The organism is Chryseobacterium sp. ERMR1:04 (genome assembly GCF_001297705.1).
In the GTDB taxonomy this organism is placed as follows: Bacteria; Bacteroidota; Bacteroidia; order Flavobacteriales; family Weeksellaceae; genus Chryseobacterium.
Genome location: NZ_LIRF01000005.1, coordinates 461,371 through 519,041 on the forward strand (window position 1 = coordinate 461,371; position 57,671 = coordinate 519,041).

The 57,671-nt window shown below is 35.0% G+C and carries 42 protein-coding genes and 1 tRNA gene (2 of these 43 only partly in view); 30 read left to right on the top strand and 13 right to left on the bottom strand.

All coding sequences use genetic code 11. From position 1 onward, the window contains the following. From AMQ68_RS12460 to AMQ68_RS12475, 4 genes are all read left to right on the top strand, one after another. Window positions 1-1,094 carry the 3' portion of a glycoside hydrolase family 88 protein gene (locus AMQ68_RS12460; protein ID WP_054510952.1) on the top strand. 97 nt of this gene lie to the left of the window's left edge, so the window shows 1,094 of its 1,191 coding nt (coding positions 98-1,191); the start codon falls outside the window, past its left edge; its stop codon occupies window positions 1,092-1,094. A 263-nt stretch (window positions 1,095-1,357) separates the two neighbouring features. After that, window positions 1,358-1,957 carry a TetR/AcrR family transcriptional regulator gene (locus tag AMQ68_RS12465; RefSeq protein WP_054510953.1) on the top strand — a complete coding sequence of 200 codons (600 nt, stop codon included), beginning with the start codon at window positions 1,358-1,360 and terminating at the stop codon, window positions 1,955-1,957. 54 nt (window positions 1,958-2,011) lie between these two features. Then, window positions 2,012-3,286 carry an MFS transporter gene (locus tag AMQ68_RS12470; RefSeq protein ID WP_054510954.1) on the top strand — a complete coding sequence of 425 codons (1,275 nt, stop codon included), beginning with the start codon at window positions 2,012-2,014 and terminating at the stop codon, window positions 3,284-3,286. A gap of 8 nt (window positions 3,287-3,294) precedes the next feature. Continuing rightward, window positions 3,295-3,855 (top strand): cysteine hydrolase family protein, encoded by a 561-nt coding sequence (locus AMQ68_RS12475; protein ID WP_054510955.1) that lies wholly within the window; start codon window positions 3,295-3,297, stop codon window positions 3,853-3,855. Window positions 3,856-3,902: 47 nt separating this feature from the next. Here AMQ68_RS12475 and AMQ68_RS12480 read toward each other — a convergent pair whose 3' ends face one another. The 6 genes from AMQ68_RS12480 to AMQ68_RS12505 form a co-directional block, all read right to left on the bottom strand. Then, entirely contained in the window at window positions 3,903-5,129 is a 1,227-nt protein-coding gene (locus AMQ68_RS12480) for a hypothetical protein (protein ID WP_123905689.1), read from the bottom strand. A gap of 4 nt (window positions 5,130-5,133) precedes the next feature. Next, window positions 5,134-6,993, bottom strand: a complete 1,860-nt coding sequence (locus tag AMQ68_RS12485; protein ID WP_054510957.1) for a hypothetical protein — start codon at window positions 6,991-6,993, stop codon at window positions 5,134-5,136. A gap of 11 nt (window positions 6,994-7,004) precedes the next feature. Beyond that, window positions 7,005-8,975 carry a type VI secretion system Vgr family protein gene (locus AMQ68_RS12490; RefSeq protein WP_054510958.1) on the bottom strand — a complete coding sequence of 657 codons (1,971 nt, stop codon included), beginning with the start codon at window positions 8,973-8,975 and terminating at the stop codon, window positions 7,005-7,007. A 137-nt stretch (window positions 8,976-9,112) separates the two neighbouring features. Further along, window positions 9,113-9,520 carry a type VI secretion system tube protein TssD gene (gene tssD / locus AMQ68_RS12495; protein WP_054510959.1) on the bottom strand — a complete coding sequence of 136 codons (408 nt, stop codon included), beginning with the start codon at window positions 9,518-9,520 and terminating at the stop codon, window positions 9,113-9,115. A gap of 217 nt (window positions 9,521-9,737) precedes the next feature. Beyond that, a complete protein-coding gene (locus AMQ68_RS12500; RefSeq protein WP_054510960.1) occupies window positions 9,738-10,433 on the bottom strand; it encodes an AcvB/VirJ family lysyl-phosphatidylglycerol hydrolase in 696 nt (231 codons plus the stop codon). Then, the gene (locus AMQ68_RS12505; protein ID WP_054510961.1) at window positions 10,430-13,006 is read right to left on the bottom strand and encodes a phosphatidylglycerol lysyltransferase domain-containing protein; all 2,577 of its coding nucleotides are present in this window, start codon (window positions 13,004-13,006) and stop codon (window positions 10,430-10,432) included. Before AMQ68_RS12505 ends, AMQ68_RS12500 begins: the two co-directional genes overlap by 4 nt. A 103-nt stretch (window positions 13,007-13,109) precedes the next feature. On the opposite strand from AMQ68_RS12505, the gene AMQ68_RS12510 reads away from it, so the two are divergent. From AMQ68_RS12510 to AMQ68_RS12595, 18 genes are all read left to right on the top strand, one after another. After that, a complete protein-coding gene (locus tag AMQ68_RS12510) occupies window positions 13,110-13,853 on the top strand; it encodes a polysaccharide deacetylase family protein (protein WP_054510962.1) in 744 nt (247 codons plus the stop codon). A 561-nt stretch (window positions 13,854-14,414) separates the two neighbouring features. Continuing rightward, window positions 14,415-15,140, top strand: a complete 726-nt coding sequence (locus AMQ68_RS12515) for an NUDIX domain-containing protein (RefSeq protein ID WP_054510963.1) — start codon at window positions 14,415-14,417, stop codon at window positions 15,138-15,140. Between the two features lie 18 nt (window positions 15,141-15,158). Continuing rightward, window positions 15,159-16,643, top strand: coding sequence for a xylulokinase (locus tag AMQ68_RS12520; RefSeq protein ID WP_054510964.1), 1,485 nt, complete (start codon window positions 15,159-15,161; stop codon window positions 16,641-16,643). Between the two features lie 111 nt (window positions 16,644-16,754). Continuing rightward, window positions 16,755-18,083, top strand: a complete 1,329-nt coding sequence (gene xylA, locus AMQ68_RS12525) for a xylose isomerase (RefSeq protein ID WP_054510965.1) — start codon at window positions 16,755-16,757, stop codon at window positions 18,081-18,083. A gap of 83 nt (window positions 18,084-18,166) precedes the next feature. Beyond that, window positions 18,167-21,046 (top strand): SusC/RagA family TonB-linked outer membrane protein, encoded by a 2,880-nt coding sequence (locus tag AMQ68_RS12530; protein ID WP_054510966.1) that lies wholly within the window; start codon window positions 18,167-18,169, stop codon window positions 21,044-21,046. Between the two features lie 12 nt (window positions 21,047-21,058). Beyond that, window positions 21,059-23,023, top strand: coding sequence for a RagB/SusD family nutrient uptake outer membrane protein (locus AMQ68_RS12535; RefSeq protein ID WP_054510967.1), 1,965 nt, complete (start codon window positions 21,059-21,061; stop codon window positions 23,021-23,023). Between the two features lie 238 nt (window positions 23,024-23,261). Next, the gene (gene uxuA, locus AMQ68_RS12540) at window positions 23,262-24,437 is read left to right on the top strand and encodes a mannonate dehydratase (protein ID WP_054510968.1); all 1,176 of its coding nucleotides are present in this window, start codon (window positions 23,262-23,264) and stop codon (window positions 24,435-24,437) included. Between the two features lie 80 nt (window positions 24,438-24,517). After that, a complete protein-coding gene (locus tag AMQ68_RS12545) occupies window positions 24,518-25,333 on the top strand; it encodes an SDR family oxidoreductase (protein WP_054510969.1) in 816 nt (271 codons plus the stop codon). 315 nt (window positions 25,334-25,648) lie between these two features. Next, the gene (locus AMQ68_RS12550; protein WP_054510970.1) at window positions 25,649-26,938 is read left to right on the top strand and encodes an MFS transporter; all 1,290 of its coding nucleotides are present in this window, start codon (window positions 25,649-25,651) and stop codon (window positions 26,936-26,938) included. 9 nt (window positions 26,939-26,947) lie between these two features. After that, window positions 26,948-28,657 (top strand): glycoside hydrolase family 43 protein, encoded by a 1,710-nt coding sequence (locus AMQ68_RS12555; protein WP_054510971.1) that lies wholly within the window; start codon window positions 26,948-26,950, stop codon window positions 28,655-28,657. 27 nt (window positions 28,658-28,684) lie between these two features. Next, entirely contained in the window at window positions 28,685-31,213 is a 2,529-nt protein-coding gene (locus tag AMQ68_RS12560) for a glycosyl hydrolase 115 family protein (protein ID WP_054510972.1), read from the top strand. Window positions 31,214-31,288: 75 nt separating this feature from the next. Next, window positions 31,289-32,341 (top strand): aldose epimerase family protein, encoded by a 1,053-nt coding sequence (locus AMQ68_RS12565; RefSeq protein WP_123905691.1) that lies wholly within the window; start codon window positions 31,289-31,291, stop codon window positions 32,339-32,341. A 685-nt stretch (window positions 32,342-33,026) separates the two neighbouring features. Beyond that, window positions 33,027-34,739, top strand: a complete 1,713-nt coding sequence (locus AMQ68_RS12570; RefSeq protein ID WP_054510973.1) for a DUF5597 domain-containing protein — start codon at window positions 33,027-33,029, stop codon at window positions 34,737-34,739. A 107-nt stretch (window positions 34,740-34,846) separates the two neighbouring features. Continuing rightward, entirely contained in the window at window positions 34,847-36,751 is a 1,905-nt protein-coding gene (locus AMQ68_RS12575; protein ID WP_054510974.1) for a sialate O-acetylesterase, read from the top strand. 131 nt (window positions 36,752-36,882) lie between these two features. Further along, window positions 36,883-38,325, top strand: a complete 1,443-nt coding sequence (locus AMQ68_RS12580) for an MFS transporter (RefSeq protein WP_054510975.1) — start codon at window positions 36,883-36,885, stop codon at window positions 38,323-38,325. 83 nt (window positions 38,326-38,408) lie between these two features. Beyond that, on the top strand, window positions 38,409-39,521 hold the full coding sequence (locus tag AMQ68_RS12585; RefSeq protein ID WP_054510976.1) for an endo-1,4-beta-xylanase: 1,113 nt from the start codon (window positions 38,409-38,411) through the stop codon (window positions 39,519-39,521). A 266-nt stretch (window positions 39,522-39,787) separates the two neighbouring features. After that, window positions 39,788-40,753 (top strand): glycoside hydrolase family 43 protein, encoded by a 966-nt coding sequence (locus AMQ68_RS12590; RefSeq protein ID WP_054510977.1) that lies wholly within the window; start codon window positions 39,788-39,790, stop codon window positions 40,751-40,753. 181 nt (window positions 40,754-40,934) lie between these two features. Beyond that, the gene (locus AMQ68_RS12595) at window positions 40,935-42,971 is read left to right on the top strand and encodes an alpha-glucuronidase (RefSeq protein ID WP_054510978.1); all 2,037 of its coding nucleotides are present in this window, start codon (window positions 40,935-40,937) and stop codon (window positions 42,969-42,971) included. A 959-nt stretch (window positions 42,972-43,930) separates the two neighbouring features. Here AMQ68_RS12595 and AMQ68_RS12600 read toward each other — a convergent pair. Beyond that, complete coding sequence (locus AMQ68_RS12600) at window positions 43,931-44,527, bottom strand: hypothetical protein (RefSeq protein ID WP_054510979.1); 597 nt, start codon at window positions 44,525-44,527, stop codon at window positions 43,931-43,933. A gap of 143 nt (window positions 44,528-44,670) precedes the next feature. On the opposite strand from AMQ68_RS12600, the gene AMQ68_RS12605 reads away from it, so the two are divergent. Both AMQ68_RS12605 and AMQ68_RS12610 read left to right on the top strand, forming a co-directional pair. After that, entirely contained in the window at window positions 44,671-45,543 is an 873-nt protein-coding gene (locus AMQ68_RS12605) for an AraC family transcriptional regulator (RefSeq protein ID WP_054510980.1), read from the top strand. Window positions 45,544-45,682: 139 nt separating this feature from the next. After that, entirely contained in the window at window positions 45,683-46,483 is an 801-nt protein-coding gene (locus AMQ68_RS12610) for a Cof-type HAD-IIB family hydrolase (RefSeq protein WP_054510981.1), read from the top strand. 96 nt (window positions 46,484-46,579) lie between these two features. Here the strand turns inward: AMQ68_RS12610 and AMQ68_RS12615 are convergent, their stop codons facing one another. Beyond that, entirely contained in the window at window positions 46,580-47,443 is an 864-nt protein-coding gene (locus tag AMQ68_RS12615) for an NAD(P)-dependent oxidoreductase (protein ID WP_054510982.1), read from the bottom strand. Window positions 47,444-48,038: 595 nt separating this feature from the next. Beyond that, the gene (locus AMQ68_RS12620; RefSeq protein ID WP_054510983.1) at window positions 48,039-49,157 is read right to left on the bottom strand and encodes a DUF4236 domain-containing protein; all 1,119 of its coding nucleotides are present in this window, start codon (window positions 49,155-49,157) and stop codon (window positions 48,039-48,041) included. 498 nt (window positions 49,158-49,655) lie between these two features. On the opposite strand from AMQ68_RS12620, the gene AMQ68_RS12625 reads away from it, so the two are divergent. From AMQ68_RS12625 to AMQ68_RS12650, 6 genes are all read left to right on the top strand, one after another. After that, the gene (locus tag AMQ68_RS12625) at window positions 49,656-51,167 is read left to right on the top strand and encodes an acyl-CoA dehydrogenase family protein (RefSeq protein WP_054510984.1); all 1,512 of its coding nucleotides are present in this window, start codon (window positions 49,656-49,658) and stop codon (window positions 51,165-51,167) included. Window positions 51,168-51,716: 549 nt separating this feature from the next. Next, a complete protein-coding gene (locus AMQ68_RS12630) occupies window positions 51,717-52,478 on the top strand; it encodes a DEAD/DEAH box helicase (protein WP_082384060.1) in 762 nt (253 codons plus the stop codon). A 15-nt stretch (window positions 52,479-52,493) separates the two neighbouring features. Beyond that, complete coding sequence (locus AMQ68_RS12635; RefSeq protein WP_054510985.1) at window positions 52,494-52,922, top strand: cold-shock protein; 429 nt, start codon at window positions 52,494-52,496, stop codon at window positions 52,920-52,922. A gap of 28 nt (window positions 52,923-52,950) precedes the next feature. Continuing rightward, entirely contained in the window at window positions 52,951-53,145 is a 195-nt protein-coding gene (locus AMQ68_RS12640) for a cold-shock protein (RefSeq protein ID WP_054510986.1), read from the top strand. Window positions 53,146-53,311: 166 nt separating this feature from the next. After that, window positions 53,312-53,396 (top strand) — tRNA-Ser (locus AMQ68_RS12645). A 271-nt stretch (window positions 53,397-53,667) separates the two neighbouring features. Further along, window positions 53,668-54,933 carry a site-specific integrase gene (locus tag AMQ68_RS12650; protein ID WP_054510987.1) on the top strand — a complete coding sequence of 422 codons (1,266 nt, stop codon included), beginning with the start codon at window positions 53,668-53,670 and terminating at the stop codon, window positions 54,931-54,933. A gap of 311 nt (window positions 54,934-55,244) precedes the next feature. Here the strand turns inward: AMQ68_RS12650 and AMQ68_RS12660 are convergent, their stop codons facing one another. The 4 genes from AMQ68_RS12660 to AMQ68_RS12680 form a co-directional block, all read right to left on the bottom strand. Further along, on the bottom strand, window positions 55,245-55,517 hold the full coding sequence (locus AMQ68_RS12660; protein ID WP_054510989.1) for a helix-turn-helix domain-containing protein: 273 nt from the start codon (window positions 55,515-55,517) through the stop codon (window positions 55,245-55,247). 518 nt (window positions 55,518-56,035) lie between these two features. Further along, on the bottom strand, window positions 56,036-56,383 hold the full coding sequence (locus AMQ68_RS25940) for a carboxypeptidase-like regulatory domain-containing protein (protein WP_082384077.1): 348 nt from the start codon (window positions 56,381-56,383) through the stop codon (window positions 56,036-56,038). A 526-nt stretch (window positions 56,384-56,909) separates the two neighbouring features. Then, window positions 56,910-57,446, bottom strand: coding sequence for a hypothetical protein (locus tag AMQ68_RS12675; RefSeq protein WP_054510992.1), 537 nt, complete (start codon window positions 57,444-57,446; stop codon window positions 56,910-56,912). A 5-nt stretch (window positions 57,447-57,451) separates the two neighbouring features. Continuing rightward, window positions 57,452-57,671: the end of a hypothetical protein gene (locus tag AMQ68_RS12680; protein WP_123905692.1), read on the bottom strand. The gene runs 1,109 nt beyond the window's last position; only the last 220 of its 1,329 coding nucleotides appear in the window; its start codon lies off the right edge, out of view; the stop codon is at window positions 57,452-57,454.

The following is a 57,671-nucleotide window of genomic DNA, read 5'->3' on the forward strand; positions in this document are numbered from 1 at the left end:
ATGAATTTCAGTTTGCAGAAAAGCAGTATAAATATTTAATGAAAGCCATTCCGCAGGATAAGATGCCGCAATCTTACAAAGCTTCAGAAGGGAAGGTTATTACCAAAGATATCAGTTGGTGGTGCTCCGGTTTTTATCCGGGTTCTTTGTGGATGATTTATGAGCAAACGAAAGATTTAGAGATCAAAAAAGAAGCAGAAAGAACATTGTCATTAATAGAATCCAACAAAACATTTACCCGAGATCATGATCTTGGTTTTATGATGTTTTGCAGTTTTGGAAATGCTTACAGAATTACAAAAGATCCAAAGTATAAAGAGATCATTTTAACTTCAGCTGAGTCTCTTTCTACAAGATTTCGACCGGGAATGCAGGCAATTTTGTCTTGGGATAAAATGGCAGATTTCAAAGGTCCGGTTATTATTGATAATATGATGAATCTGGAAATGTTGGTTTGGGCATCCCAAAACGGAGGCAACAAAAAGACAGAAGAAATTGCGATTGCTCATGCCAATACTACGATGAAAAACCATTTTCGCCCCGATTACAGTTCGTATCATGTCATTGATTATGATATTAATTCAGGAAAGGTTTTAAGCAAAAAAACATTTCAAGGGTATTCAGATTCTTCGGCTTGGGCAAGAGGGCAGGGTTGGGCATTGTATGGATATACGATGATGTACAGATTGACCAAAGATGAAAAATATTTAAGTCAGGCCCGAAATATTGCGAAATTTATTCTTAATAATCCCACGTTACCCGAAGATAAAATTCCATATTGGGATTTTAATGATCCTAATATTCCAAACGTTCCAAGAGATGCTTCTGCGGCAGCTATTATTTCTTCTGCTTTACTGGAATTAGGGCAATATACGAAAGGAGAGGAAAAGAAAAATTACATAGAAGTAGCCAAAAAAATGCTGACTAATTTATCAAGCGAAAAATATCAGACAAAATTAGGGGAAAATGGAGGTTTTTTATTGATGCACAGCACAGGCGGATTACCGCTAAACTCTGAGATTGATGTTCCGTTGATCTATGCAGATTATTATTTTCTGGAAGCGTTGAAAAGATATAAAGATTGGTATTTGTAAGGTTTACTTGGTAATTTAGATGTAGCCACAAACTTCTTTTTAATAGCCCGCTAAAATATATTCACAAATACAGCTAACTTTTCTTTAACAGTATTTTTGTCATTCCGGAGGAATCTAAACTTAGCTGTCAAAATGCTATATTTCCAAATTGTGTATAGATTCTTTTAGAATGACAATCACTGAATAGTTAAAAATATATTAATTTTCGACTGTATTTTATTTTTAGTCTAAAAAAGTTGTAGATTTGCATTAGAAATTAATTAATGGCTAACGAAAATTTTAAAACTCAGGTAATTACCGCTGCACAAAAACTTTTTCAGGAACGTGGATTGGGGATGGTAACGATGGAAGATGTTGCTAAGGCTGTGGGAAAGGGGAAAAGTACGCTGTATTATTATTTTAAAAGTAAAGAAGAAATTTTTAATGCCGTACTGGATTCCGAAATTAGTGATGTGGTAGTGGAAACATTAAAAAGACTGAGCCTACATGATATTTTCCTAGACAAGTTGAAAGCTTTTGCACATACAAAATTTGAGATGGTTCAAAAAAGAAAATCATTGTATAAAGCCATGGAAGCCGGAATGGATGCTGAAGCATTTTCCCAATATATGGAAGCGAAGAAGCAGATTCATCAAAAGTATTTGCAGAAAGAGATCCTGATTTTGCAACAAGTATTCTTTAATGCAATGCAACGAAATGAAATTCCTGAAATGGATTTAGATCAAACCGAAAAAAAGATATTCCTGTTTCTTTCATCTATAAGAGGGATCAATAGAGAGTTTGTTGTTCATGGAAATCCGGACGATGATGGAAAAGATACCCTAGACTTGTTCTGCGAATTGTATTATCGGGGAATTGGATAATATTTTTTTAATTTATTTTCGACCGATTTTTAATTTTAGTCTAAAAAATACACTATGAATTTTGCGAATGCCTTCAGAGTTTTTAAATCCCGAGATTACCGTCTTTTTTTTACCGGACAACTGATTTCCAGAATAGGAATGTGGATGCAGCGTACCGCCGTAATCTGGGTAATCTATAGCATGACGAACTCTGTGTTGATGGTGGGAGTTGCTACTTTTGCAGAACAGTTTCCTTCTTTTTTGCTTTCACCAGCGGGAGGAATTACGGCAGACCGTTACAATCGATATAAAATTCTGATGGTCACTCAGCTTGTTTCTGCATTGCAGGCGGTTTTACTAACGGCTTTTTATATGTATGGATACCATTCTGTTGCTTTGTTATTGGGATTAAGCCTTATGCTTGGGATTGCCAATGCTTACGATATTCCGGCTCGGCAGGCTATGGTAAATGATTTGGTGAAATCTAAAGATGATCTGCCGGCTGCCATTGCCATGAATTCTTCACTCAATAATCTTACCCGATTACTAGGCCCTGCCTTAGCAGGAATTGTTATTGCCAACTATGGGGCAGCGATATGTTTTGGTAGTAATGCGATAAGTTTTATAGCCGTAATCATTTGTTTAAATATGATTCGTTTTCCGATATACAAAGCTCCTTTGAAGAGGAAAAAACCATGGACAGATTTCAAAGAAGGGTTTTATTATATGAAAAAAGAGCCTGAGATTTCAAGAACATTGTTGCTGTGTAGTTTAGTCAGTTTCTTTGTTATTACCTATAATACACTGCAGCCCTATTTTGCGAAGACCGTATTTCACGGAGATGCAGCAACATACGGATATATGAATGCAGCAGCAGGATTGGGGGCTTTTACGAGTACTTTATTCATTGCTTCACAGAAAAAAACAGGGAATTTGAAAAATATCCTGTTTATCAATCTCCTGCTGTTAGGGGCGGGATTAATTGCAATGTCATTTGTGAAAGTTTTACCGGTTTTTATCCTGTTCTGCTTTATCTGTGGATTTGGAACAATGTCTATCATGCCCATCTGTAATACCATTATTCAGACGGTTTCTGTAGCAGAAATGCGTGGTCGGGTTATTGGTTTTTTTGCGATGGCTACGTTGGGAACACTGCCGTTGGGAAGTTTGGTCATTGGATGGCTTTCTAAGTATATAAGCGCCCAACACTGTCAGCTAGGGCAGGGGATTTTATGTCTCATCATAGGCTTGTTTTTCTACCGATTTTTAATGGATAAAAAGAAAATGGAGGTAAATGATGAGGTCATTAAGAGTCAGCATCAAGAAGAAATTGTATTAAACCATAAATAATATAAAAAATGCAAAACAAAAATTTCACCGCGTTATTGGTTCTCGATATGCAGGAACATCTATTGGGAAGATTAGAAGAAAGTGATAAACTTATCGGAGCGGTATCAAAATCCATACAATATGCCCGAGAAAATAAGATTCCCGTGATCTATGCTGTCGTAGGATTTAGAAAAGGTTTTCCGGAAATAAGTACCCATAATAAAACATTCAGTAATGTACCGCTTGCGTATGAGAAATTAGCGATGGAAGATTTTATGAAAATAGCGCCCCAACTGGCTCCTTTAGAAAACGAAGCTGTTGTTATCAAGAAAAGATTCAGTGCTTTCGTAGGCAGTGATTTAGAAGTTATTTTAAGATCACAAAATCTTAAACATCTTGTAATGTGTGGGGTCGTAACAAGCGGCGTTATTTTGTCTACGGCCTTGGAAGCGGCTGACAAAGATTATCAACTTACCATTTTATCGGATGGTTGTTATGATCACCAACCAGACGTTCACCAAATGCTGATGGAAAAAATATTTCCAAGATATGCAGAGATCCAAACCTGTGAAGAATGGGTGAATGATTAAATGAAAATCCCCAATATAAAGCGTATTGGGGATTTTGTATTTTTCTTTTAATAAGAGAAGCTTTGTATCTCTCTCTCTTTATATTGATCTTTATTAATCGTTTCTTTTTTAACTACTCGCCCAAGTGTATCGAGTGTATAGGTAATAGTTTCTGAATTTGTAAGTTTTTTATCGGTTTCGTTTTTACCATTTTTTAGTGTGTTCGAAAAACTGAACTTATTAACGATTACATTTATTTCATCTGATTGATAAGAATAATTTCGTTCAATATAGAATAATGGGTTTGTAGATGGATCTCTTAACTTTTGCCAGGCTAATTTCTTTTGTTCCTCAATTGTTATAGGCTCCCATTTATCATTAACTAAAATTGAAGCATCAAAAATATTATATTCATAATGCTTTTCTTCCACAATCTGTTCTTTATTGTAGGTATAGATTTTTTTCACAAAATGATTAATAATTTTATTAGGATTATATTTATCTATAGTTCCAGTATATTCAATAATGCCTACAAGTTTATTATTAGAATCGTATTGGTATTCTTTTACTGAAGTTTGGTCATTATTATATTTTTTTTCAATCTGCTTTAGAGAATTGTAGTGGTAGTTTAAAATACTCTTTGATCCATCAGCATCATTTTTTATCTCCTCTTGGGTAACTTGCCCTTCTGTATTATACTGAAACTTTGTATGATATTTAGTAGTATTACTTTCAATAATATAGGCATTTTCATCATATTTATTTTCAATAATTATTTCTCCATTTTCTTCAGTTTTTAAAAGTTGTGCAAATTTGTTATAATAATAAATTACATTGTTTACTTTTACCTTACCATTTTCATCAGGATATTCTCTTTTCTCATTATTAACTAATCCTAAATCATTAATTCCATTTTCTCTAGAAAAAGTTCCTATACCTGTTCCTACATTTCCCATGGCAAATGTGTAATTTTCCTCTGCTTTTTTAGGAAGGAAATATAAAAAATCATTTATTTTAAATAAATTTAATGAATAAGTCAAGTCTGGGAAATAAACTGTATATAGAGCTTTTTTTAAATCAATTGTAAATAATTTATTTCCTTCAGGATTATATAAAAAGACTTGATCATTTATCTTTTCAAAGGCGATCTTATGATTCGGAAATTCTTCTTTCATTGTAAGCTGCTTAACGTCAGTATTTGTTTCTTTATTGTATGTCTTAGACTGGCAGGATATCATAACTGAGCCTGCAGAAACTAATAGACAAGATATATGGAAGTGGAAGTATGTTTTCATTATTTTATTTTTTTACTAATTCTATTAAATTAGGATCTTTACTCATAATATCCCATTGAAATTTCCATAAAGCAATCTTATCTTTAATTATAGGCACATCATTTTCAGGATTTTTATCTTGATTTATTGGATTATGGTTATAGTCCATGATATTATCCGTTGTGCCTTGGGTAATTTTAATTCCCTCGGTAACCCAAGATCCATCTCTCTTTAAAAAAGTGTGAGGTAAACTAAAAGTATGCCCTGCCTCATGAATAAAAGTTGACATTCCTGCTTGAGGAGTAAGCATTGCAGTATCTGCTTCATATGAAACATCCTCTGCTTCACCTCCTAAAATAAGATTTTTTTTGATATCACTTCTGATTCCAAAGGGTATCAAAAACATAATAAGCTCTTTTTTATCTTTTGTTTCATTTGATTCAAAGGCATTATTAATTTTACTATTAATTCTTGTAGAATTGGCTTCTTCATTTTTATCATTTACAATATAATGAACATGTCCTATTTTGGTCAGTTTTAAGTCATCAAAAAAGGAGTCCATCTTTTCAACATCAATTTCTATTTGTTCATAACTAGCAATGTCTTTTTCTTTATAATGTATTAATGATTGTGAAAATGTATCGATAATTTTCGGTTTAATTTGATCAATAAGACTTGTATAATTATTCATTGCTTGTACCTGTTCTTTATAAAGATCAGTAGAAATGATTTGTCTTTTTAAAGATAAGTTTTTTATATCCTGAAGCTTTTTTTCCTGTTTTGTAATGAGGTCTTCGATTTCTTTTGTTCTTACTGTATTTACAATTGTCTGTGTTGAACTTTGAAGTGCTCTTAAATTTGCAATTCCTTTTGTTAGATTCTGTTCTTTTTCTAATAATTTTTTGTTTTCTATATAGCCCGAGGAAGCTCCTGAAAGATACATCTTATCATCATAGCTATCTACATACATCCAACCTTTAAAAAATACTTTTACATACCGTACTACCAAATCATATTCTACTGAGTTTTTATAAACATTCATAATTCCTAATAGTTCTCCCGGACTTATATAGACTGTTTGAACTGATTGGGGTGGTTTTCCGTTTGCTATCTCTTCCTGTCTTTTTTTTTCCTCTTCTTTTTCCTCTTCTTTTTCCTCTTCAGACTTCTTATGAAATGTAATGATAATAGAACTATGATCTGTAATGTAATCTAAAAATGTTATTCTGACAGTTTTAGTAAATTGCTTTTCTGTACTTTTCGAAACTTCAAAACTATTACCACCTTCATCTGTAAATTCTACTTCTATATTTTTCGTCTCGCAGTTTATATGAATTTTTCCTTCGCTTGGATCTTCAATATAAAAAAATACATCCAGATTATAGCTTTTTGGATTTCCTGATTCATCTTTAGCAAATCCGGAAAACCATGGAACAAAGTATTCCTGCCCATTAATACTTATTAAGGAGTTCCCTCCATTTTTGCCTGCATTTATATAGCCATTTTCCCTAACTGGTATGTATTTTATTATAGAAGAATATTCTGCTTTTAATTTATTTTTTCCACTCAATAATATTTTATCATCATCAAAATTAAAAGGTTCACTGTAGGTTGTTCCATAGTTTCTTCCTGCATACCAATCAAATCCAAAGTCCGGTTTATTATTATAATTATCTTTTCTCCGAAAAATAGCAAATCCTTTTATTGAATTTTTAACTTTTCTTTCATCACTAGGAGGTGTATTATAAGTAACACCTTGCTCGTCTCCTTTTTGTTTTACAAACTTTGAGGCTACATTATTTATAAAACTTCCAGCATTATTTTCGATGTCTTTGCTTACTATCACAGATATCTTTCCTCCTGCTATTTCTATAATATTTCCCATGATATCAAATTTTAAAAGTTAGAACCTTTTTCACCACTGTTATTCTTTACTTCCTTTTGAGCATTATGATGAATTGTCGCTTCCGTAGAAAACGTTTCTATGTCATTGCTTGCATTTCTTTTTACATTTGTTGACTCAGAAGATATATCTTCTTTCGCGACTTTCAAAATATTTGCTGCCAGTAAAGAATAATCACCTCCGGCATTCTGCAATATCATTCCGATTGCAGTGATGCTATGATTGGCTCCAGCATCTTCAGAAATATTTAGTTGAGCATGCATATTGATGTTTTCTCCTGCAGTAATATCCACATTTCCGCCTGCTGTAAATGCAATGTTTTTAGGAGCTGTTATTGATATATTCCCTTGTCCATCCATAAAAAAAGTATTTCCACTCGGATCTATAATTGTAACACTTTTTTCATCATCATTCAGTAAAATTTTGATTCCGCTTTTGGTTTGTATGGATCTCAGTCGATTATTTATGCCACCCCCTAAACCTGTGCCACCATGAAACATTCCTCCCATCACAAAAGGTCTGTCGGGATGCCCGTGTTGGAAATTAATCATCACCTGATCGCCTACTTCGGGAATCGCAACATAGCCACGGTTTTGATTAATCTGATCTGTTCCTCCTGCATCAGGACTCATCATTCGGATAAAATCGGTGGTATCATTAAGCTGCCAATCAAATCGTACCTGAACGCGACCTTGGTTTAAAGGATCGGTATTTGAAATTACCGTCGCAATTTGAGGTTCCGGTCTTGGGATATGAAATTCAGGTTTGGGCATATAGCCCGTTCCTTCGGAAATGGCTTCAAAACTTCCTTTATAATATCCTCTGGCATCTACTTCATGGGTCGTTTCTGTTATCATAAGGGTGGTAAGATGGCGGGTTTTATTAGAATCCCGTACCCGTGTTTGAATATCTGCCACACATCCCGGATGAAGAAATGGAATCGTCGTAGAACCCGAAACATTCATCACGTCAACGGCTTTGCTTCCTGAAGCACTTTTCTGTGAATATTCTACATCCAAATGCGTGGCAGCTTTTATCGGAGCCATTTGTAGAGAAGGCGTTTTGAATATTTTGTCGTTATTGGTATAGGCTGTTTGTGCCAAATCTCCCAAGTGCTGTATCGGCGTATCTCCTGATGTCAGTTTTTCATTTTTGCTACTGTTATAGCCGTAAAATTGAGGTTTTGTATGAACCGCTTTGATTTCTATATTCAGATCACTTACATTACTTCCTTCAATAAGTTGAATGCGATCGCTACTTGGTTTGGGAAGTTTTCCAAAATGCAGCACATAGCCGTCATAATAGAATTGTTCACCATACGCTTCCGCCATTCTCGCCAGATAATTGTAATGCGTTTCATTGTATTGACTGCTGTATAAAATCTGTGAACTGTCGTTGGTGTCAATATTAATATCATAAAACTGCGTATCAATCCCTTGCTTGATCACTTCGTTGGCAATCATCCCTATATTTACAGAACGGTCTCCTCCAAAGCTTTGGGTATGTGGTAAGGTATCAAGCAAAATTCCCGGACTTTTGCCCTTCAATACGATGCTGCCAAGACTCGTTTTCTCTCGACTAAAACCCACTGAAGTAATAATTCCTACAAAAGATGTATTGGGATTGTTTTCTGTTTCGGCATCTTTATATTTGAAACTAACGGTAAATCTTTTCCCTAATAGCTTATTAGCATCTTCCAGATTTTCAGATTGCCTGTTTTCCAAACTGTCATAGGCCAACACAATTTCAAACTCATGATGTCTCACAGTGCTTTGGGTTAATTTAAAATACTTGAAATGATTTATCGGTTTTCCGTCAGCGTGAATCTCAATTCCTACGACGCGGTTAATTCCTGAAATTCTGTTCTCTGTAATGCCAAAGGCATTGTTGTCAGGGGTAAAAGAAGGTTTTCTTAATTTTGAATAGTCTTCATTAGAAGGCAATTCGTTTTCATTTTTTTTCATATTGTGTGTTTTTTTGTTATCGGAAATAATTTTTACTACTTCATAAAATAAATAGAGTATTTAAGTGGGATTGGATGAAAAAGGCCATCATCAATGACAGCCTTTTATGAATTTTGATCTCTACATGTTCATACATCTTAAGAACTTGGCCACAATCCTTCATAATCAGAATTACCATACTTGATCTGCTCTGCACTGATCACAAAACTAATCAGCATAGAATTTTGATCTACTGCATCAAAATCTACTTCATGTTGAATGACATATCCATTTTCCCAGTTCAGGGTAATTAATGTTCCTTCTTCATGAGATTTGTTGAAAGTAACTTCTCCTGTTGTTGGTTTGTATTTGCCGTTTAATAAACTTTCTAAGATTTCAGATTTCTCTGTAGCCTCGATGGTAAGCTTAATAATTGCGTTGGATGGGTCTGATGCTACACGTCCTGAAACGTCTGTAGATCTTGCGACACTGTAATTCAGTTTTAATAACTTTTGACCCTCGCTTCCGTTGAATTTTAAAATTCCTCTTGAATTTTTTTCCGCCATAATTTCTAATCTTTAATTGTTAATACTTTGTTTTTCAATGCATTGTTATAACGAATATAGATACCACATTTTAAATGAAAAAACTTTTTTAGCATTATTTCATATTTTGTAGTAGTTCTACTACTGACAAACGTTAGGTAGGGAAATGGTCGATTTAGGAAAAATAAATTATAATGTAGAGAACTTTATATCAGAAAAATAGGCTTGGTTTAATTTTTTAAAGCGAAGTGTCATTTTTCAAAACCTGCTGAATATATCCGGACAGTATTTTCGTATTATTCCCATAATGATGGTCTCCCAGAATATGTTTCATTTGATAATTGGTCGTAAGATTGATTTGCTGATAAGGGAAGTGGGCAAATTCAAAATTGCTTAAAATTAAGGTGAGTGGAACATTCTTCATTTTATTGATCTCCGGAATTACAGGAAGACTGCCTTTAGGCTCCATTCCGAAATATTCTTTAAGATGGATTTTAAAATCAGTGGTTTTTGAAGGTCCGACGATGAAAACATGCTGGATTTTCTTTTTAAGATGATCTGTAAAATGATTGTACACAAAAGACGTAACATCAGCTCCAAAAGAATATCCGATGAGAATTACATCCTGATTTTTTCGTCCATGAAGTTGTTTAACGATATATTTTTCAATGGCCTTAGAGGTTTGCTCAGGAGTTTTCTGCTCCCAAAAATAAATCTTTGTATTTAATGCAAAAACATCATATCCCATAGCGTGGAAATCTGAGCCAAGTCCTTTTGAAAAAGAATTAAAACCTGCATCTCCACTTATATAAAAAATAATGGGCTTATGGGTGTGAGAATTCCATGAAGTGATTTGAAAATCATCTTTGTAAGTACAAGCGAAGAGAAAGAGCATGGGCAAAACGCTCAAAATAAGTTTGAATGGATTTTTCATGGTTTCATCACTTTATTAAGTGAAGCCGGAATTTGCAGCAAATCGAAATCACTGTTATAGACCAAATATTTATTTTCCCACGTATCAGCATATTTTTCCTTAAAGTTTCTAAGGGTCTGATACGATTTAAAACTGCCGATTCTCTGGTAGGCAAACTGTAAAACATCCTCGGCAGTATTGCTTGGTTCCTGCATTCCTGCCATGGGGGTCATTCCCATATTAATATATTTCAGGTCTTTTGCTTTGGCATATTCCACCAATTTTACAATAAGAAGATCTGTACTGCCTCCAGGAGCATCTTCTGTTTTTCTAATCATATCATAACTGCATTCATCAGGTGCACAGTGAGGAATGATGTTCAGAAAAGCAACGCAATTACGCTCAGAATCCAAGATAAGAATCAGGTCTTGAAGTTTTACCGTTTCTGCGTCAAACATTCCTTCTGCAAATACAATTTCTTTTTTATCAGATTCTGTCAACCATAAATCAGATACTTTTTTAATTTTCTCAATAATTTCTTCTGAATGTGGGGCATGTAATATTTCAGCTGAAAATCCGGATTTTTCTAATCCGTTAATACTGTTTCGAATAGATTTTCTGTCTTTTCCGGTAAGAGTGAATTTATCGGCATCCAATATCGCATCCTGTCCAATAAAAAGTTTTTGTTTTCTTAATGGGTTAAAATAGATCAATCCGCTTTCTCCAACTCGATAGTAGCAGGTCTTTAAATTATTAGCCAAACAGTAATCATCAAACTCACGGATAAGATGGGTTTTGTCTTTTTCCAGGCACACAGGTTCTTCAAGCACAACGGCAAATCCATTGGCTGTTCTGAAGGATACAAACCCTTGAACATCTTCAGAGAAATAGAACTGCTTTTCCTGAGTAAGCTTAAAATAATCTAAGGAAGAGTTTCCGTATTCCTGTACCAGATTTTGTGCATTGGTTTGATTTTCATCGTCGTCCTGTTCAATATGAATATTCATTCTGTAAAAGGAGAAAATAAGGATAAGCCATGATGCTACCCCTAAAATATAGTTAAGATCCTGAAAGTCCCTTGCAAAGTGAGTGTTGGGAGTAAGCCCCGAATCTCTAAACAAAAGAAAGGTATGTAAAGTGTAATATATGGCCTGCTCTTTTGTGAAATCAATTCCAAAATGTTTGGCACTGATAAAATAAAAGGCAACGCAGTCGAAAATAAAGATGATGGTGAATATTCCTAAAAATGAACTGAATCCTCTATGGATGGATATTCTTTTTGCTTTTAAAATATATTCTTTTCTGCTGTATATCAATAAAGCTAAGGTAAACACGGCGAATAAAGCTTCTTCATAATCCAATGCTTTTGTAAGATTAAATACTGCCGAAGTAATGGTAAGCATCAGGGCAAAATACCATGCTCTTTTAGAGCCACGGAAAAGATTGGCGGAGGTTACCAATAGCAAAACACCGGAAATAAGCGTCAGTATTTTAGAAAGATGGATCGCTTCCATCGGTAAATAGTTTTTCAGCAAATGGATTCTGTCGGCCAATGCCGGAGTAATCACTGAAAGGATATTAATGATTCCCAACAAGAAAATCATAAAAACAGGCAGCACTCTTGCAAACAGCTTTCTTCCGCTCCAGAGATAAGAAACAATTCCCAATACTAATGGAAGCCAGAACTCGAAAAAACGATAGAGGAGTGTTACGCCTAAACCATCAGAATGGCTGTATCCAAAATTAGCAAGGATAAAAGTTAATGAAAACTCTACCGCTCCCAATCCGCGAAGAAATGGCGAAACAATCATTAACAATATGGAAACAACATACGAAATTGCCGCTGCAGCAAATGAAGCGGGAACACCAAATGCATACATGGCGATCAACAGATGAAGAACGCCACAACACTCAATGGCTATAGAAACAAGAACGGTATACCAAAATTGTTTTTGATCTACTTCACTATTAAATATTTCCTCAGCAGAACTGATGGCACTTGGGAACTTTTTCTCAAAAAATTGATAGGCCGCGTTTTTCTTTCGGAATGAAATAAAGATAAAATAGCATAAGAGCAAAACAGCCGTCAGTGCAGAAATTCCAAACCAACTATCATTGAAGTTTTTATTAATAAAGATGGCATAACCAATCAGCGGAATCCCAACCATTAAAACAGTGAGTAAACCTACAAAGCCATAAACGGCACTTGCCTGATGAATTTTAGAAGATTTATACCCTTTGGTTCGTATATTTCTTGGAAGATAAGCCAGAGAACTTACGCCACCAGCCGGAAGAAAGATGCTCAGAAAATTTCGCTTTAGAAATAACCCGATGGCATCAGGTAGTTTTATATCCAATCCGGTGCTTTTAAAACTGGTTACATACATCAGCCCTTGCAATGCAACATATATAAATGTTAGTGCTACTCCGGATAAGATCCACCAAAGATCAGCATTTTTAAGTTCGGGACCAATGGATGCCATTTCGTGTCTTTCACTTCTGAAAAATACAAATGCCAACAGTAAAATAATAACGGCTAAAACTTCTTTCCAGCCTACTTGTTTAATAATTTTTGAAATTTTCGTGATCTTCATAGATGGATCTGCTTTACAGGATTAACAACAGTTAAAATCCTTGAATAAAAATAAATAAAAAATCTTTAGCAGTTGATTATATTTGCAAACAAATCACATCATTATGAATAAGCCAGTTACACTTATAATTTCTGCTTTCACGATGGTATTTAGTCTTGCAAATGCTCAAAAAAATACCACAAGTTCTAATAAATGCTATATCTATCTCACTTTTGATGATGGCCCTCTGAATGGAAGTGAAAATATCAATACAATCATTTTACAGGAAAAAATTAAAATAAGTGTTTTTATGGTGGGGGAGCATGTGATTAAAGATAAGCAAATGGATACCTACGCAAAATACTATGACGAAAATCCATACATTGATGAATATAACCATAGTTTTTCTCACGCCAACAATCATTATGAAGCTTTTTACAGCAACGTTGATAAATCGGTGAATGATATTGTATACAACCAATCCTTATTAAAATTACCGTATAAGATTGTCCGTTTGCCGGGCCGTAATATGTGGCGTCTTGGAGGGAAATCGAAGAATGATGGCACTAGCGGAATACAAACTGCAGATCAGTTGGGAAAACTAGGATACAAAGTTGTTGGCTGGGATATAGAATGGCAGCATCGCCCTAGCGATGGTACACCTATACAATCTGTAGATGAAATGTATAATTCGGTTAAAAATCTATGTTCATCAGATAAAACATTTACAAAGAATAATGTGGTAATGCTGATTCATGATGAAATGTTTCAAAAAACATGGGAAGAGTCAGAGCTTAAACAGTTAATTGATCTTCTTCGCCCAGATTCTAATTATATCTTTGAGCAGATGAAATTTTATCCTCAATAAATGGCATATCATATGAGTTTCCTTTAAATAGGTTGAATCTATTATTTATTAATGATAATGGATTGCTATCCAGTTTACTATCCTATTTGTTGGGTGAGTAAAACGTATAGGTAAACGGTATATTTACCTATTAATTCTAAACAGGAGAATTTTATGATCATTTTTCCATTAATTATGTTATCATTCTTATGAAATTGTATGATTGATGTAAGAAATGGTTAAAATATTCATTATATTTTTGGTTATTTTACACTTTAAATTGTGATTTTGTGTCATATTTTGAAAAAAAATCAAAACAATTTACAATTTCTCTTATCATATTTTTACTTTTCTAAAAGATTCATTTTCTTGCCTGTTTTTTCAAAGGTAAATCGCTCTTAATGAATTCCTTTTATATTTTATATCATTATTCAGATGATAACCTTATCATAAATTGTATGTCATTCTTATCATATAAAATCGATATGTAAGCTATTGATATGCAGTTGGTAGTGTTGATTTTATTTTTTTATTTCAATTGAATTTTTATATTTGTGATGTTACGTAAATGTTAACATAGAAATGATTCCAAACTTTATTCATACATATGTGTCTGTAGACTGTGTCGTTTTTGGTTTTGACCTTGAAAACCGACTGAACATATTATTGGTACAACGCCGCATGGAAGATGTGCCTGCAGAAAGACAAAGAAAATTGCCGGGTAGTTTAATACTCAGTGATGAAGATGTAGATGGGGCAGCAGAAAGAGTGCTTCACGAACTTACAGGGATTAAGAAAATGGTTCTTAAGCAGTTCAAATGTTTTGCAGATCCTTTGCGTGCCAGTAATCAGGATGATATAAAATGGATGGATACGGAATATAAGCATCACATCGACAGGATTATTACGGTGGCCTATCTTTCTCTTTGTAAGATTGATCATAAAATTAACAGCACAAAATACGATACGGTAGATTGGTTTCCGATAGATGAGGTTCCGTCATTGCCATTTGATCATAACAAAATCATCAGTGAGTCTTTAATTGAGATCAGAAAATGGATAGAATCCGACTTTTCTATTATTTTCGAATTGCTGCCAAAAAGATTTACCATCAGACAATTATACCAGTTGTACAGCGCATTGAGTGAGAAACAGATCGATATTAAGAATTTCCATAAAAAAATATCCTCGTTCAACTATATCATTCCGTTGGAGGAGATAGAAACCAACGTTTCGCATCGGGCTGCAAGATATTACAGATTTGATGCTAAGATTTTTAAGAAGAATAACACTAAACTAATCAAATAAATCCCCCTTTTTGAAATCATGTATTTACTAGGATATGACATAGGCAGTTCTTCTGTAAAAGTTTGTCTCATTGAGGCATCCAGCGGAAAGATCGTTGCATCAGACTTTTCTCCAAAAAAAGAAATGAAAATTACTGCGGTACATCCGGGGTGGGCAGAGCAAAATCCTTCAGAATGGTGGCTGAATCTTAAGCTGGCACACGAATCGGTGATGCATAACTCAGGAATAAATCCTGAAGATATAAAAGCCATCGGGATCACTTGGCAAATGCATGGATTGATCTTGGTTGATAAAGATCAGAATCTGCTGCGCCCTTCGATTATTTGGTGTGACAGCCGCGCGGTTCCTTACGGTGAAAAGGCGTTTCAGGAAATCGGACCGGAAAAATGTCTGTCTCATCTTTTAAATTCACCAGGAAATTTTACCGCTTCAAAATTAGCTTGGGTTAAAGAAAACGAGCCCGAAATTTTTGATAAAATTGATAAAATAATGCTGCCTGGAGATTATATTGCTATGAAGCTTTCAGGAGAGATCGGAATGACAATAGAAGGTCTTTCTGAAGGGATATTTTGGGATTTTAAAAACAATTGTATCTCAGAAGATGTGATCAACTATTATGGAATTCCTAAAAGCTTTTTCCCTGAAATTATTTCGACTTTCGGAATTCAATCAACGGTTTCGGCAACTGCTGCTCAGGAATTGGGCTTAAAAGAAGGAACGCCGATTTCTTACCGAGCAGGAGATCAACCCAACAATGCCTTATCATTAAATGTTTTCAATCCAGGCGAAATCGCTTCAACGGCAGGAACTTCAGGGGTTGTGTACGGAGTTTTAGATCAATTGGAATATGATAAGCTATCAAGAGTAAACACTTTTGCTCACGTAAATCATACACAGGAATTAACAAGATTGGGTGTTTTGCTTTGTATCAACGGAACAGGAATTTTAAATTCTTGGCTAAAACACAATTTTGCAACGTCACTTTCTTCGTATGGAGATATGAATGATTTAGCATCACTTTCACCCATTGGTTCTAAAGGATTAAGCATCATCCCTTTCGGAAACGGAGCTGAAAGAGTATTAGAAAATAAAGATACGAGCTGTTCGATCCATGGAATTAATTTTAACATCCATTCAAAAGGAGATATTCTCCGTGCCGCACAGGAGGGAATTGTATTTTCCTATGAATACGGAATGAACATCATGAGAAATATGGGGATGAATATTCAGGTCATTCGTGCAGGAAATGCCAATATGTTTTTAAGTTCAATTTTCCGCCAATCGCTGGCCAGTGTAAGCAACGCGGTGATTGAACTTTATGATACTGATGGAGCGGTGGGAGCTGCCAGAGCCGCAGGAATGGGAATTGGTTTTTATGCCGATTCTAAAGAAGCGTTTTCTTCGCTTGAAAAAATTGCAGTCATTGAGCCGGAACAAGAAAAAAGAGAACAATATCTAGAAGCCTATTCGAGATGGACAAGGCATCTTAACGAAATAGTATAATCCACCTTACAACGGAATTTTCCATTGTACTTACTGAAGTTTCAAAATCAGTGAGCAGGGTATTCTTATGCCAAATTGTAACGAATAAATTAAAAATAAAATCAAATACATATGAACATTTTAACAGAAACAAAAGAGTTTTTTTCAGGAGTTGAACAAATAAAATTTGAAGGTAAAGAAAGCAGAAATCCTATGGCATTTCGCTATTATGAAGCAGACAGAGTGGTCATGGGAAAACCCATGAAAGAATGGATGCGTTTTGCAATGGCGTGGTGGCATACCTTATGTGCAGATGGGAATGATCCTTTCGGTGGAGCTACGATTCATCATCCTTGGAACAAAGGAAATGATGCAATTTCAAGAGCAAAACATAAAATGGATGCAGGTTTTGAATTCATGTCTAAAATAGGTTTCCAATACTATTGTTTCCACGATATAGATTTAATAGAACCCGGAAATAACTGGAAAGAATACGAAAGCAATATGCAGGCAATTGTAGAATATGCCAAAGAAAAACAAGCTGAGTCTGGCATCAAACTTTTGTGGGGAACAGCGAATGTATTTACGCATGAAAGATACATGAACGGAGCATCTACCAATCCAAATTTTGATGTGGTGGCGTGCGCAGGAACTCAGGTTAAAAATTCTATTGATGCTACAATCGCTTTAGGCGGAGAAAATTATGTTTTCTGGGGCGGAAGAGAAGGATATATGAGCTTATTGAATACTGATATGAAACGTGAAAAAGACCACTTGGCCCGTTTCCTTTCCATATCTCGTGATTATGCCCGTCAACAAGGTTTTAAAGGAACCTTCCTGATCGAACCTAAACCAATGGAGCCTACAAAACACCAATACGACTACGATTCTGAAACAGTAATCGGATTCCTGAGACATTACGGATTAGATAAAGATTTTAAATTAAATATCGAAGTCAACCACGCAACACTTGCCGGACATACTTTTGAACACGAACTTCAGGCAGCAGTTGATGCCGGATTATTGGGAAGTATTGATGCCAACCGCGGAGACAACCAAAACGGATGGGATACAGATCAGTTCCCTGTGGATTATCACGATTTAGCGCAGGCTTGGTTGGTATTGCTTCCGGCGGGAGGATTAGGAAATGGCGGGATTAATTTTGATGCAAAGATCAGAAGAAATTCTATTGATGCTGATGATTTATTCATCTCTCACATTTCAGGAATGGATGTTTTTGCGAAAGGATTATTAGTCGCTGCCGATATTCTTGAAAATTCTGATTACAAAAAACTTCGTACAGATCGCTACGCTTCTTTCGACAGTGGAAACGGAAAAGCTTTCGAACAGGGAGGTCTTACGTTGCAGGATCTTCAGAGAATTGCCCATGAAACAGGAGAACCTCAGCCAAAAAGCGGAAAGCAAGAATTGTTTGAAGCCATCGTGAATATGTACATCTAAAAAGACTAAAAGGCTGCTATAAAAACACTAAGGATGTCTCATTAATAGCCTTTTTATTTAACCTAATATTTAAAATAATAATTATGAACCGATTTTATTTTGCTAAAAGTAATAAAGCAGCATTGTTTTTTGCAATGGCTTTATTGCCGTCAAGCTTAGTGTATTCCCAGGTTAAAAAAGATACTATTGAAAAGGAGAAGAAGATAGATGAGGTGGTTATAATAGGATATGGAAAGCAGCGAAAAGAAGCCGTAACAGGATCAGTAGCCTCAGTGAAAGGAGATGTACTGAGAGAGATTCCTTCAGCGAACGTGAGTCAGGCCTTGCAGGGAAGAGTGGCCGGAGTAGATATTTCACAGACTTCCAGTAAACCGGGGGCTCCGATGCAGATCAGAATCAGAGGAACACGTTCTCTTACAGCAGATAATGACCCGTTAATCGTATTGGATGGAATTCCTTTTCCGGGATCATTGGCAGATATAAGTCCGAATGATATTCAAAGTATGGATATCCTGAAAGACGCTTCTGCAACAGCAATTTACGGATCTCGTGGAGCCAATGGTGTTATTTTGATTACCACTAAAACAGGTAGAAAAAACCAAAGGGCAACGTTCACTTATAATACCTATACAGGAATTACCTCTGTTTTTTCTAAATATCCGATGATGGATGCTCAAAAGTTCATCAAATTGCGTCAGGATGCAGGCCTTTTTGTACAGCCTGGAAGTGATGAATCTAATAGTGTAAATACAGACTGGCAGGATCTCATGTATAAAAACGGAATCGTTACCAATCATGATGTAGGGATTTCCGGAGGTACAGAAAAAAGCTCCTATAACTTTGGAATGAGTTATTACAATGAGCAATCTGTTCTTCCAGGGCAAAATTTTGAGAGATTTAATTTAAGAGGAAGTCTTGATCAGGATTTGGGTAAATATTTCCGGGTGGGGATTACTACAAACAATGCATATACCGTAAATAAAGGAAGTAATTTAGGTCTTTACAATACATTAAGTACGACGCCTATTGCCAATCCTTATAATGCAGATGGAAGCTTAAAACAACGTGTTGTAATGTCGGCAGATACGCAATATGTATACACCAGAGATGGAATTGAAAATTTAGGAGATGCATGGGTAGATAAGGCCATATCATTCAGTTCTTATAATAATTTCTTTGGAGAGTTTAAAGTTCCATGGGTAAAAGGATTAACATTAAGAACAAATATGGGGCTCAACTTTAAAACAACCAATACAGGAAGTTACACAGGAGAAGGGGTCTTTAGTTCAGAGCCGAATAATTTATCTACAGCCGCTATTGGGAATTCTTTACTGACCCATTGGGTGAATGAAAATATTTTAACCTACGACAGAACTTTTGCCGGCAAGCATAAAGTAAATGTGGTGGCTTTGCAGTCTCAGGAACAAAGAACATTCAACAGTTCATACATCACGGCAAGAGATATTCCGACAGATCAGTTTCAGTTTTACAATCTGGGTCATGCTCAGGGTGAAATTACAATTAATCCGGATAATCAGGGATATTATAAAAGAGGACTTAGATCTTGGATGGGGCGTGTAATGTATGAATATGACGGAAAATACATGTTTACTGCTTCCATAAGAGGAGATGCTTCTTCGGTATTGGCACCGGGATATCAATGGAATATCTATAATGCTTTCTCAGCGGGTTGGAACATCGCTAAAGAGAAATTTTTAAAAGATTCTAAAGTGGTTAATAATTTAAAGCTGCGTTTCGGGTATGGGGAAACTTCTAATCAGGCTGTAGCTCCTTATTCTACTTTTGGACGATTAACTACTGAGCCGTATAACTTTGGGAATGCCAATGCTATTGGGACATATGTTTCTACGTTACCGAATTCAAAATTGGGTTGGGAATTTTCAGAAACGCTTAACTATGGGTTGGATTTCGGATTATTGAATAATAGATTAACGGGTACGGTAGAATATTACACAACGAATACCAAAAATTTATTGTTGGATGTTAAATTACCTGCTACTTCAGGGGTAAACAGCTACACAGGAAATGTAGGATCTACAAGTAACAAAGGGATAGAGATTTCATTAAACGGAGCTATTATCAGCAATCCTAATGGTTTTTCATGGGATTTTGGAGTTAACTTTTATTCAAACAAAAATAAAATTACCTCATTGTCAGATGGAGAAACCAGAAACACAGGAAACTGGTGGTTTGTTGGGCATTCAATCAACTCAATTTATGATTATCAATATGTTGGATTATGGCAGGCAGGTGATCCTTACATCAATATTCTAGAACCTACCAATATTCCGGGTGAGGCAATAGGCTCCATTAAAGTTTTATATACCGGAGGTTATAATGCAGATGGAAGCCCGGTAAGAGCGATTAATGCAGAAGATCGACAGATTTTAAATACAGATCCTGATTTTCAGGGTGGTTTTAATACCAGACTGGCATTCAAAAATTTTGATTTAAGCATCGTGGGTGCTTTCAAAAGTGGAGGTATTTTGATTAGTACATTGTATGGAAATACAAGTTATCTGAATATGTTAAGCGGAAGAAGAAACAATGTAGACGTTGATTATTGGACTCCTGAAAATACAGATGCTTATTATCCAAGACCGGGGCATTATCAAAGCAATAATAACCCGAGATATGGCAGTACATTAGCTTATTTTGATGCTTCTTATCTTAAAATCAGAACCATAACGTTAGGATATAATTTTACGCAGGGAATTTTCAAAAAAGCAGGAATCAGCAAGGCGAGAGTGTATGCCACGGTGACCAATCCGTTTGTGTTTTTCTCTCCTTATCATAAGGCATCGGGAATGGATCCTGAAACGAATTCTTACGGGAATGAAAACCAGGCAGTCAGCAATGAGATTCCATCAAGATTCTTAACGATAGGCACCAATACACCGTCATTGAGGAATTATATGATTGGTTTAAACTTAACATTCTAAAAAATGAGTCACATGAAAAAATTCAGAATAAATACGACAGCAAAAATTTTGCTATGTACGGTGGTCTTTTCAAGTTGTTCCAATATTTTGGATGAGGAACCCCGTAACATTTATACTCCCGAATATTTTGAGACTGAAGGTGGAGTTTTGGGTGGCGTTACCTCAATGTATGCCCATTTACGATACATTTATGGAAATGGATATTGGTTAAATGCCTGCGAAACAGGAACGGACGAATATACGTATGGTCATGCTGGTGATGGAAATTTCAAAGATATGGATATGTCGGGAGCGGGAAATTTAACAGCTTCCTCCAGCCGTGCTGATGTATTATGGAATAATGCCTTCAGAAATATCAATACCGCCAACGGAGTGATTCAAAAAGGTTCGGGAGTGGGAGTTTCAGATGCTATCATTGCGGAAGCTAGATTTTTCAGAGCATTTGATTATTTTATGTTGGCTCAGACCTTCGGGGGAGTTCCTTTAGATTTAGGTTCAGGAGAATTACAGTTTAATACCAGTACATCCAGAGCTTCTAAAAGAAATACGGTCCCTGAGGTTTATTCTAAAGTTATATTTCCTGATTTGGTAAAAGCTCTTGAAGATTTACCTAATGTACCTCGTGTTACCGGAGGAGTTACAAAAACGGTGGCAAGATTATTTTTAGCGAAAGCGTATCTTACGTATGGATGGTGGTTACAAAATCCTAATGGAATTGATACCTATCCACAAGCCAGTAGAGTAGATCCTAACGGACAAAACCCACAATGGTATTTTCAGCAGGCATATAATATTTCTTTAGATGGTATTAATAATGCGGGCTCTATCTATGGTTTGCAGTCTACGTATTACGATGTGAATTTAGCGCAAAACGATAGAAATAAAGAAATGCTTTTGTATGCAGATCATACAGAATCCAGTGAATATTATGACGGTTCAAGTCATTCTTATAACACGGGATCATCTCCGGGAAATTTTGCTGCTTGGATGACCACTTGGGATTATACCTTCCTTGAAAGTTCACCAAATCCGCAGTGGCAGTTTTCTTCTCAGACTAATATTAACCCTGTAAGATCGGTACAGAGGGAAGCATCACAAGCGTATGGTAGACCTTGGAAAACAATGGCTCCAACCATTGAAGTCGTTAAAAATACATTTGCCAATAAAACGCAAGATTCAAGATATGATGGAACCTTCGTAACAACATTCAGAGCAAATTGGCAGAAAGTTCCTTTAAATTATACAACTTTATACGGTGCCAACGGGTTGCCTGTGCAGCCGGGAAGTGCTATTCTTAGTTTCCTTAATGATGATCCGGCACAGGCTATAGACTACTCTAATACCACTTATAAAAGTAATGTAGGAGCAGGGGTTCTTCCGGGAAGAGCAGATTTTGTAATTGCTCCGGGGGGAATCAGCAGATATGCCTATCCCAATCTTTGGAAGATCGGAACCTACCGAACAGATAACGGAACAGGCCTTGGACAGCCTAATGGAGGAATTACCCGTCCGTTTCCTGTTGCAAAATTCTCCGAATTCTATTTCATAGCAGCAGAAGCAGCAGTAAAAGGTGCTTCGGGTGCAATGAGTCCGAGAGATTTAATTAATGTAATCAGAGCAAGAGCGGGAAAATGGCGTTGGGACAACAACGGAAATGTAGCGAAAGTTGAAGATAACAGTGGAGCAATGATTGCCGCTACCCCTAATTCTATTACGATAGATTATATTTTAGCAGAAAGATCAAGAGAATATTATGGCGAAGGATACAGATGGTTTGATCTGGTGCGAACTCAAAAATGGGCTAATATCGCAAAAAACTATAGCATTGGTGGAACTGCAGTAGGAAATCATACCCCTCAAACTTTTACCAGAAATATCTCCAATCATTTGTATTTAAGACCCATTCCTCAGGATCAGATAGATAAAATGCAGGGTTCTGCGTCAGAATTAGCAGCCTATCAAAATCCGGGATATTAATAAATTTTTAGATTCATATCAGTTACAAAGTAGGTGATTCGACCCACCTGCTTTGTTTAATTTTTATGAACTGTAAAAGAAGCAAAAGCTTAATGTAGCATTATTTCCAAAGGGTTCAAAGAGTACACGTATTCGTCCTTATCTGAGCTGTTTCAGGTGAACAGGAGCCTTGACAAGGCTTTTAGAAAGTACTCACGAATTTTAAATAGAAAAAATTAAAAGCAGAAAATCAAGAATTATGGAAAAAACATGGCGTTGGTTTGGTGAAAAAGACAAGATTAAATTAAATATGCTCCGTCAGATTGGTGTTCAGGGCATCGTTTCGGCTCTTCACAATATTTCTAACGGAGAAGTTTGGTCTTTGGAAGCCATTAATGAATATAAAAATTATATTGAAAGTTTCGGACTTCGTTGGTCTGTGGTAGAAAGTCTTCCCGTAAGCGAATCCATCAAATACGGAGGGCAAGACAGAGATCAGCTCATAGACAACTATATCAAAAGTTTAGAAAATTTAGGCAAAGCAGGCGTTACAACGGTTTGCTACAACTTTATGCCGGTCCTGGATTGGGCACGTACAGATCTTTATCATGAATGGGAAGACGGTTCATCGTCTCTCTATTTTGATAAAGCCAAATTTGCTTATTTTGAAATTCATATTTTGGAAAGAGAAGGTGCTGAAAAAGACTATACGCCTGAAATTCTTATCAAGGTTGAAGAATTAAAAAAGACCATCACAGAACACGAAAAGAATGATTTAATTGATTCAATTATTGTTAAAACACAAGGTTTCGTTAACGGAAATATCAAAGAAGGCGATCAAAATCCGGTGGGTATTTTTAAAAGTTTATTGGCTTTATATGACGGAATCGACAAAGATCAGCTTCGTCAAAACATGAAATATTTCCTCGAAAAAATAATGCCTGTCTGCGAAAAATGGAATATCCAAATGTGCGTACATCCCGATGATCCACCGTTTTCTTTATTAGGGTTACCAAGAATCGTGACTTGTGAAGAAGATATTGATTGGTTTTTAAATGCAGTCGATAATCCCCATAACGGACTGACTTTCTGCACAGGTTCTCTAAGTGCAGGATTGCAAAATGATGTTCCGAAATTGGCACAGAAATATGCTTCCCGTACAAAATTTGTTCATCTCAGAAGCACCAATGTTTTTGAAAACGGAGATTTTATCGAGGCGCATCATTTGGAAGGCAGAGGAAAAATTATCGAGGTCATTAGAATATTTGAAAAGGAAAATCCAACCTTACCCATGCGTATCGATCACGGTCGATTATTAACGGATGATATTGATAAAAGCTACAATCCCGGATATTCATTTTTAGGAAGAATGCTCGCTCTCGGACAAATCGAAGGCGTAATGGCAGCCGTAAAAACCGAAATAAAATCAAACTAAGAAGTCCCAAAAGGACGACTTAACAAAGGATAGGATACAATCCTATCAAATCAATCAAAAGATTAAAAAACCAACAAGCAATGAACGAAATATTCAGCATAAAAGATAAAGTAGCCGTTATCACAGGAGCCTCAGGAGTTTTGGGAGGAACGCTTGCCAAAAGTTTTATAAAAGCGGGTGTAAAAGTAGTGGCGTTGGGAAGAAATCAGGAGACGTTGGACATTCGTGTAAAAGAATTAACAGAACATGGCGGTGACGCTTTTTCTGTTGAAGCCAATGTGATGAATATCGAAAGCCTTGAATTGGCATCAAAAAAAATCCTTGAAAAATATGGAAAAATAGATATTCTGCTCAATATTGCAGGTGGAAATATTCCTACAGCAACACTTTCTCCCGATCAGTCGTTTTTCGATCAGAACTTGGATGGATGGAACGAGGTAACTAATCTCAATATCAATGGAACCGTCTATCCAAGTTATGTTTTCGGAAAAGTAATGGCAGAACAGGGAAGTGGAAGTATTGTGAACATTTCTTCAATGGCGGCGTATTCTGCGATCACGAGAGTAGCAGGATATTCTGCAGCAAAGTCGGCAATTACCAATTTTACCCAATGGTTGGCGTCAGATGTAGCATTGAAATTTGGTGATAAAATTCGTGTTAATGCGATTGCTCCAGGATTTTTTATAGGCGATCAAAACCGATCAATCTTATTAAACCCAGACGGATCCTTAACCGATCGAAGCAAGAAAGTCATCGCGAAAACACCAATGGGGCGTTTCGGTGATGCAGAAGAACTGAACGGAGCGGTACAGTTCCTTTGTTCAGATGCTGCAAGTTTCATCACTGGTGCTTTATTACCTATTGATGGAGGTTTCAGCGCATTCAGTGGAGTTTAAATTAATCACAATTATTTATACAGTTACTCAGCAAGGTCATTTATTATTAGTGTGACTTGACCTTGCTGTTCACAATGGTGACCTAGGGAGCTGTAGCGTTAATAAAATTTAAATTTAATCCGTTAAAAAATTCCCATTGTTTGAGTGCGGGATGAAAATTCTAACGAAGAACAAATGTTAAATCCGCACGAGTTTTGGGAATTTTAGGAGTGAATTTCAATTTTTAGCGGAAGATCCCAGTCTTGAACTTTTGGTTCATTTTGTTTCAAGACAAAAGAACTCAGAAAGTAAATCATGAAAAATAAAATATAAATTATGCAAATTCCTAAAAATAAAAATCTAAGATGGTGGATGCTATCATTAGTTTTTCTCGCCACCACGATCAATTATCTGGATCGGCAGGTAATGGGATTGCTAAAACCCACTTTGGAAGCCCAATTTCACTGGACAGAAAAAGATTATAGCTATATCGTAATGGCTTTTACGGCAACCTATGCTTTTGGATACCTTGCGATGGGTAGACTCATCGATAAGGTTGGAACAAAGATTGGATACGCAGTTTCTTTGATTGTTTGGAGTTTAGCTTCTATTGGTCATGGTTTTGTAAAAAGTACATTCGGTTTTATTATCGCAAGAATGTCATTGGGATTAAGCGAAGCCGGAAATTTTCCAGCCGCTATAAAATCGGTGGCAGAATGGTTTCCGAAAAAGGAGAGGGCTTTGGCAACAGGCGTTTTCAATTCGGGAGCTACGGTAGGAGCAATTCTAGCGCCGATTTTAGTTCCTTTCATTCTCGGACATTACGGATGGCAGCAAACTTTTGTGGTTATAGGAGCGGCAGGTTTATTTTGGATTATCCTCTGGTGGAAATTTTACAATACCCCCGAAAAATCAAAAAACCTTACTCAAGAAGAATATCAATATATAAAAAGTGATCAGGATATTCAGCCTGAAGAAGATTCGAAAGTTTCTCTTTCCGAGTTGCTTAAATATAAAGTAACATGGTCATTTGCGATAGGTAAAATCATGACAGATCCCATTTGGTATTTCTTTATGTTTTGGCTTCCTGCCTATTTTGCAGATGTTTTTAAAATGGATCTTACCAAACCTTCAATTCCGTTAATCATTATTTACAGTGGAACAACAATTGGTAGTATCGGAGGCGGGTATTTATCTTCCTGGTTGATAAAAAAAGGTTGGAATATCAATAAAGCCAGAAATTTTACCATGTTACTTTTTGCTTTGATGGTGGTTCCTGTGATGTTTTCAAAATATGTGGATAATATGTGGGTGATCACCATTATTATAGCCTTTGCAACTGCTGCTCATCAAGGTTGGGGTGCTAATTTAATGACCACAGTGGGCGATACATTACCCAATAAATATGTAAGTTCTGTTATTGGTTTTGGCGGAATGTTGGGTTCCGTTGCTGGAATTATTTTTCCTCTTTTTATAGGAATTATTTTAGATACTTTTAAAAAATCAGGAAATATCAACGGAGGGTATAATATCATATTTTTTATCGCTGGTATTTCTTATATCGGAGCTTGGTTGGTGATTAAGTTGATCAACAGAAAACCCTCTCTTCATACTCAAATTAAATAAACTAAAACCATGAAAAATAGAATGAAAAATCCATTTTTTGTAAAAAATAAAATAGGGCTTGCTGCTGTTATTTTATCTTCTTTGGGAAATATTTCCGCACAGGTTTTCTCTGATTTTGTGTACAAAGGAAACGATAAAATATACACAGAAAACCCTCTTAGAACGAATGAATTTTATTCTCCCATTCTGCAGGGTTGCTATCCTGACCCGAGTATTACGAGAAAAGGGAATGATTATTATCTGGTCAATTCTTCTTTCTCGATGTTTCCGGGAGTTCCTATTTTTCATTCTAGTGATTTGGTAAATTGGAAACAGATAGGTCATGTCTTAGATAGGCCTTCTCAATTAAAAGTAGAAACAGCAGGGGTTTCGGAAGGAATCTATGCTCCCGATATCAAGTATAATAAATACAACGACACTTTTTACATGGTTACGACTCAGATTGCCAGCGGAATTGGAAATATGATCGTTAAAACAAAAGATCCTGCAAAAGGTTGGAGCGAAGTTCAAAAACTGAATTTTGATGGAATTGATCCATCTATTTTCTTTGATGATGATGGAAAAGCGTATATCATTCATAATGACGCTCCGCCAACAGGAACAGAACAATACAGCGGCCATCGTGTAATCAAGATGTGGGATTATGATCTAGAAAAAGATCAGGTGGTTGCTGGAAGTGATAAAATTATTGTGAATGGTGGAGTAGATATCGCGCAAAAACCGATTTGGATCGAAGGTCCACACCTCTATAAAAAGAATGGAAAATATTATCTGATGTGCGCAGAAGGCGGAACAGGAGGGAATCACAGCGAAGTAATTTTTATGAGCGATAGCCCGAAAGGTCCGTTTATTCCCGCTTCCAATAATCCGATTCTGACGCAACGGTATTTTCCAAAAGACAGAAAAGATAAAGTAGATTGGGCAGGCCATGCAGACTTGGTAGAAACGCCAGACGGAAAGTATTACGGGGTGTTTTTAGCAATTCGGCCTAACGAAAAAAACAGAGTAAATACAGGTCGTGAAACTTTTATCCTTCCCGTAGATTGGAGCGGAACATATCCTGTTTTCGAAAACGGATTGGTTCCGATGAAACCCGTAATAAAAATGCCAAATGGAGTGAGTAACCAAACCGGAAAAAATGGATTTTTCCCCAATGGAAATTTTACTTTTTCTGATCATTTAAACAATACATTGGATAACCGATGGATTGCAATGCGAGGCCCAAAAGAAAACTTTGTCAATGTGACTAAAAATGGAGTAAAAATAAATCCTTTTACAACCAATATTAAAGACAAAGCTCCTGTTTCAGCTTTATTTCACAGACAGCAACATGCTTCTTTTGAAGCAACAGTGAACTTAGATTTTAAACCAAAATCTGAAAAAGAGCTGGCTGGAATGAGCTGCTATCAAAATGAAAAATTCAATTATGTTTTCGGATTGACTAAAAAAGGCAAAGATTTTTATTTGGTGTTGGAAAGAACAGAAAAAGGAAATTCGGTACTTCTCAAAAGCGAAAAAATTTTACTTAATAAAAATATAAAGCTTCAGGTAGTTGCGCAAGGGGATGATTATCAATTTAATTATTCTTTGGAAGGAAATAATTTTATGAATGTTGGAGGAGCGGTTTCTGGAGATATTCTGTCAACAGATGTTGCTGGAGGTTTTACAGGCAGTTTAATTGGTTTGTATTCAACTTCAGCCAATGATATTCAACCTTAATTTTTAGCTATTTATAAATCAATTATTATGAAAGGATTATCAAAATCAATACTATTAATAGTTTTCGTTTTGTTCTTTGGAAATAAGGTGAAATCTACACAACCATTTATTACCACGGAAAAAAGTTTTGACGCTATTGTTATTAAGGATAAATCGGTACAACTTTCATTCTATTCAGATAGAGGAATCGATAAAGGAGTTCTGAGGGCAATACATAATCTTCAGTCTGATTTTCAAAAAGTAACAGGTGATTTCCCTAATCTTTTAAACCAAATTTCTGCTCCTCAATCTCCGTTAATCATTATTGGAACTGTGGGGACCCATTCGATAATTGATGAATTGATCAAACAGAAAAAAATCAATGGAAATGAATTAAAAGGAAAACATGAAAAATTTATTATTCAAAATATAGAAAACCCTTTCAATGGAGTTTCTGAAGCCATTGTGATTGCAGGAAGCGATAAACGCGGAACAATTTACGGAATTTATGAGCTTTCAAAGCAAATCGGCATCTCACCTTGGTATTATTGGGCAGATGTTCCTGTGAAACAAAAAGAAAATATCTATTTCAAAAAAGGAATTTATACAGATAACGAACCTGCGGTGGAATATCGTGGGATTTTCCTCAACGATGAAGAGCCTTCGTTGGGAAGTTGGGCAAGAGTAACTTTTGGTGGCGTTAATGCTAGATTTTATGAAAAGGTTTTTGAACTTATTCTTCGGTTAAAAGGCAATTATATATGGCCTGCGATGTGGGGAAAGGCTTTCTATGACGATGATCCTTTGAGCGGACCTTTAGCCGATGAAATGGGAATTATTATGGGAACTTCTCATCATGAACCCATGGCGTTGGCACAAACCGATTGGCACCGATATGTCAAAAAAAATAATGTTCCGAATATTTGGGATTATACTAAAAATTCAGAAGTCCTTCAACAGTTTTGGAAGTCAGGAATGGAACGAAGTAAAAACTGGGAGAAATTGGTCACGGTGGGAATGCGTGGTGATGGCGATGAAGCGATGGGAGAAGCGACAAATATTTCTCTTCTTGAAAAAATTGTAAAAGATCAGCGAAAGATTATAGAAAAAGTGACAGGTAAGAAAGCTGAAAAAACGCCTCAGGTTTGGGCTTTGTATAAAGAAGTTCAGGAATATTATGATCAGGGAATGCGGGTTCCGGATGATGTAATTTTGCTGTTTTGTGATGACAATTGGGGGAATGTCCGCAAGCTTCCGAACTTGTCGAAACCTTTACATAAAGGCGGTTACGGAATGTATTATCATTTTGATTATGTGGGTGGGCCGAGAAATTCAAAGTGGATTAATATCAGTCCGATTCAAAGGGTTTGGGAACAGATGAATTTGACCTATGAACACAAGGTTGATAAAGTTTGGATTGTGAATGTAGGCGATTTAAAACCAATGGAATTTCCAATGAGCTTTTTCATGGATATGGCCTGGAATCCGAAACAGTTTAATGCCGATAATCTTTTAGAATATACCGAAAAATGGGCTTCACAGCAGTTTGGAGAAAAGCATTCCAAAGAAATCGCAAGAATGATCAATCTATATGCAAAATACAACCGTCGTGTAACCCCTGAAACGCTAAATTCTGAAACATACAGCCTTGAAAATTATAATGAATTTGAAACGGTTGTGAATGAGTATCGAAAATTAGCGTTGGATGCCAATAGGTTGTATAATGAAATTCCAAAAGAGTATAAAGATGCTTATTTTCAATTGGTCCTTTACCCAATTGATGCCTGCAGTAATTTGTATGAAATGTATTTTGATGTGGCAAAAAATAAAGAGTTGGCAGCTAGAAATGATGGTAAAGCGAATGAATATGCAGACCAGGTCAAGCAAAAATTCGAGTATGATACTTTTCTCCAGAATAAATACAACCAAGAAATTGCTGGAGGAAAATGGCAACATATGATGGATCAGCCGAGAATAGGATACACGGGCTGGAATCAGCCGGATCAGAATACAATGCCTGAAGTCGTTTATATTTCAGAAAATAAAAAATCAGAGAAAATATTCCAAGAAAAAGATGGATATATCTCCATAGAAGCTGCGAACTTTTCAAAACAAAATAATTCAGATAGAATTCAATGGAAAATAATTCCCGATTTTGGAAAAACACAGTCCGGAATTACCACATTTCCTCAAAATGCTTATCCCACAGAAAATGAAAATATCTATCTTGAATATGATATAGATTTTACATCAATCGGGATTTTTGAAGTACAGTTATTATTGGCCCCAACTTTAAATTTCAATAACAATAAAGGCTTACCTTATGAGATCTCTTTTGATGGCGAAAAGCCTCAGATTGTTAATTTTAACGGACATTATCGAGGTGAACTGGGACAATGGCAATCAGAGCATATTATAAAATCTACGACTAAACATACGATAATAAAAGCAGGAAAACATAGCTTGCGATTCCGTGTTTTAGAGCCGGGAATTGTTCTTGAAAAAATTCTGATTGATACGGGAGGCTTGAAATCTTCTTATTTAGGAGCTCCGGAAAGTAGGATTAAATTTAATTAATTGATGATTGTTTTTTTATTTTCATTATTTTTAATGGTGAAAGGAAAAAAAATAACCAGAATTGTTCAAAAAAATATGAAAAATATTGAGGTTTCAGAATATGGAGTAACACCGGAAGGAAACGCTGTCAAAAAATTTACAGTCACCAATAAAAACGGAATGCAGTTGGAGGTGATCAATTATGGAGGCATCATTACCTCCTTAACAGCGCCGGATAGAAACGGTCAATACAAAGATGTTGTGTTGGGTTTTACTAAGCCTGAAGATTATTTTACAGGAAATTCTTATTTTTTAGGAGCAATTGTCGGAAGGTTTGCCAACAGAATAGCAGGTGGAAAATTTAGTATTGAAGGTAAAACCTACAATCTTGAAACCAATAATTCACCGAATCATCTTCATGGTGGAAATGAGGGTTTTTCAAATAAGATATGGGAAATAGAAGCGGCCCCAACTACTCAAACACTTAAGCTTTCATACACAAGTAAAGACGGCGAAGAAGGATATCCGGGAGAATTGAAAGTCAACGTATTATGCACCTTGACCGATGACGATGCATTGGAAATTTCCTATGAAGCAACAACCGATAAACCAACCATTGTCAATCTTTCGCAACATTCTTATTTTAACCTTTCAGGCGATTTCACGGAATTAATTACACGGCATGAACTTCAATTGAATGCCGATTATTTTATTCCTACTGATCATACCATGATTCCCACAGGTGAATTGAAAAACGTAGAAGGAACGCCGTTTGATTTCAGAATTCCAAAATTAATAGGAAAAGACATCGAAATTGATGATGAACAATTGAAATTTGGGAGTGGATATGATCATTGTTGGGTACCGAATGGAAAAGGGTTGAGATCAATAGCAGAAGTATATCATGCAGAAACGGGAAGAATGATGGAAGTGTTAACAGACCAGCCCGGGGTTCAGTTGTATTGCGGAAATTTTCTGGATGGAAAATACGAAACAAAAACAGGCGGTAAAAATGAGCGAAGAACAGGATTGTGTCTGGAAACTCAGCATTTTCCCGACGCTCCAAATCAACCACATTTCCCTTCTGTAACGCTTATTCCCGGAGAGAAATATCAAAGTAAAACCATTTATAAGTTTTCAGTAAAATAAGAGCATAAAAGGAACTGTTTCATAACAGAACATATCAAGTACAATAAGCTTATAATTGATTTTTAATACCATAATTTTATAAAGAGGACTTCATTTTGAGGTCCTCTTTTTGTTTAAAGAAACTTTAAATTCTATATTTTTCGTTAATGAATTTAAGATAATAGTAAATTTCGGATGATTAATTGGTTTTTTGGGAGCTATTATTGTTAAATAATATCAAATTACAAGCAATAAATGATTGGTATTGTTATTAATTTAATGTTAAAATTGTGTTAAAGTTTATCGTTTGTATTTTTTGTATTCTTGAATGAAAATGCAAGATGGTTATTGTTAAAAATATGATAAGGTCCTTTTTGTATTTTATGACATCTTCTGTACAATATCGGTATTCTTTTTACCAGACTTTATAGGGCGGGAAATCGCTTAATTTTCAACTGATTTGATAATCTTATTTTTTATGATAAGTCAATCTCTTTTCTTGCGGTATCATTAAATTTTTATTGTTCAAATAAAGTATTTAAAACTTCTATTCATTAAAATTCCTTTTGTATATAAATTCTTTCTTTTATTTTTAGAAATATTGAAAAAGATATTTAGCGATGAAAGTTGAAGCGGTAGATAAAATATCATCTGTTTTTCTGTAGAACGTTATCAGTTTTCATTAAAAAATCAAATTATCCCTATTATGAATGTAAATAAATTTTTGATCCTTTCTGGTATCGCTCTTTCGCTCTTTGCAAAGGCGCAGGAAACCATTCCTCATTTACAGAAAAAAGGGACGGCCACTCAGCTTATAGTAGGCCAAAAGCCATTTCTAATTCTAGGTGGCGAATTGGGAAATTCTTCTGCTTCTTCGGTTCAGGATATTGAAACATATTTCCCAAAACTTCAACAAATGGGACTGAACACAGTGTTGGTTCCTGCGTATTGGGATATGATTGAGCAGGAAGAAGGAAAATTTGATTTTAGTTTAATTGATAAAACGGTTGATCAGGCAAGGAAAAATAACCTAAAGGTTGTTTTCTTATGGTTTGGCTCTTATAAAAATTCAATGAGCTGTTATGCTCCGCTTTGGTTTAAAAAAGATGATAAAAAATATCCGAGAGCCTATTCAAAAGCAGGAAAGCCGATGGAGATTGCAAGTTCATTCTCTGAAAATGTTTTGAAAGCAGACAACAATGTTTTCTCTGAATTAATGAAACATATTGCTGCCATTGATAAAACTCAGGGAACGGTCATCATGGTTCAGGTTGAAAACGAAATAGGAATGTTAGAGGGCGCTCGAGATTATTCTAAAGAAGCGAATGCAGCCTTCAACAAACAAGTTCCAGAAACGTTGATGAAATTTTTAACTAAAAATAAAAAACAACTTCATCCTTCGTTGCTTGAAAAATGGGAGAAGCAAGGTTTTAAAACCAAAGGAAACTGGCAGGAAATCTTCGGTAATGATGTATATACAGATGAATTGTTTACCGCTTATTCTTATGCCCAATATGTAGAAAAGTTAGCGAAAACAGCTCGTTCCATTCACAATATTCCGTTGTATGTAAATGCTGCCATGAACAGCAGAAACAGACTTCCTGGAGAATATCCTGCAGGTGGACCATTGGCTCATCTAATTGATATTTGGCATGCCGGAGCACCGAGTGTAGATATGCTTTCACCAGATTTATATGACGGAGATTTTACGAGTTGGTCTGCAAAATACAGGCTTCATAACAATCCATTATTTGTTCCGGAGATCAAAATGACTCAAAATAATGGAGTACAGGCATTTTATGCTTTTGGGGAACATGATGCGATTGGGTATAGTCCGTTTTCGATTGAAAATAATTCTGAAGCAGGAAGTAAGAGACTTTCTGAAGCCTATTCAAAATTAAAACAGTTGATGCCAATTCTGACAAAATTTCAAGGGCAATCTCAATCAAAAGGTTTGCTTTTCGATCAAAAAAATACAGAGCGCATAATTAATTATGATGACTTAAAAATTACGGCAAAACATTTCTTTAGTCTTCCTTGGGATGCTCGGGCAAAAGATGGAAGCATTTGGCCGGAAGGAGGTGGATTAATTTTGAGACTGGCAAAAGATGAATACATCATCGCAGGAAGCGGAATGGTTGTAGAATTTGAGAAACAGAACGAGAAAAAAGAAATTCAGGCTAAAGATTTAGGGGAAGACGGTTTTGCAACGCAGGGTGGAAAAAATCAGGCTCAACATATTTGGTCAGGAACTTCCAGAGTGGGAATTGGTCCTGTAGATGAAATCAGTATTGATGAAAACGGAAAATTCATTCCGATAAGAAGATTAAACGGTGATCAGACACACCAAGGAAGACACGTCCGTATTGGTGTTGATGATTTCCAAATTCTTCATGTAAAATTATACGAATATCAATAAAGAGTCCCAAAGGGACGATTTAACAAAGAATAGGATAAAATCCTATTAAATGGGCACGTTTACAAAAAAATAAATATTCATTAAGGCTTTAGCCAAAACGTATTAAAATGAATAAAATTAAACTTTTCAACATCTTATTTTTCCTCATCACTTTTTGTGTTGTAGAGGCTAAAATCAAACTTCCAACTTTAGTTTCAGACGGAATGATTTTACAGCGTGACCAAAAACTGAAGATTTGGGGGCAGGCGGATTCAGGAGAAAAAGTGGAAATTAATTTTCAACATAAAAAATACAATACCATTGCAGATAATTCAGGTAACTGGAAAATCATGCTTCCTGAAATGAAATCTGGCGGCCCTTTTACCATGACTATCAATGAAGTTACATTGAAAAATATTCTAATTGGGGATGTATATCTCTGCTCCGGCCAGTCTAATATGGAACTTCCGATGCGTAGGGTAAAAACGTTGTATCCTGAAGAATTAACGAACGCTAATAATAGCAATATTCGCTTTTTTACAGTTCCTCAAAAGTGTGATTTTAAAATTGCTCAGAATAATTTAGACGGTGGAACTTGGGAAGAAACCAATCCTCAAAGCATTCAGAATTTTTCTGCGGTTGCCTATTTTTTTGCGAAAGAGATGTATCAGTATAATAAAATTCCGGTGGGAATTATTAATTCAAGTTTGGGCGGTTCTCCCATTCAGTCTTGGATGGATGAATCTTCTTTGAAAAAATATCCTGAATATCTTGCGGAAGCTCAAAAATGGAGAAATGATGAATTGATTTCTCAAACCGAATCTTCTGAAAGAGCTTTGGGTGATGCTTGGTCTGCAGAATTAGATCAATCGGATGCAGGAATCTCTAATCATTGGGAAAAACCAGAATTCAATGATTCCGAATGGAAAAAAATGAATGTCCCGGGTTCTTGGGAAGAGATAGAAAAACCGTTTGATGGAAGTATTTGGTTTAGAAAAGAAATATTCCTTCCAACAGGAGCTGAAAAAAACACCGCATTTCTGAATTTAGGAAGAATTAAAGATGCAGATGTTACCTATATTAATGGGAAGAAAGTAGGAAATGTTACCTATGAATATCCTCCACGCTGGTATGATATTCCTGCGGGAGTTTTAAAGGAAGGCAAAAACATCATCACGGTAAGAATCACTAATGGAAGCGGGAAAGGAGAATTTATAAAAGACAAAGATTATTTTTTACAAATAGGAACTGAAAAAATTGATGTAAAAGGAGAGTGGAAATATAAAATCGGAGCCATCATGAACCGACCGGCTCCGGGACAAACCTTCATCAGATGGAAACCAACGGGATTATACAATGCAATGTTGAATCCATTAATTCAATATCCGATAAAAGCAGTTTTATGGTACCAAGGCGAGAGCAATACAGCGAAACCTCAGGAATATCAGGATTTATTATCTACCATGATTTTAGATTGGCGAAACAAATGGAGTCAGAAAAATCTACCTTTTTTCATTGTTCAATTAGCCAATTTTATGGAAGCAAAACCTGAATCTACAGAAAGCAATTGGGCAGAATTAAGAGAACAGCAAAGAAAAGTTTCCCAAACGATTCCAAAGACCGGACTTGCCGTTACCATTGATATTGGCGAATGGAATGACATCCATCCTTTAAACAAAAAAGAGGTAGGAAAAAGATTATCATTGCAAGCTCAGAAAACACTTTTTGACAGCAATATCATCGCAGACGGTCCTGTTTATGAATCCATGAAAATTGATGGAAATAAAATCATTCTTTCATTCAAAAAGGGAACAGATGACTTTTCTAAGGTTTCAGAATTAAAAGGTTTTGCAATTAAAGGAAAAGAAGGGATTTTCAAATGGGCACAAGCAAAAATAGAAGGCAGCAAAATCATCGTCTGGAATGATGAAGTTAAAGATCCAATTGCCGTTCGATACGCTTGGGCAGACAATCCGGAAGGAAATCTGAAAAATAAAAACAGTTTACCTGCATCTCCTTTCACAACAGAATAATTGATAACGACAAAATTTTGTTGTCTTGGCTGAGTGAAACGCCCTTGCGAACGTAAAAATATTCTCAATAATTGAAAAAAAATCTTTGCGATCCTTGCGTTAAAATGAATTAAAAAAAAATAAAACTACATATGAACAATTCTCAAAAAATATCGGTCACCGAAAAAATAGGGTACAGCTTAGGGGATCTTGCTGCCAACCTTGTGTTCCAGACTTTGGTTACTTATCTGGCGTATTTTTATACTGATATTTATGGTTTAAAAGCAGAAGATGCTTCGGTTATTACATTGATTGTAGGATTGGTGGCAGGCTTTGGTTTCAATCCACTAATTGGGGCGCTTGCAGACCGAACGCAGACAAAATGGGGGAAATTCCGTCCGTGGATCTTATTTACGGCTGTTCCTCTTGGGGTGGCGGCTATGTTAGCTTTCAGTACACCCGATTTTTCATATAAAGGGAAAATAATTTACGCTGCGGTTACCTATTCGGTGTTATTGCTTTTGTATGCTTCAAATAATTTACCTTATTCAGCATTAAGTGGCGTTATTACAGGCGATATGAGTGAAAGAAACAGTATTTCTTCTTATCGTTTTGTAGCGGTGATGTTTTCACAGTTTTTTGTTCAGGTTTTTATGTTACCGATTATTTTATCAATTGGAAATGGTGATAAAGCAGCAGGAATTGAGGTTGTGATGACTTGGTTGGCCATTATCGGAAGTGTGATGTTGTTGATTACTTTTTTCACGACAAAAGAAAGAGTAGTTCCAAATGCTGATCAGAAATCAAACTTAAAAGATGATTTAAAAGATTTATCTAAAAATAAGCCGTGGATCATTATGTTAACGGTTACGGCTTTGATATTTATTACATTGGCAATGAAAGGTGGTTCGTATGTTTATTACTTTAATAATTATGTGGATGAAGCGAGCCTGAAGAGTTTTATTTCTCCGATTACTTTGTTTTTTGATTCTATTGGAATGAATTTTTTTGGTGAAAATGTAAAGTCTGCAGGATTTGGTTTATTTAATGCAGGAGGAATTATTATGATGATTGTGGGGATTACATTTTCTAAAAAATTTGCTGATAAATATGGGAAAAGAGATGTGTTTATGGTATCATTATTTATCTCTACATTATTCGTTTTGGTATTTATTTTATATCCTCCAAAAGCGGTGGGAATGATGTTTTTATCACAAATTGCACATGGTTTTTTCTACGGAATCAGTACCCCAATTTTATGGGCAATGATCGCCGATGTAGCCGATTATTCAGAATGGAAAAATAAAAGAAGAGCAACGGCTATTATTTTTTCTGCGATGATGGTCGGTTTAAAAGTAGGGTTGAGTATCGGAAGCTCATTAGTTGCTTTAATTATAGGGAAATACGGTTATATTTCGACGAAGGGAGATCAGCATGTCATTCAGCCTGAAACAGTGGCTGCAGGTGCTAAAATGTTGGTGAGTATATTTCCTTCCATTCCTTTTTTCCTTGCATGTGGATTGCTTTTCTTTTATAAGATCAATAAAAAAATGGAAGTTCAGATTGAACATGATTTGGCAGAAAGAAGAAAATAAATCTTTTAAATAAAGCAGAATTTAACTTAAACCTTATAGGTTTTAAAAACCTATAAGATTTGATAACAAAAAATATAAACATAATGAAACGCATTTTTATATTAGGATTAATAACGTTTGCAGCTTCCAGTTTTCATGCTCAAAAGGCTGACGCTTCTTTAAAAAAAGCTTTTCAGGATAAATTCTATATCGGAACAGCCATGAATTTGGAACAGATTCACGGAACGGATCAAAAATCAGTAGATATTATCAAGAAGCAATTCAGTTCGATAGTTGCTGAAAATTGCATGAAAAGTATGTATTTACAACCTCAGGAAGGGAAATTCTTCTTTGATGATGCAGATAAATTCGTTGAGTTTGGAGAAAAAAATAACATGTTCATTATTGGACATACGTTGATTTGGCATTCTCAGGTTCCTAATTGGTTTTTCGTAGATAAAAAAGGAAAAAATGTTACACCAGAAGTACTGAAAAAGAGAATGAAAGACCACATTACAACCATTGTTTCCCGCTACAAAGGAAGAGTAAAAGGTTGGGATGTAGTGAATGAAGCCATAATGGAAGATGGTTCTTACCGAAAATCTAAGTTTTACGAAATTTTGGGTGAAGAATTTATTCAGTTGGCTTTTAAATATGCTCAGGAAGCCGATCCAGAGGCAGAATTGTATTACAATGATTATAATGAATGGCATCCTGAAAAAGTAAAAGCAGTTACTCAATTGGTTAAGAATTTAAAATCAAAAGGAATCAGAATTGACGGCGTAGGAATGCAGGCGCATGTGGGAATGGATTCTCCTTCCATTGATGAATATGAAAAAGCAATTGTTGCCTATTCCGAAAGTGGCGTAAAAGTGAATATTACGGAGCTAGAAATCAGTGCACTCCCTTCACCTTGGGGAACTTCTGCAAATATTGCCGATAAAGTTGAATACGACGAAAAAATGAATCCCTACAAAAAAGGTCTCCCTGCTGATGTACAGGCAAAATGGGAAAACCGCTATCTAGATTTCTTCCAATTGTTTTTAAAACATAAAAAGGATATCAGAAGAGTAACGTTTTGGGGCGTAACAGATGCTCAATCCTGGAAAAATGATTTTCCTATAAAAGGGAGAACAGATTATCCACTATTATTTGATCGTCAATACAAGGCAAAACCTATTGTCAAAAAAATTATAAAACTCGCTGAAGTAAAATAATTAATAAAACGAAGCAATTGTAAAGCGACATAGGAAACTGAAGCGTTAAAAAAATGAAGTTTGTGAACGTTAAGAAAATTCTACTGTTTGAAGCGCGAGACAAATTTAGAATCGAAGAACTAACATTGAAATCGCGCAAGTTTTAGAATTTTTAGAGAGCAAATTTTATTTTTAGCTGAAGGTTCCAAGTCTTGAATTTTTGGTTCTTTTGCTTCAAGGCAAAACGAACATTAAAAAAAAAAACATTAAAATATCAATTTAAAATAATGAGCAAATCAAAATACCTATTCCCCAAAGACTTCATGGCAGATCCATCCGTTCACGTTTTTGAAGGAAAACTCTACATTTATCCATCTCACGACAGAGAAAGCGGAATTGAAGAAAACGACAACGGCGATCATTTCGATATGAATGACTATCATGTTTTTTCTTTGGATGATGTGGAAAATGGAGAAATCACAGATCATGGTGTTGCCCTTTCGGTAAAAGATATTCCTTGGTCGGGCAGACAGTTATGGGATTGTGATGTGGCATTTAAAAACGGGAAATACTATCTGTATTTTCCTTTAAAAGATAAAAATGATATTTTCAGAATGGGAGTAGCGGTGAGTGATAAACCTTATGGACCTTTCGTTCCTGAAAAACATCCAATGATGGGGAGCTACAGCATTGATCCGTGTATTTTTGAAGAGGGAAGAAAATATTATATGTATTTCGGTGGAATCTGGGGCGGACAATTACAACGCTACAGAAATAACAAAGCATTAGAATCTGCGGTAATTCCGAATGATAATGAACCTGCAATTCCCTCAAAAGTCGCTTTATTAAGTGATGATATGTTGGAATTTGCGGAAGAACCAAAAGATGTTTTGATTCTTGACAACAATGGAGATCCTTTATTGCATGGAGACAAAAATCGATTTTTTGAAGCGTCTTGGATGCATAAATACAATGATAAATATTACTTCTCTTATTCCACGGGAAATACTCATCTTTTGTGTTACGCGATTGGAGATAATCCTTATGGCCCATTTACGTACCAAGGGGTAATTCTGACTCCGGTTGTAGGCTGGACAACCCATCATAGTATTGTTGAGTTTAAAGGAAAATGGTATTTATTTTTCCATGATTCTGTTCCAAGTGGCGGAAAAACATGGCTTCGAAGCATGAAAGTGGTAGAACTGGAATACAACGAAGACGGTACTTTCAAAACAATTGAAGGACTGGACTAATTATCAATTCCATAGAACCCGAAGGGTTCAATATCAATAGCCTTAGGTGAAACCTATGGCGTAAATATCAATAGAAACGGGCTTTAGCCCGTTTAAACAAATTAAGACATTCAAATTGGCTTTAGCCAAAACTTAAACCTGATGCCCCAATAATAATTCAACCAATTTCAAACATTCAGCAATGCAAAATTTCCGTGTTTATATTATCATTTTTCTTTTATTCCCATTAAGTTTTTTTGCAGAAGACGGAAGTCAATTATGGCTTCGTTTTCCCAATGTTAAAAACGGAATTTCGGCGGATAAAATCATTTCAAAAGGTAAAAATCCAACGCTTGAAATTGCAAAAAAAGAACTAACAACGTATTGGCAAGGTCAAGCTGTAGAATTGCGCACGGAAAAATCTTTGAAACATCTGAAAGACGGTTATACCATTAAATCTAGTCCAGATAAAATCATTATTTCTGCGGGAAAAGACAGCGGTTTATTGTACGGAGTATATCATATTCTCAGACTTCAGCAGACGAAATCTGATGTTAATCATTTAAATATAACCGAAAAACCATCTTATGATGTGCGAATTCTAAATCATTGGGATAATCTGGATGGAAGTGTTGAAAGAGGGTACGCCGGAAAATCATTGTGGAAATGGGAAGGTTTACCGAATACCATTTCACCACGATACGAAGAATATGCGAGAGCTAATGCTTCGATAGGAATTAATGCTGTTGTTTTAAATAATGTGAATGCTTCTCCAAATATGCTTCGAACAGATTATCTTCAAAAGGTAAAAGTGTTGGCAGATCTATTTAGACCTTATGGAATTAAAGTGTATTTATCAGTCAATTTTTCTTCCCCAAAAGTGTTGGGTGGATTGGAAAACTCAGATCCTTTAAATAAAAATGTCCAGAAATGGTGGAAAGATAAAACATCAGAAATCTATAAATTAATTCCTGATTTTGGAGGTTTTTTGGTGAAAGCCAATTCGGAAGGACAACCTGGCCCGCAGGATTACGGAAGAACCCATGCCGATGGTGCCAATATGATGGCCGATGTGTTGAAACCTTTTGGCGGAATTGTGATGTGGCGGGCTTTTGTGTACAGTCCGAGTAAAGAAGATCGAGCAAAACAAGCCTATTTGGAGTTCCTGCCTTTAGACGGAAAATTTAGAGATAATGTAATTGTTCAAATTAAAAACGGACCGATTGATTTTCAACCTCGTGAACCATTTAATCCATTATTTGGCGCATTGAAAAAGACTTCAGAAATGGCGGAATTTCAGATCACTCAGGAATATTTAGGGTTTTCAAATCACTTGGTTTTTCTGGCGCCTTTGTTTAAAGAAACACTGGAAAGCGACACATACGCTGATGGAAAAGGTTCAACAGTAGCCAAAATTACAGATGGAAGTGTAAGGAATAATAAGATAACAGCGATTGCAGGCGTTGCAAATATCGGAGAAGATGCCAACTGGACAGGCAATATTTTCGCACAGGCCAATTGGTATGCGTTCGGAAGATTGGCTTGGAATCATGAATTAAGTTCAGAACAAATTGCTGATGAATGGATCAAAATGACTTTTACGGATGATCAAAAATTCGTGAATCCTGTCAAAGAAATGATACTTTCTTCAAGAGAAACCGCAGTAGATTATATGATGCCGCTCGGTTTGCACCACATTTTTGCATTCGACCATCATTATGGACCGGAACCTTGGGGGAATATTCCCGGAGGAAGACCAGATTGGATGCCGGTTTATTATCACAAAGCCGATGAAAATGGACTAGGGTTCGACAGAACAAAATCAGGAAGCAATGCTGTTTCACAATATTTTTCTCCATTAAACATGACTTTCGGAAATATAGAAACCTGTCCGGAAAATCTTCTTCTTTGGTTTCATCATGTTCCGTGGAATTATAAAATGAAAGACGGAAAAACGTTGTGGGAAGAATTATGTTTTAAATATGATTCAGGCGTTAAAAATGTTCGAGAATATCAGAAAATTTGGGATACAATGGAACCATATGTTGACGCTGAACGATTTAAACAAGTTCAGTCAAAACTAAAAATTCAGTCTAAGGATGCTGTTTGGTGGAAAGATGCCTGTCTGTTGTATTTCCAGACGTTTTCAAAAATGCCGATTCCTTATGATATTGAAAGACCGATACATGAATTGGAGGATTTGAAAAAGATTAAACTAGACCTTAAGCATCATAATTAGGAAAAAAATAATAAAATATAAATATCAGCGTCATCTGCAAAATCAGCGAGATATTTTAGACGCAAAGTTTTAGTTTATAAGTGTCATATTGTAAGTGAGCAAAGGAGAATCAACAAGTTGATTTGATGAAGCTTGATGTCTTCAAGTTTTGTATAACAAATTTTATTTGCCTTTGTATTATAAATCAGAAGGTATGAAAAGGGAATCGTTAGATGGTTTCTTGTAATCTATGTAAAATATAAAGATCTGCGTCATCTGCAAAATCAGCGAGACATTTTAGACGCAAAGTTTTATTTTATAAATATCATTACGCAAGTGAACAAAGAAGAATCAACAAGTTGATTTGATGAAGCTTGATGTCTTCAAGTTTTGTATAACAAATTCTATTTGCCTTTGTATTATAAATCAGAAGGTATGTAAAGGGAATTGTTAGGTGATTTGTTTTAAACGATATAAAATATAAATATCAGCGTCATCTGCAAAATCAGCGAGATATTTTAGACGCAAAGTTTTAGTTTATAAGTGTCATATTGTAAGTGAAGCAAAGGAGAATCAACAAGTTGATTTGATGAAGCTTGATGTCTTCAAGTTTTGTATAACAAATTTTATTTGCCTTTGTATTATAAATCAGAAGGTATGAAAAGGGAATCGATTAGATGGTTTCTTGTAATCTATGTAAAATATAAAAATCAGCGTCATCTGCAAAATCAGCGAGATATTTTAGACGCAAAGTTTTATATCATAAATATCATATTGTAAGTGAAGCAAAGGAGAATCAACAAGTTGATTTGATAAAGCTTGTGTTTTCAAATTTTACGTTTAAAAATTGAACCGGTTATTAGAAAAAATTGAGGCAACTCATTCTTCGTGATTTAAAAAAGAAAAGCTGCCTCAAAACATTGATTGTACGTAAAATTTTAATTCCAATATAAATATGGAAGTATATGAATCTCTTACTTTTAGTTAAGAGTAACTGTTTTATTAAAAACATTTCCCATTTCTTCAACACTGATGATGTATTTATCAGACGTTTTGGGATTAAGATCGAAGGTCATATCAAGCGCTCCATCCGTTGCATTCTTGGTTGCATTGTAATAAACATTCCCTGAAAAATCAGACACAGAAATGGTAGCACTGTTTTTCAAACCTGAAAGATGAAGTTTCACCTTATTTTCTGAAATGGTATATTCCGGTTTATTGATTTCTGAGAATGGTATTTTTTCAATCTCTAGCGTATTGTTATTGCTAATGTTTATTTTATATTTTTCGATTTTCTGATCAGATTCTGCCACCAAATAGTAGGTTCCTGAATTCAGATCTTTTAGATCGTAAGTTTTTGTTGTGTTACTTTCTGATTGTAAATTCTCTGAAAATAATTCTCCGTAGGCATCATTATAAAGGACCAAAGAGGTATTTTGACCATTCAGTACTTCAAAACTAATCGTTTTTGCTCTTGCTGTTTTAAAAGAAAGAGAAAAATCTTTGTCTTTACTCATCACACTTGCTGAGATAAATAGAGACCCTACAAGAAAAGCAGATTTTAAGAATGTGTTCATAATGATAAGTTTTGTACTGCAAATGTATAACAGGTAATTCGCTTAATCTACAATACAATTTTCATATTTATGTTCTATATTAACCTTGTAATTCTTTTATTTAATATTAATTGTTAATTTTGTGCATGAATTAATGATTTAAAATGAAACATTCACATCCTGCCTTTGAGGCTGTAAAGCCCAATATTGGAAGCAGTTTCACAAGTCTGAAGTTTTTTCGAAATGAAAATATCAAATCTCATGTATGGCATTATCATCCTGAGGTGGAATTAATTTTTGTTTGCGGAGGTTCGGGGAAAAGGCAAATCGGGAGTAATATTTCCTATTTTTCGGATGGAGATCTTGTGTTGATGGGAAGCAATTTGCCGCACTGTGGAATGACCAATGAAAATACCAATAATGAGTACGAAATGGTAATTCAGTTTAAACCTGATTTTCTTGGGGAGCCTATTTGGGAATTGCCTGAAATGCATAGGATTGCTCATTTATTGGAAAGGTCAAAAGCCGGAATTGTATTTGCGGAGAATGTAAAGAAAACCATTGGGAAAAAGATTGGCGAAATGCACGAATCTTCCTCTTTGGAAAGGCTTGTGAAGTTTATAGAAATATTAGATGCATTGGCTTCTACGCAGGATTATAGAATTTTAAATGCCGGAAAATATTACTTGCAAACGCAGGTTGAAGATAACGACAGGATCAATCTTATTTTCAATTATGTGAAAGATCATTTTAAGGAACAGATTACGTTGGACGAAATTTCTGAATTGGCGAATATGAAAGTCCCGTCTTTCTGCCGTTATTTTAAAAAGATCACCAATAAAACCTTTACTCAGTTTGTGAATGAATATCGGATTACGCATTCATTAAAGCTGCTGGCGGAAAAACCAATGAGTATCACTGAAGTTTGTTTTGAATCGGGTTTTAATAATTTTAGTTATTTTAATAAAACATTTAAAGAATATATTCAGAAAAGCCCGTCACAATATAGAAAAGAGTTTAATTATTTTATGGAATAGATTATAAGTTTATGAATATAAATTAAGTGTTACCACAGTTTAAACTTTATCTTAAAAAAAGATTAAAAGAGCTTAGAAATTAAAAATTTAAAAATGAATTCAGTAGTTTTATACCTGAAATCTCCGGATAGATAGCATTATGAAAGATATTAAATTAATTGTAACCGATATGGATGGAACTTTTCTGAACTCTTCGCACGAAGTAAGTCCGGAATTTCCTGAAATTTATGAAGAACTGAAAAAAAGAAATATTTTATTTGTTCCTGCCAGTGGAAGACAGATGTTGGGGATTACCAAATATTTTGGAGACATCGAGAACGAAATGGCTTTTATTGCAGAAAATGGAGGCTATATGATCTACAAAAATCAGGAACTCTTTGCAGATAAGTTAGGACCGGAATATGTTGCTGAAATCATCCAAACGATTCGTCAGATCCCTGGTGCAACAGCTGTATTGTCAGGGAAGAAAAAAGCATATTACGAAACCGATAATCAAGGTTTTATAGATTACATTTCACAGTTTTACACAGGGAATGAAAGGGTAGAAGACCTAACGCAGGCGCTGGACGACAGTATTTTTAAAATTGCCGTTTATCATCCTGAAGGTTCTGAAGAGCATTTATATCCTTTTTTAAAGCAATTTGAAAAATATAATCTTGAAGTCGTAGTATCAGGCCAATATTGGTTGGATATTATGAATAAAAATATCAACAAAGGAAATGCCTTGGAGCAACTTCAGAAAGTATTGAATATTACTCCTGAACAAACGATGGTTTTTGGAGATTATATGAATGATATTGAGATGCTTAAAAAAGCACGTTATTCATATGCGATGAAAAATGCACATCCTTCTGTAAAAGCAGTGGCCAGTTTTGAAGCGTGTTCTAATGATAATTTTGGAGTTTTGAAAACAATAAAAGGATATCTTAACGCAGAGTAAGTAATCACTTTGCTTTGTGAAAATATACAATAAAACAGGATCGTGATATCCTGTTTTATTTATTTGTAACTATGTAATTGGTTGTTTAATAAAGTGTTATTTTAGTTTGTTGAAATTCCTAAACGTTTCTATAACCTCTTTTGGGGTTTCATTTTCAAAAATATTTGATTGATAGACTCTTTCAAATGTTTCAGCGGTTCCTGAAGCGATAACGTTGGGTAGATTTTCACTTTCCAGCATTTCAGTCAGTCCTTTCATCTCATCAATTCGTCTGAAAATATGTTGTGGATAAGTAGGCGTAGTTTTTATAAGATCCTGATAGGTTCCAGGAAGGAAATCCTGAAGACTTTCATTCAGTTCATCAAGAATACCGAAATGGGCAGCAGCGGTCATAGTTTCAAAAAACAACGCATTGATTCCTTTATTTACCATCGAAAAAAGGAGTTTATAAGCTGATGCAGCTTCTGTTTTTTCACCTGCATCTTTTATTTTAAAAACTTTTCCAAAAAGCTCTAAGAAAAGATTTCTATGAATTCCGCTAATCACTAAAACCCCATTTTCAGGAATATCTTTGGAAGCTCCCATGACTGCACCATTCACAAATTGGATATTGATGGATAAAAGCAATGCTTCAATAGATAAAGCCATTGCAGGCGTATTAGAATTTAAATCAACATATAGCGGACGGTTGGAAGTGTTTTTTAAACATGAAACAATATTCTCAGCAAGTTTCAGACTTCCTTCGGGACTTGTAAGAGAAAGGATAACATCAGCTTGTTCAACCGTATTTTGAAGGGAACCTGCATCTTCAATTCCAGCATCCTGAATGTTTTGAAGCGTTTTCTGAGATCTTCCTTCTCCGGCGGTAATTACTTTAAAATTCTTCTTTATAAGCGCTTTTGCTATTTGGGTTCCCATGTCTCCCAGAGAAAGTAGGGCAATTACCGGTTGAGTATGCATTGTTGATGTTTTTATGTGTTTGAAATTATTGAGAACAACAAATTTCCTTAATTTTTTTTAATCTGTAAAACGTTTTGTTTCGATGGTATTGATTACTGAAACCGATGGATGAAATAATTAATTGTAAAGGTTTAGAGTCTGTTTTGATTTTCAATAGTAAGATTACTTAAGGTTTTAGAATATTAAGTTTGAGTATCGCTTTAAGACAGCGTATTTAAGGAAATCTATAGATTTTTATCTGGTTATCAGATGTTTTCCATTAACAAGACTCAATAGATGATGTTTGAAATTATTTTTTTGATTAAAAAAAAATAACGCAAAGTTGATGAATAATTTTGCTTTATTTTAAGTAAGCAAAGTGATGCGAATCCGTCGCTGATGAAGGTTTATGCTTATCCATACGCTTCGACGAATCAACGAAGTTGATTCTATCCTTTGCTCCCTGAAAATATGCATAATGAAGTTAAAGCTTTGCGTTAGAAAAACAGGTCATCAGTACATTATATTTTACATCAAAAAAATCCTTAAAGAATATGATTTAGATAAAGAGTTGAATGGTATACAAAAAATCAAATTTAGAAATTTAAACAGCCTCTTAATAAGCTTTAGATCGAAATTCCGCTTGATATTCTTTAAATGCCCTTCCAAATTCTTCAGTTAATTCGTAGTTACTGAACTGATAGTCTTCATTTACTCCTGTTTGAGTGGTGAGCTGTATTTTACCATAGCGTACAATCGGAATCTGATAATTGGCTTTGAATCTTTTGTCCGGTGTTCCGTTTTTATTGACTTTAGCCCAGGTTTTGGCAATGACCTTAGAATCTCGCGGAACGGTTCCTGTTTCGGTAAAGCGAACGTATGACTGGTGAAAATTTATTTCATCAATACCAATAATCGCGAAATTATTTTCATTGGTATACATGACAATAAAGGTAGGATAGAAGTAGAGATCTGCGCCGTTGGCATTTTTAAAATACATCGCTTGAAAATCTGATTTTAGATAAGGAATGGATTGTAGTGAAAATTTTACTTCGCGTTTGCTTACAAGTGTACTCGCAGAAGAGCGCATGGCAACCCTGTCCTGAAAGTGGGCACTGGTGATATCCCATATTTTATGAGAACTGGTAAGCTTTTTAAAAGACTCATACATGTTCTCAAACTTCCTTTTTATTTCAGAGTCAAATTCAATATCTAAAGAAACACAGCTGTTTTCAATTTGTATTTTTGTTTGATGGATGGCTTCCTGCTGAGCTTTAATATCAATATTTAGAGTGTTAGGAATATCTTTATTGATAAGACCATACAGGAATACATAGCTTAACGTCTTTTTTATCTTGGTAGTGGCCAATGTTCTATGGATTTTCTGCAGATCCTGCTGAAGCTCTTTCTTTTGTTGATGAGCCATAATAATGGATTCTTTGATACCTTGCATATTCTGACTCGTTATTTCATGAATATCTGCACTGAAAATAGTATTCTCCGAAAGGGAAGGACTGTTATTAAAGTTATTATTTACCGGAGATCTGTTAGAATTAGGTAATTTGTACCGATTAGACAAACCTAAACCCGGAATACTGGTGTTGATTGTAGTTCCCGATGCACTGAAATTGATGCTGGCTCCTTTTACTCCAATAGATGTAGATATTCCTCTTTTACTAAAATTTAAATGTACTCCGGGTATTATTTTGATTCTTTTTCTGTAGCTCCAAGCCATAATTATGATATTTTGGTTAATAATTTTTACTGAATTCAAAATTATTAATGCTTGGTTGATTTTTTTTACGGGTTCCCATAATTAAGAGTGTCAATTCATTACCGAAATCCTGATAAACAAAAAGGTTTTTAAGCCTTGTCTTAACTTTTTCTTTTTAATAATATATAGTATAGGTTCATTTTATTAGTCTACCTTTAGCGCCGAAATAAAATTTTAATAAGCAACACCATTTCCTTATCATATTTATTCAAATTTAGGCCTTATTATAATTTATTTTTGATTCCCCTGTTTTAGGGGAATTTTTATACATTCTCTTCCCCAAATTTTTAACGAAAAATTTATTTACTATTTCAGATAAGCTATTTATTTAGTCGTATCTTAGGACCGTATTTAAATAGGTGAAGCTGCTGATTTGATTATTAATTTTTTGTTGCCATTCGCTTCGCTTTATTATATCGTTGTATAGATGGCGTACAACATTAAATTTTAATTCTAATTATGAATGGATCCGCATTTGATTTATCTGAAACATCGTATTCCGAGTTTCTTAACCATTTTACAACTTCACTTCACACCCTTTTCCAAAAAGAAGATATTGATAAGCTAAGCCTTTCCAGAGGTTTGCCTCCTCATGTTTGGAAAGAGATCATGAATTTGAAGCCTTTATCTGTTGCCATCCCTAAAGAATTTGGCGGTAGAGGAGTAAAGGTAAAAGAATGTTTGGGTATTTTATCAGCTGCTTCCTATGAATCTCTTCCGCTGTCCTTAACTTTTGGAATTAATATTGCGCTTTTTCTTGAGCCTGTCGCTAAATATGGAAATGATGTGGTAAAAGCAGATATTTTCAAGAATTTTCTAGACTATGGGTCAATGGGAGGTTTAATGATCACAGAACCGGAATATGGAAGTGATGCATTGAACATGAAAACGCAGAATGTATTAAAAGAAAATGAATACCATATAGAAGGAACAAAACATTGGCAGGGATTAACAGGATTAGCTAACTATTGGTTGATTACTTCAAGAAATGCCAATGCTGAAGGAAAACTGTCCAGAGATGTAGATTTCTTTATAGCCAATACACATCGTCCTGAACAGAATATTGAGGTGTTAGAGTATTATGACAATCCGGGATTATATATGATTCCTTACGGATTAAATAAAATCGATATCAAAGTTCCGGAATACAATAAACTAATCCCTGAAACAACAGGCCTGAAAATGATGCTCGATACGCTTCACCGTAGTCGACTACAATTTCCGGGAATGGGAATGGGATTCCTGAAAAGAATGATGGATGAAGCTACCAAGCACTGTCAGGAAAGAATAGTGGGAGCTTCTAATCTATATGCTTTAGATCAGGTACAATATCAACTAACAAGAATGCAGGCGTTTTTTACACTTTGTTCTGCAATGTGTGCTAAAAGCTGTAAAATAAGTGGAATTGATCATGATGTATCAGGAAGTGGAGTGCATGCAAATAGTATGAAAGCTTTGGTAACAGATATGATGCAGGAATCTTCGCAAACTCTTGTTCAACTTTCGGGTGGTAAAGGGTACAGAACATCGCATATTGGTGGACGTGGTATTATGGATAGCCGTCCTTTCCAGATCTTTGAAGGTTCTAATGAAATGCTTTATACGCAGATTTCAGAAGGAATTCTAAAAGATATGAAAAAGAAAAAGCTTGAAAACTTTGCTGAGTATCTTACCATTAATGAATTGACTAGCAATTCAGCTAAATTATATGCTAAAGAGTTGGATTTCAATATCAATATGGCACTTTCTCAAAGAAAAATGATTGATCTGGGGAAAGTATTAGCGAGAATCGTTACCGTTAATGATTTGTTAGAGTTAAATAATTCAGGATTTAGCCAGAATCTTACAGATAGTGCGATAGAAGTTATGAGACAGGATATTGTTACCCTTCTAAGCTCAATGAATCATCATCAAAATCTAAATAGAGTAGAAGAGAGTAATGATAACAGCGATTGGATGAAGTTTTCGTAAATAAGTCAAAAAACTGAGAGAAAAGTAAAGAGATTTAATATATTTTTGATAATCAATTAATTAAAATAAGGGTTATTCAGTTTATTTGTTGTATATTTGTACCATAATTAATAATTAGGCTTTTGCCTTTGCTTTCTGTTACAGATTAGAACTAACAATTTTCTTCTTTCAGTTTTTGCTCTTTCAGCCGCCGGTTTTTATCAATGAATTCTTTTATGAATGAAATTGAATACTAGCAAGCTGAATTTTCAGACTACCGAAAACAATTAGGAAACATTCCTTCTAAAGCTTTATCCTTCTTAAAAATTATTACCAAACAAATTCGTTGATTGAAAAGTTACGCATTTGTGAATGTGTCCAATGATAAGGACATAGAACGACATTACAAGATTCAATTAATAATTGATGATCGTGAAAAAAATAGATGAATAAAGTAAAAAGAGTAGATTATTCTCTTTCATAGTATTCTCAAGAAAAGATGATAACTTTGAATTTCTGATAAAAAATTTGATATTATATAACGTCGGGAGATCCGGCAAAACCCCATGAATGAATTTTAAAAATTTAAATTTAATAAATCCGATAATTCGTGCTGTTACAGAAAAAGGATATTCGCAGCCTACAGAAATACAAAGTAGTGCTATTCCGAATATTTTGAAGGGGAAAGATATCATGGGCTGTTCACCAACAGGGACGGGTAAAACTGCAGCTTTTGCAATGCCTGTTCTTCAGTTATTAAAAAAAAGAGCTCCGGAACATAAAGAAATCCGAACTTTGATATTAACGTCGACTCGCGAGTTGGTAACGGAAATTGAAGAAAATCTTAAAGTATATAGCAAATATCTTCCATTATCTCAGCTTTCTATTTATGAAGGTGTATCTTTGGGAGGGCAATTAGCAGCTTTAAGAAAAACAGTAGATGTTCTCGTTGCAACTCCAGGAAGATTATTAGAGTTAACGAGTCAAAGACATATTGATCTTTCCAAAATTGAAATTTTGATTTTGGATGATACTGACAAGTTGCTTGAAATGGGTTTTGTAAATGATGTGAAAAAAGTAATTAAACTGATTTCACAAAAAAGACAGACCTTATTGTTTTCAGCAACAATATCAGAAAGTATCCGAACTTTCGCAGCAACAATACTAAATAATCCTGTAGAGATTATAGTATCCGAAAAAGTAGGTGTGAAAGGAAAAACAAGCTCATTTGAAGAAAATGAACGGGTGGATTTAAATATCCAAAAGCAGACAGGTTTTACATTGCCGGTAGTAACTAAGCAAGGTAAACAAACATTTCAGTACAGTAATTAAAATATTAAATAATTTATGGCAGATTCTTTCTCTAAAAAGGAAAATTTCAAGAAAAAAATTCAAAAACAAAAAGAAAAAGCATTAAGACGCGAAGACCGTAAAACTAATAATAATAAAGGTAAAGGTCTTGACGATATGCTAACTTATGTAGATGCATACGGTAGGTTAACTACCACTCCTCCTGAAGACAGATTGGAGATCAATCCTGAAGATATTCAGTTGGGTGCAGCTCCTATTCCTGTAGAAGAGTTAAGAAAATCAGGTATTGTTACTTTTTTCAGTGAAAAAGGTTACGGATTTATTACCGAAGACAATAGTAAAGAGAATGTATTTTTCCACAGTAACAACTGTATACATCAAGTAAAAAAAGGAAATAAAGTTTCATTTGAAAAAGAAAGATCTCCAAAAGGATTTTCTGCAATCAACATAGAACTTGTAAAATAATAAAACAACAATTTTTAATACAAATACAATGCAACAAGGCACAGTAAAATTTTTTAACGAAACAAAAGGTTTCGGATTTATCTCTCCAGCTGACGGAGGACAAGACATTTTTGTACATTCTTCAGGATTAAAGACAAGAACAATTCGTGAGAATGACAAAGTGGTTTTTGATGTACAAAAAGGTGAAAAAGGACTAAATGCAGTAAATGTAACTTTAGCTTAATTTTCAATTAATATATCGATACAATTAAAGCCCCTTTTTGGGGCTTTAATATTTTATACACCCAGCAGCTAAAAATATTTTACAAAAAAAATGCAAAATGTTTTGCTGGAATCAAAAAAGTTTATATCTTTGCACCACTGAAAACAACGATACAATCGGAGTTTAAGGAGAGATGGCAGAGTGGTCGATTGCGATAGTCTTGAAAACTATTGACTGTAACAGGTCCGGGGGTTCGAATCCCTCTCTCTCCGCAACAATACGAAAGAAGAATCTCTTCAAGCGTGGAAAAGCTAATAAAGCCTGCAATTTTTAAAAATTGCAGGCTTTTCTTTTATCCATGAAATAGTCTAAATTTTCAAAAAGACTCATAATTTATATGGCAGAATCGTGGCACTTTTTTTTTTCAATAAAAATGCCACGAGAAATCATTTAACTTACTGTAAATCAACTTGTAGCATACTGCTACGACTTGCTTCAAGAATGTTTTAGTTCTACATTTATTAACCTAAAAAATGTTGAATTATGTTAGAAAAAAGCTATGGGCTAAATTTCTTTTTGAAAAGCCCTAAAAAGAAAAGTACAACTTCCAGATATATCTATCTGAGAGTTACAGTTGATGGAATTCCTAAAGAAACTTCAACAAAGCGAAATTGGGACGCACGAAGATGGGATCAGGATGCTGGCCGAGCCATAGGTACCAAAGAAGATGCTCGTACACTTAACTTCTTCCTTGAAGCATTAATAACGAAGATTAGTCAATTTAAAACGGACTTAATCAATGCAGGAAAAACCATTACGACCGATGAAATTTTGGATTTTGTGAAAGGAAAAACAGTTTCGAAATCCAAAGTGCTTGAGGAGTTTCAGGCGCATAATGATGAAATGCATGAATTGGTAGAGAAGAAAGAATTTGCAAAAGGAACTCACACTCGATATGTGACAGCTCGCTCCCACGTACAGGAGTTTATACTTTATAAATATAAGAAGGATGATCTTGAATTTAGGGAGCTCAACTATGAATTTGTGACCGACTATGAATTTTATTTAAAGACAGTGAGAAACTGTTCACATAATACTACTTTAAAATATATATCTAATTTTAAAAAAATCGTACTGAGAGCAGTTGCTAAGGAAATTATACCTAAAGATCCTTTTGCCCTATTTAAGGGCAAAAAGATTAAGATCAAAAAGTATCCATTAACTAGAGTAGAATTGGACTTGATCGAAAATAAGCACTTTACAAGCGAAAGACTAGCTACGATAAGAGATATATTTATTTTCCAATGTTACACTGGGCTTGCATACATCGATGTTTTTCAATTAAAAAATGAAGATATTAAGCAAGGAGTTGACGGGAAGTTATGGATTATGAGCCGGAGGCAAAAAACAAAATCTAACACGGATATACCACTGCTGCCAAAAGCTATCGAGATTATGGAAAAGTACAAGAATCATCCTGTCTGTATAGAACGAGGATCGGTTCTGCCGGTGAGATCGAACCAGAAAATGAATGCATACCTTAGCGAAGTGGCAGAGTTAAGTAAAGTTTACAGTACTCTTAACACTCATAAGGCCAGGCGTACATTTGCTAGTACTATTACGCTTAATAACGGCGTCAGCCTGCATGTGGTTAAGGAAATGTTGGGGCATCATTCGATCAAGCAGACGGAGGAATATGCAATTACGGAGCAGGAATCAATTAACAAGGAAATGACACAATTGAGAGAGCGCCTATTTGAAGGACATGAGCAGAGAAATAATCATTCTCAACAATCGATAAATCAATAAACCGAAAAAAGCACTTCGGAATATATGGATTTTAAATATTTAGGAACTCTACAGTGCTGCGGTATCCTGGGTGATATGATGGGCTATATTTTATATAGCCCAAATCCTGAAGTTGTTTAAAATATCGATGATAGGTTGTGAGGGTGTATATGTGTGATAATTCAATTAATTTACTTCGGCTTACATGTACTATTTTGTTTTCCTTTTGAAGATATGCAAGTTGAACGAGGGATAACAATAGTGATAGATGCCAGACATTCAGCCTAGCATCCTTGCTTGCCTTCTTTAAAAAGGTTAACCAATGATCAGCACTACTTGTTTCCATCTCCAAATAGTTTTAATAAATCTGTTCTACTGTAATAGTATGAACCCATAACCTTTCTGAAACGTATCTTCCCTGTAATTCGGATGTTTTGAAGTGTCGCAGGCGAGATATTCATTATTTCTCTGATTGATTTACTTCTAAGCCACTCTTGCTGTTCTATATTTGGCTTATGTTTTATTTTTTTGTCTATAAGTTTTTCGATGTCATTTAAAAGTAGCATTCTTAGCTGGCGAAGATCATCGTGTGTAATGTTTTCCATTTTATTGTTATTTACGGTTCGTAAATGTAATAGGCGATGAATGTTCGCGATTTAATTTGGCAGTTTGTGGCTTTAATTAGCTGTGAATGGCTGCAAATGAGGAAAGACTTAGAGGTTTAGAATCAAGAAGAGGGAGATATCAAGGTGTATTATCAAACGGCAGATAAACAAGAACACGAGACTATTTAAAAGAATATTTTATATTAAATTTCCTTCAATATATATAATGGTGTAAACAGGAGAGAGGAATTTAGTAATTCCAGAACTTTAATATCTTTGTGATATGACAATATCAGAACTTGAGATTTGGTTTGAAGAGGCACGTCGACCAGAGATGCCAATAATGCTGAACAATGCTACAAGGGTTAATGACTACGAGAAATTTCTAGATAACCATTTCTCTCCGCTTAAAGCTAATCCTGATACGAAAATTAATCTGCCATTGCTTATTAGATTGAAGCAGATGAAGCTTCTAATTGAATCTAATATGTAATGCAAAATGCACTAGCACAAATGAATTAATTGGTTGTATGCTGTTTAGCATCTTTTAAGACAAAATCTAGAATGATAGAATCACCCTGGACAAGGTCGATAGCCTTAGTGGAATTAAGTTGATACCCAATGTATGTTGCACGAAGAATATGTTTACCAGGTGATAACTCAATATGATATTTACCATTCTTATCTGTGCTTGTTAAAAATGTGGTGTCAGTAGATTTTATTGCTGAGCCTGGTAATGTTCTATTATTTTTATCTGTATCGTAAACCGTTCCGATGACTACTACTTTATCACTTTTAGTTTTTAATATAGTTTGAGTATAACTGCCATTTTGTTGTACTAGACAGCCTAATAAAGAAATTGTAATCGTTGAAAAAAATAAGTGTTATTATTTGCTTTTGCATAGGATTTATTTTAACACAATAATAGACTTCCTTATCAAAGCTACCATTTTGAGGCTTTCCATGCCTTAAAAATTGTTTATCGGCAAATGATTCGTCATTAGTACTTGGTTTAATAACGAATCATAAGCGGAGATTTTATATATAAGGTGAAGTAAACGACTTAATGCGGTATAACATCGAAAGCTCTATATTGCTTAGCTGAATCCTATAGTGGTCTGATCCATATTCATAAACAAAGAACGGTCCACAACAATGTCTGCGGAAGCGTCTCCCAAAATATTGAAGTGTAGTCCCCGTCGAGGAAACCTTCTTTAGACACATTTTTTGGTAGCCTCCATGCTTTTGATAACATTAATAGATCTTCATGTTTTAAATAAAGCATCAAATAAATAGCATATTCATCTTTAACCTTGTCATCATAAAAAGCGTAAATGAAATCTATCGTGAATTTACTATTTGTTAACAAGGTCTTATTAAAAAATGAGATAACTATTTAATCCCATATAACCTCGAAAGTTCTATATTACTTAGCTGAACCCTATAGTGGTCTGATCCATATTCATAAACAAAAGAACGGCCCACAACAATTTCTGCAGAAGCATTTCCCCAAAATAGTGAAGTGTAGTCCCTTCCGAGGAAATCTTCTTTGGACACATTTTTTGGGAATCCCCATTCTTTTGATAACATTAGTAGATCTTCATGTTTTAAATAAAGCATCAAATAAATAGCAAATTCATCTTTAATCTTGTCATCATAAAATGCGTAAATGAAATCAATAGGTTTGCCAAAAAAAGTAAACTGTTCCTCAGAATTCTTTTTGACCATGTTGAAAAGTAAATGATCCATAGGATGATTTATCCTTTCTATAATAGTCAATGGTGCAACTTTTTTAAAATGAGATTCAATAAAGCCAATAGCTTCTTTATTATTAATAAATAATTTAGATAGTTCCATTTTTTTTGGTGCGCTTTGAGCGATTGCTACGAAGCTAAAATAATTTAAAAATATAAATAAATAATATCTCATTTTTATTAATCGCAGTCTAAAGGATTGGTAATATAGCTTCTTTTTTCATCATTAAAAATAATGTTTGGACTATTTGTTCCATTAAAACCAGCTGTTCCCTGATTTGCAGCTACTGTTGCATTTAAAGTATTGATAAAAAATGTCCGCACTGAGGCCTCCATTGGAAAAGCGTCATGTGCAAATTTTTTATAAGTTAATTCTCTTGCTAACTGTACAGCTAGAGCT

What these genes read in the sequence shown, in the direction of transcription:
- uxuA (WP_054510968.1), top strand. Translation starts at nt 23,262, where the DNA reads ATGGAAAAAACATGGCGTTGGTTTGGTGAAAAAGACAAGATTAAATTA.
- AMQ68_RS12615 (WP_054510982.1), bottom strand. Translation starts at nt 47,443, where the DNA reads ATGCATACTCAACCGGTAATTGCCCTACTTTCTCTGGGAGACATGGGA.
- AMQ68_RS12610 (WP_054510981.1), top strand. Translation starts at nt 45,683, where the DNA reads ATGAAAGATATTAAATTAATTGTAACCGATATGGATGGAACTTTTCTG.
- AMQ68_RS12630 (WP_082384060.1), top strand. Translation starts at nt 51,717, where the DNA reads ATGAATTTTAAAAATTTAAATTTAATAAATCCGATAATTCGTGCTGTT.
- AMQ68_RS12635 (WP_054510985.1), top strand. Translation starts at nt 52,494, where the DNA reads ATGGCAGATTCTTTCTCTAAAAAGGAAAATTTCAAGAAAAAAATTCAA.
- AMQ68_RS12605 (WP_054510980.1), top strand. Translation starts at nt 44,671, where the DNA reads ATGAAACATTCACATCCTGCCTTTGAGGCTGTAAAGCCCAATATTGGA.
- AMQ68_RS12675 (WP_054510992.1), bottom strand. Translation starts at nt 57,446, where the DNA reads ATGAGATATTATTTATTTATATTTTTAAATTATTTTAGCTTCGTAGCA.
- AMQ68_RS12620 (WP_054510983.1), bottom strand. Translation starts at nt 49,157, where the DNA reads ATGGCTTGGAGCTACAGAAAAAGAATCAAAATAATACCCGGAGTACAT.
- AMQ68_RS12485 (WP_054510957.1), bottom strand. Translation starts at nt 6,993, where the DNA reads ATGGGAAATATTATAGAAATAGCAGGAGGAAAGATATCTGTGATAGTA.
- AMQ68_RS12640 (WP_054510986.1), top strand. Translation starts at nt 52,951, where the DNA reads ATGCAACAAGGCACAGTAAAATTTTTTAACGAAACAAAAGGTTTCGGA.
- AMQ68_RS12625 (WP_054510984.1), top strand. Translation starts at nt 49,656, where the DNA reads ATGAATGGATCCGCATTTGATTTATCTGAAACATCGTATTCCGAGTTT.
- AMQ68_RS12575 (WP_054510974.1), top strand. Translation starts at nt 34,847, where the DNA reads ATGAATAAAATTAAACTTTTCAACATCTTATTTTTCCTCATCACTTTT.
- AMQ68_RS12600 (WP_054510979.1), bottom strand. Translation starts at nt 44,527, where the DNA reads ATGAACACATTCTTAAAATCTGCTTTTCTTGTAGGGTCTCTATTTATC.
- AMQ68_RS12500 (WP_054510960.1), bottom strand. Translation starts at nt 10,433, where the DNA reads ATGAAAAATCCATTCAAACTTATTTTGAGCGTTTTGCCCATGCTCTTT.
- AMQ68_RS12550 (WP_054510970.1), top strand. Translation starts at nt 25,649, where the DNA reads ATGCAAATTCCTAAAAATAAAAATCTAAGATGGTGGATGCTATCATTA.
- AMQ68_RS12480 (WP_123905689.1), bottom strand. Translation starts at nt 5,129, where the DNA reads ATGAAAACATACTTCCACTTCCATATATCTTGTCTATTAGTTTCTGCA.
- AMQ68_RS12555 (WP_054510971.1), top strand. Translation starts at nt 26,948, where the DNA reads ATGAAAAATAGAATGAAAAATCCATTTTTTGTAAAAAATAAAATAGGG.
- AMQ68_RS12510 (WP_054510962.1), top strand. Translation starts at nt 13,110, where the DNA reads ATGAATAAGCCAGTTACACTTATAATTTCTGCTTTCACGATGGTATTT.
- AMQ68_RS12650 (WP_054510987.1), top strand. Translation starts at nt 53,668, where the DNA reads ATGTTAGAAAAAAGCTATGGGCTAAATTTCTTTTTGAAAAGCCCTAAA.
- AMQ68_RS12520 (WP_054510964.1), top strand. Translation starts at nt 15,159, where the DNA reads ATGTATTTACTAGGATATGACATAGGCAGTTCTTCTGTAAAAGTTTGT.
- AMQ68_RS12570 (WP_054510973.1), top strand. Translation starts at nt 33,027, where the DNA reads ATGAATGTAAATAAATTTTTGATCCTTTCTGGTATCGCTCTTTCGCTC.
- AMQ68_RS12595 (WP_054510978.1), top strand. Translation starts at nt 40,935, where the DNA reads ATGCAAAATTTCCGTGTTTATATTATCATTTTTCTTTTATTCCCATTA.
- xylA (WP_054510965.1), top strand. Translation starts at nt 16,755, where the DNA reads ATGAACATTTTAACAGAAACAAAAGAGTTTTTTTCAGGAGTTGAACAA.
- AMQ68_RS12560 (WP_054510972.1), top strand. Translation starts at nt 28,685, where the DNA reads ATGAAAGGATTATCAAAATCAATACTATTAATAGTTTTCGTTTTGTTC.
- AMQ68_RS12545 (WP_054510969.1), top strand. Translation starts at nt 24,518, where the DNA reads ATGAACGAAATATTCAGCATAAAAGATAAAGTAGCCGTTATCACAGGA.
- AMQ68_RS12475 (WP_054510955.1), top strand. Translation starts at nt 3,295, where the DNA reads ATGCAAAACAAAAATTTCACCGCGTTATTGGTTCTCGATATGCAGGAA.
- AMQ68_RS12535 (WP_054510967.1), top strand. Translation starts at nt 21,059, where the DNA reads ATGAAAAAATTCAGAATAAATACGACAGCAAAAATTTTGCTATGTACG.
- AMQ68_RS12515 (WP_054510963.1), top strand. Translation starts at nt 14,415, where the DNA reads ATGATTCCAAACTTTATTCATACATATGTGTCTGTAGACTGTGTCGTT.
- AMQ68_RS12465 (WP_054510953.1), top strand. Translation starts at nt 1,358, where the DNA reads ATGGCTAACGAAAATTTTAAAACTCAGGTAATTACCGCTGCACAAAAA.
- AMQ68_RS12590 (WP_054510977.1), top strand. Translation starts at nt 39,788, where the DNA reads ATGAGCAAATCAAAATACCTATTCCCCAAAGACTTCATGGCAGATCCA.
- tssD (WP_054510959.1), bottom strand. Translation starts at nt 9,520, where the DNA reads ATGGCGGAAAAAAATTCAAGAGGAATTTTAAAATTCAACGGAAGCGAG.
- AMQ68_RS12565 (WP_123905691.1), top strand. Translation starts at nt 31,289, where the DNA reads ATGAAAAATATTGAGGTTTCAGAATATGGAGTAACACCGGAAGGAAAC.
- AMQ68_RS12490 (WP_054510958.1), bottom strand. Translation starts at nt 8,975, where the DNA reads ATGAAAAAAAATGAAAACGAATTGCCTTCTAATGAAGACTATTCAAAA.
- AMQ68_RS12505 (WP_054510961.1), bottom strand. Translation starts at nt 13,006, where the DNA reads ATGAAGATCACGAAAATTTCAAAAATTATTAAACAAGTAGGCTGGAAA.
- AMQ68_RS12470 (WP_054510954.1), top strand. Translation starts at nt 2,012, where the DNA reads ATGAATTTTGCGAATGCCTTCAGAGTTTTTAAATCCCGAGATTACCGT.
- AMQ68_RS12585 (WP_054510976.1), top strand. Translation starts at nt 38,409, where the DNA reads ATGAAACGCATTTTTATATTAGGATTAATAACGTTTGCAGCTTCCAGT.
- AMQ68_RS12530 (WP_054510966.1), top strand. Translation starts at nt 18,167, where the DNA reads ATGAACCGATTTTATTTTGCTAAAAGTAATAAAGCAGCATTGTTTTTT.
- AMQ68_RS12660 (WP_054510989.1), bottom strand. Translation starts at nt 55,517, where the DNA reads ATGGAAAACATTACACACGATGATCTTCGCCAGCTAAGAATGCTACTT.
- AMQ68_RS12580 (WP_054510975.1), top strand. Translation starts at nt 36,883, where the DNA reads ATGAACAATTCTCAAAAAATATCGGTCACCGAAAAAATAGGGTACAGC.